At 69.3% G+C, this 45,858-nt stretch carries 33 protein-coding genes (1 of these 33 running past the window's edge); 15 read left to right on the top strand and 18 right to left on the bottom strand.

The window, feature by feature from the left end:
• Positions 1-7,621: amino acid adenylation domain-containing protein (locus AC07OH_RS28225; RefSeq protein WP_495302913.1), on the top strand; the 7,621-nt coding region annotated here is incomplete at its 5' end.
• A 98-nt stretch (positions 7,622-7,719) separates the two neighbouring features.
• On the opposite strand, the gene AC07OH_RS28220 is transcribed toward AC07OH_RS28225, so the two are convergent.
• The 3 genes from AC07OH_RS28220 to fhuF form a co-directional block, all read right to left on the bottom strand.
• Complete coding sequence (locus AC07OH_RS28220) at positions 7,720-9,858, bottom strand: TonB-dependent siderophore receptor (RefSeq protein ID WP_495302912.1); 2,139 nt, start codon at positions 9,856-9,858, stop codon at positions 7,720-7,722.
• A 172-nt stretch (positions 9,859-10,030) separates the two neighbouring features.
• Positions 10,031-10,861 carry a formyltransferase family protein gene (locus tag AC07OH_RS28215; protein ID WP_495302911.1) on the bottom strand — a complete coding sequence of 277 codons (831 nt, stop codon included), beginning with the start codon at positions 10,859-10,861 and terminating at the stop codon, positions 10,031-10,033.
• 65 nt (positions 10,862-10,926) lie between these two features.
• Positions 10,927-11,691: a siderophore-iron reductase FhuF gene (gene fhuF, locus AC07OH_RS28210; protein ID WP_495302910.1), complete on the bottom strand. Its 765-nt coding sequence runs from the start codon at positions 11,689-11,691 to the stop codon at positions 10,927-10,929.
• A gap of 198 nt (positions 11,692-11,889) precedes the next feature.
• Between fhuF and AC07OH_RS28205 the strand changes: the two genes are divergently transcribed.
• The 4 genes from AC07OH_RS28205 to AC07OH_RS28190 are packed head-to-tail and all read left to right on the top strand — an operon-like array spanning position 11,890 to position 17,684.
• Positions 11,890-13,572 carry a cyclic peptide export ABC transporter gene (locus AC07OH_RS28205; RefSeq protein WP_495302909.1) on the top strand — a complete coding sequence of 561 codons (1,683 nt, stop codon included), beginning with the start codon at positions 11,890-11,892 and terminating at the stop codon, positions 13,570-13,572.
• A gap of 46 nt (positions 13,573-13,618) precedes the next feature.
• On the top strand, positions 13,619-14,920 hold the full coding sequence (locus tag AC07OH_RS28200; protein ID WP_495302908.1) for a lysine N(6)-hydroxylase/L-ornithine N(5)-oxygenase family protein: 1,302 nt from the start codon (positions 13,619-13,621) through the stop codon (positions 14,918-14,920).
• Positions 14,921-14,923: 3 nt separating this feature from the next.
• Positions 14,924-15,181: a hypothetical protein gene (locus tag AC07OH_RS28195; RefSeq protein ID WP_495302907.1), complete on the top strand. Its 258-nt coding sequence runs from the start codon at positions 14,924-14,926 to the stop codon at positions 15,179-15,181.
• Between the two features lie 52 nt (positions 15,182-15,233).
• The gene (locus AC07OH_RS28190; RefSeq protein ID WP_495302906.1) at positions 15,234-17,684 is read left to right on the top strand and encodes a penicillin acylase family protein; all 2,451 of its coding nucleotides are present in this window, start codon (positions 15,234-15,236) and stop codon (positions 17,682-17,684) included.
• 95 nt (positions 17,685-17,779) lie between these two features.
• Here the strand turns inward: AC07OH_RS28190 and AC07OH_RS28185 are convergent, their stop codons facing one another.
• From AC07OH_RS28185 to AC07OH_RS28175, 3 genes are all read right to left on the bottom strand, one after another.
• Positions 17,780-20,227 carry a TonB-dependent siderophore receptor gene (locus tag AC07OH_RS28185; RefSeq protein ID WP_495302905.1) on the bottom strand — a complete coding sequence of 816 codons (2,448 nt, stop codon included), beginning with the start codon at positions 20,225-20,227 and terminating at the stop codon, positions 17,780-17,782.
• 205 nt (positions 20,228-20,432) lie between these two features.
• Positions 20,433-21,461 carry a FecR family protein gene (locus tag AC07OH_RS28180; RefSeq protein ID WP_495302904.1) on the bottom strand — a complete coding sequence of 343 codons (1,029 nt, stop codon included), beginning with the start codon at positions 21,459-21,461 and terminating at the stop codon, positions 20,433-20,435.
• Positions 21,458-22,036 (bottom strand): RNA polymerase sigma factor, encoded by a 579-nt coding sequence (locus AC07OH_RS28175; protein WP_495302903.1) that lies wholly within the window; start codon positions 22,034-22,036, stop codon positions 21,458-21,460. Before AC07OH_RS28175 ends, AC07OH_RS28180 begins: the two co-directional genes overlap by 4 nt.
• A gap of 290 nt (positions 22,037-22,326) precedes the next feature.
• On the opposite strand from AC07OH_RS28175, the gene AC07OH_RS28170 reads away from it, so the two are divergent.
• Positions 22,327-23,577, top strand: a complete 1,251-nt coding sequence (locus AC07OH_RS28170; protein WP_062469846.1) for a glutamate carboxypeptidase — start codon at positions 22,327-22,329, stop codon at positions 23,575-23,577.
• 17 nt (positions 23,578-23,594) lie between these two features.
• On the opposite strand, the gene AC07OH_RS28165 is transcribed toward AC07OH_RS28170, so the two are convergent.
• Genes AC07OH_RS28165 through AC07OH_RS28155 form a run of 3 tightly spaced genes read right to left on the bottom strand, consistent with a single transcriptional unit; the run spans position 23,595 to position 25,995 of the window.
• Positions 23,595-24,299, bottom strand: coding sequence for a glutathione S-transferase N-terminal domain-containing protein (locus AC07OH_RS28165; RefSeq protein ID WP_495302902.1), 705 nt, complete (start codon positions 24,297-24,299; stop codon positions 23,595-23,597).
• 54 nt (positions 24,300-24,353) lie between these two features.
• Positions 24,354-25,316, bottom strand: coding sequence for a TIGR03571 family LLM class oxidoreductase (locus AC07OH_RS28160; protein ID WP_495302901.1), 963 nt, complete (start codon positions 25,314-25,316; stop codon positions 24,354-24,356).
• A gap of 7 nt (positions 25,317-25,323) precedes the next feature.
• Positions 25,324-25,995, bottom strand: coding sequence for a TetR/AcrR family transcriptional regulator (locus AC07OH_RS28155; protein ID WP_495302900.1), 672 nt, complete (start codon positions 25,993-25,995; stop codon positions 25,324-25,326).
• Between the two features lie 202 nt (positions 25,996-26,197).
• Here AC07OH_RS28155 and AC07OH_RS28150 point away from each other — a divergent pair, with 202 nt between their 5' ends.
• Genes AC07OH_RS28150 through AC07OH_RS28140 form a run of 3 tightly spaced genes read left to right on the top strand, consistent with a single transcriptional unit; the run spans position 26,198 to position 29,710 of the window.
• Entirely contained in the window at positions 26,198-27,001 is an 804-nt protein-coding gene (locus AC07OH_RS28150; protein ID WP_095746287.1) for an SDR family NAD(P)-dependent oxidoreductase, read from the top strand.
• Between the two features lie 22 nt (positions 27,002-27,023).
• Positions 27,024-28,160: a DUF5938 domain-containing protein gene (locus AC07OH_RS28145; protein ID WP_495302899.1), complete on the top strand. Its 1,137-nt coding sequence runs from the start codon at positions 27,024-27,026 to the stop codon at positions 28,158-28,160.
• A gap of 5 nt (positions 28,161-28,165) precedes the next feature.
• On the top strand, positions 28,166-29,710 hold the full coding sequence (locus AC07OH_RS28140) for an acyl-CoA synthetase (RefSeq protein ID WP_495302898.1): 1,545 nt from the start codon (positions 28,166-28,168) through the stop codon (positions 29,708-29,710).
• A gap of 1 nt (position 29,711) precedes the next feature.
• Here AC07OH_RS28140 and AC07OH_RS28135 read toward each other — a convergent pair whose 3' ends face one another.
• Complete coding sequence (locus AC07OH_RS28135; RefSeq protein ID WP_495302897.1) at positions 29,712-31,319, bottom strand: class I adenylate-forming enzyme family protein; 1,608 nt, start codon at positions 31,317-31,319, stop codon at positions 29,712-29,714.
• 114 nt (positions 31,320-31,433) lie between these two features.
• Positions 31,434-32,273: a hypothetical protein gene (locus tag AC07OH_RS28130; RefSeq protein WP_495302896.1), complete on the bottom strand. Its 840-nt coding sequence runs from the start codon at positions 32,271-32,273 to the stop codon at positions 31,434-31,436.
• Between the two features lie 186 nt (positions 32,274-32,459).
• On the opposite strand from AC07OH_RS28130, the gene AC07OH_RS28125 reads away from it, so the two are divergent.
• Complete coding sequence (locus AC07OH_RS28125) at positions 32,460-33,113, top strand: DUF1345 domain-containing protein (RefSeq protein ID WP_495302895.1); 654 nt, start codon at positions 32,460-32,462, stop codon at positions 33,111-33,113.
• Between the two features lie 6 nt (positions 33,114-33,119).
• Here the strand turns inward: AC07OH_RS28125 and AC07OH_RS28120 are convergent, their stop codons facing one another.
• The 3 genes from AC07OH_RS28120 to AC07OH_RS28110 all read right to left on the bottom strand — a co-directional run bounded on the left by AC07OH_RS28120 (position 33,120) and on the right by AC07OH_RS28110 (position 36,245).
• The gene (locus tag AC07OH_RS28120) at positions 33,120-34,082 is read right to left on the bottom strand and encodes a DMT family transporter (RefSeq protein WP_095746282.1); all 963 of its coding nucleotides are present in this window, start codon (positions 34,080-34,082) and stop codon (positions 33,120-33,122) included.
• Positions 34,083-34,158: 76 nt separating this feature from the next.
• Positions 34,159-34,656, bottom strand: a complete 498-nt coding sequence (locus AC07OH_RS28115) for a methylated-DNA--[protein]-cysteine S-methyltransferase (protein WP_492680665.1) — start codon at positions 34,654-34,656, stop codon at positions 34,159-34,161.
• The gene (locus tag AC07OH_RS28110) at positions 34,653-36,245 is read right to left on the bottom strand and encodes a DNA-3-methyladenine glycosylase 2 family protein (RefSeq protein WP_495302894.1); all 1,593 of its coding nucleotides are present in this window, start codon (positions 36,243-36,245) and stop codon (positions 34,653-34,655) included. Before AC07OH_RS28110 ends, AC07OH_RS28115 begins: the two co-directional genes overlap by 4 nt.
• A 110-nt stretch (positions 36,246-36,355) precedes the next feature.
• Between AC07OH_RS28110 and AC07OH_RS28105 the strand changes: the two genes are divergently transcribed.
• Both AC07OH_RS28105 and AC07OH_RS28100 read left to right on the top strand, forming a co-directional pair.
• Positions 36,356-37,738: a phosphomannomutase/phosphoglucomutase gene (locus tag AC07OH_RS28105; protein WP_495302917.1), complete on the top strand. Its 1,383-nt coding sequence runs from the start codon at positions 36,356-36,358 to the stop codon at positions 37,736-37,738.
• Positions 37,739-37,745: 7 nt separating this feature from the next.
• Positions 37,746-39,140, top strand: coding sequence for a 3-deoxy-D-manno-octulosonic acid transferase (locus AC07OH_RS28100; RefSeq protein WP_495302893.1), 1,395 nt, complete (start codon positions 37,746-37,748; stop codon positions 39,138-39,140).
• A 132-nt stretch (positions 39,141-39,272) separates the two neighbouring features.
• Here the strand turns inward: AC07OH_RS28100 and AC07OH_RS28095 are convergent, their stop codons facing one another.
• The 4 genes from AC07OH_RS28095 to AC07OH_RS28080 all read right to left on the bottom strand — a co-directional run bounded on the left by AC07OH_RS28095 (position 39,273) and on the right by AC07OH_RS28080 (position 42,646).
• Positions 39,273-40,802 (bottom strand): TolC family outer membrane protein, encoded by a 1,530-nt coding sequence (locus tag AC07OH_RS28095; protein WP_495302892.1) that lies wholly within the window; start codon positions 40,800-40,802, stop codon positions 39,273-39,275.
• A 24-nt stretch (positions 40,803-40,826) separates the two neighbouring features.
• The gene (locus AC07OH_RS28090) at positions 40,827-41,180 is read right to left on the bottom strand and encodes a rhodanese-like domain-containing protein (RefSeq protein WP_495302891.1); all 354 of its coding nucleotides are present in this window, start codon (positions 41,178-41,180) and stop codon (positions 40,827-40,829) included.
• 16 nt (positions 41,181-41,196) lie between these two features.
• Complete coding sequence (locus tag AC07OH_RS28085; RefSeq protein WP_495263143.1) at positions 41,197-41,874, bottom strand: protein-L-isoaspartate O-methyltransferase family protein; 678 nt, start codon at positions 41,872-41,874, stop codon at positions 41,197-41,199.
• Positions 41,875-41,968: 94 nt separating this feature from the next.
• Complete coding sequence (locus AC07OH_RS28080; RefSeq protein ID WP_095950801.1) at positions 41,969-42,646, bottom strand: TetR/AcrR family transcriptional regulator; 678 nt, start codon at positions 42,644-42,646, stop codon at positions 41,969-41,971.
• Between the two features lie 103 nt (positions 42,647-42,749).
• Here AC07OH_RS28080 and msrA point away from each other — a divergent pair, with 103 nt between their 5' ends.
• The 3 genes from msrA to AC07OH_RS28065 form a co-directional block, all read left to right on the top strand.
• The gene (gene msrA, locus AC07OH_RS28075) at positions 42,750-43,301 is read left to right on the top strand and encodes a peptide-methionine (S)-S-oxide reductase MsrA (protein WP_495302890.1); all 552 of its coding nucleotides are present in this window, start codon (positions 42,750-42,752) and stop codon (positions 43,299-43,301) included.
• Between the two features lie 18 nt (positions 43,302-43,319).
• The gene (locus tag AC07OH_RS28070) at positions 43,320-43,715 is read left to right on the top strand and encodes a hypothetical protein (protein WP_495302889.1); all 396 of its coding nucleotides are present in this window, start codon (positions 43,320-43,322) and stop codon (positions 43,713-43,715) included.
• Between the two features lie 83 nt (positions 43,716-43,798).
• Positions 43,799-45,858, top strand: partial view of a TonB-dependent receptor gene (locus AC07OH_RS28065; protein ID WP_495302888.1) — the 5' portion only. 37 nt of this gene lie beyond the right edge of the window; 2,060 of the gene's 2,097 nt are visible here — the first part of the coding sequence; its start codon is at positions 43,799-43,801; its stop codon lies off the right edge, out of view.

Here is a 45,858-nt window from a genome sequence, read left to right as displayed (position 1 = left end):
CAAGGGCGCGCAGCTGTGCCACCGCAACGTGACGCGGCTGCTGGCCGCCACCGACGCGTGGTTCGGCTTCGGGCCGGCCGACATCTGGACGCTCTTCCACTCCTACGCCTTCGACTTCTCGGTGTGGGAAATCTTCGGCGCGCTGTGCACCGGCGGCAAGCTGGTGGTGGTGCCCTACTGGGTCAGCCGCTCGCCGGAAGACTTCCTTGCGCTGCTCGGGCGCGAGCGCGTGACGGTGCTTAACCAGACGCCCTCGGCCTTCGGGCAGCTCACGCGGCTGCCGGGACTCGCCGAGGCAGGCCTGGCGCTGCGCTGCGTGATCTTCGGCGGCGAGGCGCTCGAGCCCGAGACGCTGCGCTCGTGGATGGACCGCTTCGGCGACGCGCAGCCGCGGCTCATCAACATGTACGGCATCACCGAGACGACGGTGCACGTGACCTACCGGCCGATCACGCGGCGCGACCTGGACGGCGGGCGCAGCCCGATCGGCATGCCGATTCCCGACCTGGGCCTGCGCGTGCTCGACGGCGAACTCAACGCGGCGCCCATCGGCGTGCCGGGCGAGCTCTACGTGGCGGGCGAAGGCCTGGCGCGCGGCTACCTCGGGCGGCCGGGCCTGAGCGCCGAGCGCTTCATCGCCGACCCCTTCGACACGCAGGGCGGCGGGCGGCTCTACCGCACCGGCGACCTGGCGCGCTGGAACGAGAAGGGGCAGCTCGAGTACCTGGGCCGCATCGACCACCAGGTGAAGGTGCGGGGCTTTCGCATCGAGTTGGGCGAGATCGAGGCGCAACTGCTCGCACAGCCCGAAGTGCGCGAGGCGGTGGTGATCGCCAAGGACAGCGCAAGCGGCACCTGGCTGGCCGCCTATGTGTCGGCCAAGGACGGCCAGGCGCTGGAGCCCGTGCGGCTGCGCGAGCAACTGGGCCGGCAGTTGCCCGACTACATGGTGCCCAGTGTCATCTTGGCGCTGGAGGCGCTGCCGCTCAACGCCAACGGCAAGGTCGACCGCAAGGCGCTGCCCGAACCCGCGCTCGCCGCGAGCGCGGCCTACGAGGCGCCGCAGGGCGAGACCGAGCAGGTGCTCGCCGCCATCTGGGCCGAAGTGCTCGGCGTGGCGCGCGTGGGGCGCAACGACAACTTCTTCGAACTCGGCGGCCATTCGCTGATGGCGCTGGGCCTGCTCGAGCGCATCCGTGCGCGCGGCTGGGCGGTGCAGGTGCGCACGCTGTTCCAGTGGCCGCAGCTCGCGCGCTTCGCGCAGGCGGTCGAACAGGAGCAGCGGCAGGCACGGCGCGAGGTGGTGGTGCCGCCCAACGGCATTCCGGACGGCTGCGAGGCGATCGAGCCCGCGATGGTGACGCTGATGGCGCTCGATGCGGCGCAGATCCGGCGCATCGAGGCCGCGGTGCCCGGCGGCGCGGCCAACATCCAGGACATCTATCCGCTGGTGCCTTTGCAGGAAGGGATGCTCTTTCACCATCTGCTGCAGACCGAAGGCGATGCGTATGTCACATCGAGCCTGCTGGGTTTTGACAGCCGCGAGCGGCTGGAACGCTTCGTGGAGAGTTTCAACGAGGTGATCGGCAGGCACGACATCCTGCGAACCGCGGTGATGTGGGAGGACCTGGCCGAACCGGTGCAGGTGGTGTTCCGGCGTGCCCCGATGCATCTGCGGTGGCTCGATGACGCAGCACCACCGGAAGGCGCCTTGGCATCCTGGAGCGCCGCCGAGCGCCTGGCGCACCACGCGGACCCCGCGCGCTATCGCATCGACGTGCGACGGGCGCCGATGATTCACGCCGTCGCGGTGCATGACCCCGCGCAGCAGCGCTGGTTGCTGCAGCTGCTCAATCATCATCTGGTGGACGACAACACGACCTTGAAGCTGGTCGTCAAGGAGATCGCGCTGATCCAGAACGGCCGGCGCGACGCGTTGCCGGTGCCGGTGCCGTTCCGTCAGTTCGTGGCGCAGGCGAGAGGCGGCATGGGGCGGGCGGCGCACGAGGCGTTCTTCGGGAAGCTGCTCGGCGATGTGGCGGAAACCACGGCGCCGTTCGGCCTGCTCGATGTGCAGGGCGACGGTTCGACGGCGGAAAGCGTACGGATGCCGTTGGATCCGGCGCTCGCGGCCAGGGTGAGGGAGCAGGTGCAGCGACATGGTGTGAGTGCCGCCACGCTGTTCCACCTGGCGTGGGGACTGGTGGTGGCCCGCGCCAGCGCAAGGGACGACGTCGTTTTCGGCACCGTGCTGTTCGGCCGCATGCAAGGGGGCGAGTCGGCGCTGGGCCTGTTCATCAATACGTTGCCGGTGCGTCTGACATTGGGGACGCAGACCGTCGAAGAAGGCCTGCAGCAGGCCCATGCCATGCTCAGCGGCTTGCTGCATCACGAGCACGCCAGCCTCTCGCTGGCGCAGCGCTGCAGCGCAATGCCCGGTGGCGCGCCGCTGTTCACGTCGCTCCTGAACTGCCGCCACGCCGCGCCGCGCACCCACGACACGTCCGACGAGTGGGCCGGCGTCGAAGTGATCGGAAGCCGCGAACGCAGCAACTATCCGCTCGCCATGTCGGTGGACGACATGGGCACGGGATTCGAGATCGGCGCGCAAGTGACGGCAGCGGTCGGTGCGCGCCGTGTCTGCGGTTTCATGCAGGAGGCCGTGCGCGCGCTGGTGATGGCGCTGGCCGTGCATCCGTCGCAGCGCATCGCCGAGCTCGACGTGATGACCGGCGACGAGAAAGCGCTGTTGCGACAGTGGGGTGTGAACCCGACCGGGGCGGTGGAGGCGTCCTTCGCGAACGGCGAGGCGCAGACCGTCATTGGTGCCTTCGAGCATCAGGCGCGAACCCGTCCCGATGCGGTGGCATTGCTCTTCGCAGAGCAGGCGCTGGGCTACGGCGAACTGAATGAGCGGGCCAACAGGTTGTCGCACCGGCTGATCGCGCTGGGCGTGCGGCCCGAGACCCGGGTCGGCATCGCGGTGGAGCGCTCGGTCGAGATGATGGTCGGGCTGCTCGCGATCCTGAAAGCGGGCGCCGCCTATGTGCCGCTGGACCCGGAGTACCCCGAGCAGAGGCTGGCCTACATGCTCGAGGACAGCGGCGTGGCCCTGCTGCTGACGCAAGGCCGCATCCGTGCGCGCGTGCCTGGCAGCGAGGCGTTGACGGTGCTGGAGATCGATACGCTCGATGTCGGCGGCGAGCCCGGCCACGACCCGCGCGTGCCGTTGCATGGCGAGAACCTGGCCTACGTGATCTACACCTCGGGCTCGACCGGCAAGCCCAAGGGCGCAGCGGTGCGCCACGGTGCGCTCTTCAGCTGCATGCGCTGGATGCAGGACACGTACCACCTCACGCAGGCCGACGCGGTGTTGCACAAGGCGCCGTTCGGCTTCGATGTGTCGGTGTGGGAGATGTTCTGGCCGCTGACGGCGGGCGTGCGGCTGGTGGTGGCCCGGCCGGACGATCATCGCGACCCGGCGCGGCTGGTGGAGCTGATCCAGCGCCATCAGATCACGACGCTGAATTTCGTGCCGTCGATGCTGCAGGCCTTTCTGGCGTACGACGGCATCGAGGCCAGCACGCGCCTGCGCCACATCATCTGCGGTGGTGAGGCCATGCCCGCGGCCACGCAGAAAGAGGCGATGGAGCGTTTGCACGGGGCGGGCCTGCAGAACCTGTACGGTCCGACCGAGACGACGATCCACGTCACGCACTGGGCCTGCCGCAACGACGGACAGAACCAGGTGCCGATCGGCCGGCCGATCTGGCAGACGCAGACCTACGTGCTGGACGCCGGGCTGAACCTGGTGCCGCAAGGCGTGGCCGGCGAGCTCTACCTGGGCGGTATCAGCCTGGCGCGGGGCTACCTGAACCGCGCGGGCCTGACGGCCGAGCGCTTCGTCGCCGATCCGTTCGACCCGCAGGGCGGGCGCCTCTATCGCACCGGCGACCTGGTGCGCTGGAGCGCGCAAGGGCAGATCGAGTACCTCGGCCGCATCGATCACCAGGTGAAGATCCGGGGCCTGCGGATCGAGCTGGGCGAGGTCGAGGCGCAACTGCTGGCCCAGCCCGGCGTGCGCGAGACCGTGGTCGTGGCGCGCGAGGGGCAGGGCGCCACGCGTCTCGTGGCCTACGTCGGCAGCGGCGAAGCCATCGACGTTGCGCAGCTGCGGGCGGCGCTGGGCCGCGTGCTGCCCGACTACATGGTGCCCGCCGCCCTCGTGGTGATGGAGAAACTGCCGCTGAACGCCAACGGCAAGATCGACCGCAAGGCGCTCCCCGAGCCTGAACTCGCGGGCGCGGACGGCGTCTTCGAGGCCCCGCAAGGAGAGGTCGAAGCGGCGTTGGCGCGCTGCTGGGTCGACGTGCTGGGCGTGGCGCGCGTGGGGCGCCACGACAACTTCTTCGAGCTCGGCGGCGATTCCATCCTCAGCCTGCAGATCGTGGCGCGCATGCGCAAGGCGGGCTGGCGCATCACGCCCCGGCAACTGTTCGAGCGGCAGACCGTGGCGCAACTTGCGGCGGTGGCGCAAACGCTGCAGGAGGCACCGCGACGCCTGGGCCGTCAGCTCGAGGGCGATGTGCCGCTGCTGCCGATCCAGGCCGACTTCCTGGGCAAGGGCCTGCCGGTGCCCAGCCACTGGAACCAGGCGATCCTGCTGCAGCCTCGCCGCAGGATCGACCTGGCGGTGCTGCGCCGCGCGCTGGAAGCCGTGGTCGCGCACCACGATGCCTTCCGGCTGCGCTTCGCGCCGGGTGCCGGCGGTGAATGGACCCAGCGCTACGAAGAAGTTTCAGCCCATCAGTTGCAGGAGTTGCTATGGGTGCGCAAGGCCGGAAACGGCGCGCAGATCGAGGCGCTGTGCGATGAGGCCCAGCGCAGCCTGGACATCGAGCGCGGCGTGCTGTTGCGCGCGCTGGCGATCGAGGTCGAGGACGGCAGCCAGCGGCTGCTGCTGGCCATCAACCACCTGGCGATCGACGGCGTGTCGTGGCGCATCCTGCTCGAAGACCTCGGCACCGCATACGAAGCCGGCGCGCAGGGCGCGGGCATCGCGCTGCCCGAGAAGACCAGCAGCTACAAGGACTGGGCACTGGCGTTGCAAGGCCATGCCGCGCAACTGCTGTCCAGCGAAACCGAACTGGCGCATTGGCAATCGATGGCCGGCGTGCCGGCCGAACTGCCGTGCGACCGGCCGCACGGCGCAGCCACCGTGGCCGAGCAGGCCGTGGTCGAACTGCGGCTGGACCGCGCCGCGACCGACGCCTTGCTGAGGGACGCGCCGGCGGCCTACCGCACCCAGGTCAACGACATTCTGCTGACGGCGCTGGGCCGTGCGCTGTGCGCGTGGAGCGGCCAGCCGCGCATCCTCATCGATCTCGAAGGCCACGGACGCGAAGACCTGTTCGACGGCATCGACCTGACCCGCACGGTGGGCTGGTTCACGAGCGCGTATCCGGTGGCGCTGGCGCCGCTGGGTGAACGGGGCGAGGCGCTCAAGCGGGTGAAGGAAAGCCTGCGTGGCATTCCCGGCAAGGGACTGGGCTTCGGCCTGCTGCGCCAGCGCGATGCGTCGCGCATGGCGGCGCTGCCCAAGGCGCAGGTGGTCTTCAACTACCTGGGGCAGTTCGACGGCGAGTTCGACGAACAGGCCCCGTGGGCGCCCGCCGCCGAGGGCATGGGGGTGACGGTGAACGAGGGCGCGCCGCTCGGGCACGAGTTCCTGGTCAACGGCCAGGTGTATGCGGGCGAACTGGCCTTGCGCGTGATGTACAGCAAGGCGCGCCACGACGCCGCCAGCGTCCGGCAGTGGGTCGAGGGCTTCAGGCAGGAGCTGTTGGCGCTCGTCGCGCACTGCACCAGCGGCCTTGCGCAGGCCCAGGGCGTGACGCCCAGCGACTTTCCGCTGGTGGCGGCGATGCCGATGCCGGCGCTGGACGCACTGCTGTCGCGCCTGCCCGTGGCCGCATCGGAGATCGAGAACATCTACCCGCTCACGCCGGGCCAGCAAGGCATGCTGGTCGAATGCACGATCGCACCGGCCACCGAGGTCGATGTCGTCCAGACGCTGGTGCAGATGCAGGACCTCGATCTGGCGAAGCTGCACGCGGCCTGGCAGGCCACGGTGGCCCGGCATGCGGTGCTGCGCACCGGCTTCCATTGGCTGCCCGATGACGAGCCGGTCCAGGTGGTGCTTCGTCAGGCGGAAGCGGCCATCGCGTCGCTCGACTGGCGTGGCCTCCACGCCGACGAGGCCAGCCTGGAGCTTGCGTGGGAGGCCCTGTGCGAGCAGGAGCGCGTGCGCGGCTTCGACATGGCGCGCCCGCCGCTGGCGCGCTGGACTGTGGTGCGGGTGGACGAACGGGCCTACCGTCTGGCGTGGACTTGGCATCACGTCCTGTTCGACGGCTGGAGCGGCTCCCGCGTGACGGGCGAACTGTTTGCGTTCTACGCGGGCGAGCGCGTGGCGTCGGCCTTGCAGTCCTATGCGGACTTCGTCGGCGCCGTGCGCGCCGCCCGCCATGCAGGCCCCGCCGAGGCCGCTTACTGGCGTGGCCGCTACGAGGACATCGGCCGTGCGCCGACGCTGCTGTCCGATGTGCCGATGCAGCGCTGGTCGCGCCACGGATGCCACAGCACCAAGGCCAGGATCGGCGCGGGGACGGCGCGCGCGTTGCGTGCGATGGCGCAGGCCGAGCAGGTGACGATGAACACGCTGATGCAGGCCGCGTGGAGCGTGCTGCTGATGCAATGCACGGGCCGCACGGAAGCCTGTTTCGGTGTGACCATGTCCGGCCGTTCGCTGGAGATGCGCGGCATCGACGACGTGGTGGGCCTGTGCATGAACAGCTTGCCCCTGATGCTGCGCCCCGAGCCCACGCTGGGCGTGGGCGCGTGGCTGAGGCAGATCGTGTCGGCCAACCTCGAGCTGCGCCAGCGCGAGCATGCGTCGCTGCCGGCCATCCAGGGGTGGCTCGACCGGCCCGGGCAGCCGCTGTACGACACGCTGGTGATCTTCGAGAACTACCCGGTCGACGAAACGGTGGCGAGCGGAGCGGGCGCCAGGCTGGGCATTCGCGCCTCGTCGGACCGCGGGATTCTTGGCGTGCCGCTGCTGCTGATCGTCGAGACCAAGGGCGACGAACTGTTGCTGACGCTGGAGTACGCACGCGATGTATTCGACGCCGACGGCATGGCGGCATTGGCGCAACGGATGTGCGTTGTGCTGGATGCGTTGCGCGAAAGGACGCAAGGCACGGTGGCATCGCTGCTCGATGCAATACCCACGGCCGGCATCGGACTCTTGAAGTCCCCTGCGCCGGTCGTCGCGAGGGCGGCGGTGCGCGGGGATGCACGAGCGGGTGCGCCCCTGGCGCTGATGGGCGAACTCTGGCAAGGCGTTCTCGCGGATTCCGGCGAGCCCGGCCTTCTCGCATCGATACCGCACGACGGGAATTTCTTCGAACTGGGCGGCGACTCCCTGCTGGCGGCCCGTCTTGTCCTGCAGTGGAACGCGCAGGCGGGTCGCGAGGGGAGGCCGGTGCGCGAGATGCGGCTTGCCGATGTGTTCGAGCACCCCGTGATGCAGGAACTGGTCGCGGCGCTCCACGCCTGACCCCCGCCCGCGCAGGGCGCCGCCAAGGAAAAAGCGCCCGTTGCCGAGAGGGCAACGGGCGCTTTGCCTGGGTCTTGCTTTCTACGTCGGCGCTGGAATCAGAACTGGTATTTGGCGGAGGCGACCACCGTGCGTTCGTTGCCCGGATAGAAGTTGTTGTAGGCGCGCGAGGCGGTGTACTTGCGATTGGCCAGGTTGGTCGCCGACAGCGAAAGGCGCCATGGGCCGGTCGTGTAATGCACCGTGGCGTCCAGCAGCGCGACGCCGCCTTCGGCCGAGGTGTTGGCCACCTCGTTCCAGCGCCGGCCGATGTAACGCACGCCGCCGCCGAAGCCGATGCCGTTGTTCATGGTGTAGTCGAGCCACAGGGACGCCGTCTGCTTGGGCACCTGGATCGGCATCTTTCCGAGCTCGCTCTTGTTGGCGCTTTCCAGCACCTTCATGTTGAGCACGGTGTAGGAGGCGGTGAGGTTCAGGTTGCGGGCCAGTTCGGCCTTGGCTTCCAGTTCGAGGCCGCGCGAGCGGACACGGCCGATCTGGCGCGCCTCGAACGTGTCCTGGTCGTAGGTGACCACGTTCGACTTGCGCAAGTCGAAAACGGCGGCGGTGAACGACGTGCGCGATCCTTCGGGCTGGTACTTGATGCCGGCCTCGACTTGCTTGCCGCGGGTCGGCACCAGGGGATTGCCGCGCGGGTCGACGCCGCTGGTCGGCATGAACGACGTGGCGTAGCTGACATACGGCGCCCAGCCATTGCCGATCAGGTAGCTCAGGCCTGCACGGCCGCTGAATTGCTTGTCGGTCTGCTCCTTGCGAGATGCGCTGATGCGGTCGTTGGTCTCGGATTTCACGCGATCCTGGCGGCCGCTGAGCGTGAGCACCCAGCGATCGTCGAACTTGATCTGGTCTTGTGCGTAGAAGCCGAGCTGTTGCGTGACCTGGGTGTAGTTGCGCAGGGGCGTGAAGGGTTCCTGTATCGGAACGAGGTTGACGGGATTGCGCAAGTCGAGGCTGGGCGCCGGCCCCGAGAACTCCTTGAACGTGTAGCGGGTGCGGGTCGTGTCGACGCCGAACAGCAGGGTGTGCGCGACGTTGCCCGTACGCACGCGGCCCTGCAACTGCGCATCCGAGGTCCACTGGCTGAACCACTCCGGGAAGGAGCGCGCGCTGCGAGTGAGCGTGTGGTTGTCGGGCAGCAGGTTGTCGCGCAGGATGTGCTTTTCGATGCGGGTGTTGGCGTAGCGCAGGTTGTGCCGCACCGTCCAGTTGTCGTTCACATGGTGTTCGAACTGGTAGCCCAGGGTTTCCTGGCGGTTGCGGATGCGGCTGAAATCGGGGTCGCCACGCACGATGCCGGTGTTGCGGCCTGCGTTGTCCATGACATAGAAGATGTCGTCGCTGGCCTTGCTGTCGAGAAATTCGCCGAGCAGCGTGAACGACGTGGAGGCCGAAGGCTGCCAGCGCAGCGACGGGGCCAGGTAGGTGCGCTTGGTGGAGAACGGCGTGCCGTCTCCGTAGCGCATCTGCGTGTTGGAATCCATGCCCAGGCCGACCACGCGGTAGCTCACGGTGTCGCTGGCGACGCCCCCCAGGTCGAAGGCCAGTTGCTTGCGCTGGAAGGTGCCGTACTTCACCTCGAGTTCGCGCACCGGCGTTTGGCTGGGCATCTTGCTCACGCGGTTGATGATGCCGCCGGCATCGCCCTGGCCGAACGTCACGGAGGCCGGTCCGCGCAGCACTTCGACGCGCTCGATGCCGTAGGGCTCGGTCACCGAATAGGCGGGCATGACGAGACCGTCGCGGTAGCTGGAGATGCCCGCCGTCGCGTCGAAACCGCGCATCAGGATCCAGTCGATGCCGCGGCCGTCAAAGCCCCAGTTGCTGACCGTGACACCGGGCGTGTAGCGCACGGCCTCCATGATGTCCTGGACACCGCGTGCCTCCATTTCTTCGCGTCCGATGACCGAGATCGACTGCGGGATCTCGAGCAGCGGCGTATCGGTCTTCGTGCCAGTCGCGCTGCGGCGCGCCACATACCCCTGCACCGGGCCGGTGGCGGTTTCGGGCTGATCGCCGCTCACAGTGATCTGGGGCAGTGTCTGGGTCGGCGCAGCCGGTGCGGGCGCAGGGACGGTCTGCGCCGGTGCCGCGAGGCTCCAGAAGGCGGCGGCGGTGCCGAAGGCGGTCGCGAGCGATGTGTTGAGCAGGCGTGGCCGCGGCAAGGAAAGAGGACGCATGAAGGAATGTCTCCCGAAGGGTGATCTTTGAACCGCGCTCATGTTAATGAGAATGGTTCCCATTAGCTTTAAAAATGAAGCATTTTGTTGCGAGCCGGCAACGGAAGCCGTGAACTCGGAAGGGGCGTGTACGGGCGGGACGCGCGGACATGGCGGGTTCGTTCACACCTTCTCAGAGGTGGGGCGCCAGCAGGCTCAGGCCTTGGTGCATGGCGGGAAAGAGGCTGCGGTTGAAGTTGTTCCAGCGCAGCTCGAGGATCGAGTCGTCCGGCGCGATGTCGGTGTCCAGCACGTCGAAGATGACTTCGCCCGAATCGATGCCGTTGTCCACGTAGTGCAGCGACGCCCCGGTCTTGACGACCGGCTTCGTCGCCACGGTGGTCATCGCATGCCAGTCGACCACCTTCTCGCCGCGTGCGCCGTGCAGGGCGTCGAGCGTTGCGTAGGCGCCGCGCCGCTGGAAAGGCGATTCGAGGCGTGTGATGCCGGGGTGGATGTTGACGATCTTCCGGTGGAAGCGGCTGCCGGGGCGCACCAGTTCATCGAGGATGACCAGCAGGCCGTCGAGCACGACCACGTCGGCCTGGAGCGTCAACAGCTTGTCGAGCAACTGGTGCTCGAAGGCGCTCTTTCCCGCAACGCGCCCGGGATCGTTCAGCGGCAAGCGGCGGTACGACGAGGGCACGGCGTGCAGCATGTCCCGCAGCAGCCGGCCCTGAGCGCGCTGGTCTTTCGGGAAGATCCATGGCTTGTCGGGACTGCAGGAGAAGCCGTAGTCGGCCAGTGCGGCCTGGTCCCTGGGCGAGTGTTCGTCGTCGTCGCAGACGATGCCCTCGAGCGAATAGGCATCGCCGAGCGGGGTGGTGTCCAGCGCCTGCGCCAGGTATTCGAGCGGCGACTTCATGTAGCGGGGCTGCCCCTTGTAGTCGACGGGCTGGCCCGCCTTGTCGGCGGCGGCGTTTCGCAGAGAGAGGACGTAGACGAGTTTGGCCTTGTTGGACATGGATCGGGATAGATGGATTGACGTGGGAGGTTCTCCCGAGGAAGACGAAATACCTCGCGATCTGTTCACCGGATCGGCTGCGGGCGATGCCGGGGCGCCAGCGGACAAGCACCGCAATAGCCTTCACCGGGCAGCAGGTGGTAGAGGCAGCATTGCCGGTGCAGCTTGATCGGGACCGCGCGGTTGTCCTGAAGCTGGACGACCTCGCGCTGGCGCCCGTAGAGCGGGTTGGCGCCCCGTGGTGCCGGCCATGTGGCGCTGTGGAGCAGCCAGGCGCGGTCCTGTGCGACACAGGGCGCGCCGCCGCTCAATTCCACGCCCTTGCCGAGCAGGTGGTCGAAGTGGCGCGCCACGTTGCCCCAGAGAATCTTCGGGGCCAGGCCTGCCGATTCCGAGAGCGCATCCAGGAGCGGGGCCAGGTGCTGCCACAGCAAGCGTTCGTAGCGCTGTGCCGTGCTGGCACCTTGCCGCGATGTGCCCAGGGTCCGCACATGGAAGCCGACAGGCGCGCCGTGGTCGTCCAGGCACACCCAGGTCTGCGCCGCCGCGACCGGAAAGACGTGCTGCAGCAGCGTGGCGGCGGCGACCACGGGTGGCAGGAGCATCGCGAGGTATTCAAGGCTCCAGGCCGACGCGATGGGCCGCAGATCAACGCCGGTGCTGCCCTTGGACCGCGCGTATTTTCGAAGGGCTTCGGCAAGGAGTGGGCTGCCGGGCGGCAGCAGGTCCCACACCCGCAAGGCATCGGCGGGAACGCGCTGCGAAAGGTGCAGGCCCTCGCCGAGCGGTGCCAGTTCACCCTGGAAGATCGGAGCCAGCAGCGCAATCATGCGGCGGCTGCACAAGGGGTGGCGAGGCGCGGCCGAGGGTGCATGCCCAGAAGACGCGGCAGCGCCCCTAATGTTCATGCGGCGTCGCGCGGCGCGGCCCGCGCAAGCGTCCGATGAACATCGGGCGCGCCGGACCGTCTATGCAAAGGGCGGCGTTGCGCTGCCGCAATCGCCCCGGCGGGCGGAAAGACTTCTTGCATGACATCGAATGGCCATGGCAATCGCGCGGAGGTCGCGCGCCTGCTCCAACCTTTTCTTCCATGGATCCTGCTGTCGCTGGTGACGGGCATCAGCGCGGGTGCGGCCACGGTGTTCCTGCTGCGCACCATCAACATGGTGCTGAACCAGCCCGGCGGCATGGCCGGCGGCCTGCTGCTGACGTTCATCGCGCTGTGCCTGGTCGCACTGTTCGGCCGCATGGCTTCCGACGTGTCGACCAATTTCGTCGGCCAGCGCCTGGTGGCCCAGGTGCGCAAGAGCCTGGCCCAGAAGATTCTTTCGGCGCCCATCGACGCGCTGGAGCGCTACCGCACGCACCGCCTCATGCCCGTGCTGTCGCAGGACGTGGACATGATCAGTGATGTTGCTTTCGTGCTGTCGTCCACGCTGATCGCACTGGCCGTCGCGCTGGGCTGCCTTGCGTACCTGGCCTGGTTGTCGCTGCCGCTCTTCGGGTTGCTGGCCATTGCACTGGTCGTGGGAGCGGGTGTCCAGACCTTGGCGCAGACCCGCGCCGAAGCGGGCTTCTGGAAAGCCCGCGAGCACGAAGACCAGCTGCACAAGACCTACCGCGCGATCAGCGAAGGCGCCAAGGAACTGCGCATGCATCGCGAGCGCCGGACCCGCATGTTCAGCGGGCAGATCGGCCACATCGTCGACAAGATCCGGGTGGTCAACAGCCGTGCGATCAATACCTATGTGATTGCCACCGCCTTCGGCTCGGCCCTGTTCTTCCTGTTGATCGCGCTGATCCTGGGATGGGCCGCGTTTCGCAGCACCGAGCCCGTGGTGCTCAGCGGCTTTGTGCTGGTGATGCTGTTCCTGAAGGGGCCGATCGACCAGATCGCCGGCGCGCTGCCCAGCGTCGGGCGCGCCAAGGTCGCGTTCCAGCGCATTGCCGACCTGTCGGCGCGCTTTGCCACGCCCGAGCCCCATCTGCACCTGGAGCGGCCCGGCGGCGGTCCCACGATGACCCGCGACATCGGCATGCGGGGCGTGCGCTATGCCTTCGATGCGCCCGATGGCGGCGAGCCCTTCGTGCTCGGACCGATCGACCTGCAGCTTCGCCGCGGCGAGATGGTGTTCGTGGTGGGCGACAACGGGTCCGGCAAGACGACGCTGATCAAGCTGCTGCTGGGTCTTTATGCGCCGCAGCAGGGCGAGGTGCTGATGGATGGCGCGGTTGTCACGCCCGAGGCCCGCGACGACTATCGGCAGCTGTTCACCACCGTGTTCTCCGATTTCTATCTGTTCGAAAACCTGGTCGCCAACGAGAAAGGCGATGAGGGCGCGCATGCACTGCCGCAGGCCGCGCTGCCCTACCTGCAACGCCTGGAGATCGCCCACAAGGTGAGCATCAAGGACGGCTCCTTCAGCACCGTCGACCTCTCGACCGGCCAGCGCAAGCGCCTGGCGCTGGTGCATGCCTACCTCGAGGGTCGGCCGGTGCTGGTGTTCGACGAATGGGCGGCCGACCAGGACCCGACCTTCCGCCACCTTTTCTACACCGAGCTGCTGCCCGAGCTGCGCGCGCGCGGCCACCTGCTGGTGGTGATCTCGCACGACGACCGCTACTTCCACCTGGCCGACCGCGTCATCACGATGAAGGCCGGGCGCGTGGCGGAAGACCGCGCCCGCGCACCGCAAAGTCTCGCCGCGTGACGACAGGCCGTATCCCCCACACAGAGCCCACAGGAGTTGACATCCCATGCAGCACATCCATGACCTGATCGGCGTCGGGTTCGGCCCGTCGAACGTCGCGCTGGCCATCGCGCTGGACGAGAAGCGCCATGGCGGGAAGCCGTTGGACGCCCTGTTCATCGAACGCCAGCCCCGCTTCGCCTGGCACCCGCACATGCTGCTGGACCAGGCCCACATGCAGATCTCGTTCCTGAAAGACCTGGCGACGCTGCGCAATCCGACCAGCCGCTTCACCTTCGTGAACTACCTGCACGAGCAGGGACGGCTGACGGACTTCATCAACCTCAAGAGCTTCTTTCCGAGCCGCCACGAGTTCAACGACTACCTGGGCTGGGCCGCGGGCCAGTTCGAGGATGCCTGCCGCTACGGCGAGGAGGTGTTCGACGTGCAGCCCGAGACGCAGGGCGGCGAGGTGCATCTTTTGCGCGTGCGCTCGCGCACCGCCGACGGCCGCGTGCAGGAGCGGCTCGCGCGCAACCTGGTGGTGAGCATCGGCGGCGTGCCCCACATTCCCGAAGGCTTTCGCGGGTTGCGCGACGATCCGCGCGTGTTCCATTCGAGCAGCTACCTGAAGGACATGGCGCAGCACCCGCAGGCGCGCCGCGTGGCCATTGTCGGTGCGGGCCAGAGCGCGGCGGAGATCTTCATGGACCTGCAGGGGCGCCCCGGTGCGCCGCAGGTCGACTTCATCATGCGTGCACGGTCGATCCGGCCTTCGGACGACAGCCCCTTCGTCAATGAAGTCTTCAACGCCGACTTCACCGACTACATGTACAGCCAGGGAACCGAGGTGCGCGCCGCGCTGCTCGACGAGTTCGCACAGACCAACTACGCGGTGGCCGACCTCGACCTGATCCAGCAGATCTACAAGGTCTTCTACGACCAGAAGGTGGCGCGCGGCAGCCGCCTGCGCATGCTGCGCCAGCACGACGTGCGCGCGGTGCGTGCCGCGAGCGACGGCATCCACCTCACGCTGGTCGACCGCGACGTGCAGCGCGAGAGCACCGTGCGCTACGACGCCGTGGTGCTCGCCACCGGCTATGCGCGCGACCAGCACAAGGACCTGCTGGCGCCGCTCGCGCCGTACATCGGCCCCTACGACGTCGACCGCTACTACCGCCTGAAGGCCACGCCCGACTTCCATCCGGGCATCTACCTGCAGGGCGCCTGCGAAGACAGCCACGGCCTGAGCGACACGCTGCTGTCGGTGACCTCGGTGCGCACCGGCGAGATCGGCAACGCATTGCTGGCGGCGCAGTCGCGGGCGCGCAGCGCAGCGCGCGACGCGTCGCAGGCCGTCCAGATCTAGCCGATGCCCGGGCGCACCGCGATGGCCCGCAGCACGCCGGTGTCCGCGCAGACGGCCGTCGACACCGCGTGGGCCCTTTTCTGCCGGCTGCACGACGCGCCCTCGCGCGACCACGCCGACCAGCTCGTGCACTGGCTCGGCGAAGACCCGCGGCACGTGCGCGCATTCGACGAGGCGCTCACGCTGTGGGCGCTGGCGGGCGCCGTGCTGGTGAAGCCCGTGCTCGACGAGGCGCAGCGCCGCAGCCCCGATCTGCAATAGGCCGCAGCCGACCGCGCGGCCACAGTTCCCGACCCGAGAAACACAGACACCCGTGAACATCCCGACCACCTCCCGCATTCCCCGGTGGGGCCGCCGCATGGCCGCCATCGCCCTGGCAGGCGCCGTGCTGGGCGCCGCGCCCGCCTGGGCCCGGCGCGATGCGCCATCGCCTGCCGCCGCCATCGAGATCCGCCGCACCACAGACGGCATTCCCCACATCCGCGCCACCAGCTGGCGCGGGCTGGGCGTCGGCTACGGCCAGGCGCAGGCCGAAGACGCGCTGTGCACGCTGGCCGATGCCTTCGTCACCTTCAGCGGTCAGCGCTCGCTGTACTTCGGCGCCGAGGCGAAACCGCAGACACGCTCCACCTTCGGCACACCGGCCAACCTCGACCTGGACTTCTTCTTCCAGGCCTTCGCGGGCGCGGATGCGGTCGAGGCGCTGAAGCGCGAGCAGCCGGCCGAACTCAACGAACTCATCGCCGGTTTCGCCGAGGGCTACAACCGCCACGTGCGCGCACTGCAGGCGGCGCCGCAACGCGACGGCGACGCGGCGCTCGCCTGCGCGGAGGCGCCCTGGGTGCGCACCATCGGCCCCGAAGACATCTACCGCCGCATGCTCGCCGCAGGGTTGGCCGGCGGCTACACGCATTTTGTCGCCGAGATCGCGAACGCGAAACCTGCCGCGGCCCTGCCGCCCGCGCCGGCCGACAAGTTCTCGCTGTCCACGCGGCTCGAGATGCCCGTGGGCGATGCGCACGGCATCGGCAGCAACGTACTGGCCTTCGGCCAGGCGGCCACCGGCGAGCGCGGCGGCAGCGTGCTGTTCGGCAATCCGCACTGGTACTGGGGTGGGCCCGACCGCTTCTACCAGGCGCATCTCACGCTGCCCGGGAAGATGGACGTGGCGGGCGTGTCCTTTCTTGGCATTCCGGTCATCATGATCGGCTTCAACAACGACGTGGCCTGGAGCCACACGGTGTCGGCCGCACGGCGCTTCGGCATGTTCGACCTGACGCTGGACCCCGCCGACCCCACGCGCTACCTCGTCGACGGCCGCTCCGAGCCCATGCGCGCCCAGCCGCTCGCGGTGGCGGTGCGCCGCGCCGACGGCACGGTGGACCTGGTGCATCGCACGCTCTACCGCACGCGCTTCGGCCCGGTGGTCGATCTCGGCGCGCGCCATGCGGCGCTGGGCTGGAGCGCCCGCAAGGCCGTTGCGATCCGCGACATCAATGCCGACAACCCGCGCATCTTCCGCAACTTCTTCCGCTGGGACCAGGCGCGCTCGCTCGACGAGTTCATCCGCATCCAGCGCGAGGAGCTCGCGATGCCCTGGGTCAACACCGCGGCCATCGGGCGCGGCGACGGCCGTGCCTGGTATGCCGACATCGGTGCGGTGCCGGGCGTGCCCGACGATCTGCGCGCCACGTGCACCACGCCGCTGTCGAAGGCCTTTGCCGCGCTCGACCCGGCCACGCCCATGCTCGACGGCAGCCGCTCCGCCTGCGAGTGGCAGAGCGCAAAGGGCGCGGTGCAGTCCGGCACGCTGGCGGCCGACCGCATGCCCAGCCTGCTGCGAGAGGACTACGTCGCGAACATGAACGACAGCTTCTGGCTCACGAACCCGGCGCAGCCGCTGACCGGCTTCGCCGCGGTGCTCGGTGCCGAGGGGCGGGCGCTTTCGATGCGCGGGCGGGAAGGGCACCGCATCGCGAGCGAGCTTGCCGCGGCGGGCGAGACCTCCAGCCGGGGCCTCGCGCAGCGCGTGATGCACAAGACGCTGGAAGCGCGTTCGTACACCGCCGATCGCTTCAAGCCCGCGCTGCTCGATGCCGCTTGCGCGCCGGGCCAGGTGGAGCTGCCGGCCGAGGAGGCGGTGTCCAAGACCCGCACGCGCGTCGACGTGCGGCCGGCCTGCCAGGTGCTGCGCCACTGGTCGAACCGGGCCGATGCTTCCGATCGCGGCGCGTTGCTGTGGGATGCCTTCTGGAGCCGGGTGCTGGAGATTCCCGCGAAGGAGCTCTACACGCAGCCGTTCTCGGCGAGCACACCGCTCACGACGCCGTCGGGCATCCACGTGGCGGACCCGCGCGTGGCGCGCGCGCTGGCCGCGGCGGTCGAGGACATGGCGCGCAAGGGAAGGGCGCTCGACACGCCCTTGGGCGAGCGCCGTTTCGTGCGCAGCGAGGGGCGGGAGGTGCCGTTGTCCGGCGGCTGCGACGGCGAGGGCTATTTCGCCATCGCCTGTGCCAACGAGGGCGACTACACCATGGGCGACCGCTCCCATGGCAACACCTATCTGCAGGTGGTGTACTTCGACCGCCGCGGCGTGCAGGCGCACACCCTGCTCGCGCACGGCGAGCGCGAGACCGCGGTTCGCAACGGCAAGGGCATCGCACCGGTGGCGCGCTACGCGCGGAAGGACTGGCTGCGCTTTGCGTTCCGCGAGGAGGACATCGCGCGCGACCCCTTGTTGGCGCGCAAGACGCTCCGGCCCTGAAGCCCAGGCATAAAAAAACGCACGACCCGAAAGCCGGGTCGTGCGTCAAGGGCACCTTCTGCCGGTGCCGCCCTAAGTCAATTCGTTGGTGCGTGTCAGAGCTTGTAGCTGAGCTTCAGCCAGGCGTTGCGCGGGTTGCCCTGCGTGTAGCCGTTGTAGGCGCCCAGGCCGTTGTAGTAGCGCTTGTCGCCCAGGTTCTCGATATGCAGCGAGGCGCTCAGGCGGTTGTTGATGTCGTAGCGCGCCATCAGGCCGAACAGCGTCAGGCCGCCTTGCGAGGCGCGGCCGAGTTCGTTGAACTCGTCGTAGTAGATGCCGCTCTGGTAGCTCACGCTGCCACCGACGGTGAGCTTGCTCCACTCACCCGGCAGGCGGTAGCTGGTGGCCACGCGGAACAGGCGGCGCGGGTACTGCGGGTTCAGCAGCACGCCGTCGGCATCGCGCTTGGCGTGGTAGGTGTAGCCCGCGAGCATCTGCAGACCCGGCAGCACCTCGCCGGCGGCGGTGAGCTCGAAGCCCTTGCTCTTGGCGCCCTGCACCGCGCGGTACGGAATGCCGCCGTCGGGCAGCAGCGAGCCGGCGCCGGTGTCGATCACGGCGAGGTTGGTCTCGCGCGTCTTGAAGATCGCGGCGCTGGTGTTGAGCTTGCCGCCGAAGTGCTCGCCCTTCAGGCCCAGCTCGATGTTCTTGCCGCGCTGCGGCGCGATGAGCGAGTTGTTGCGGTCGCGCACCGTGTTGGGCTGGAAGATGTCGGTGTAGCTGCCGTACAGAGAGAGCTCCTTGCTCACGTCGAACACCACGCCCAGGTAGGGCGTGACCACGCCGTTCTCGCGCATCGAACTCACGCCGGTGCGCCGCCAGGTGGTCCAGTCGAGCGTGGACGCATCGGACTTGTACCAGGTGCCGCGCGCGCCGACGATGAGCGACAGCGGCTCGGCCAGCTTCAGGCGGGTCGAGGCGTAGATGGCTTTCTCGGTGGTGTTCAGCGGCGCCGTGTACAGCGGGTACGAGAAGGAGGTCGGCTCGGGGAAGCTCTGCAGCTGGTAGAAGTTCAGCGGCCGGCGGTCGATCATGCGCGGCACGGCGCCACGCGTGTAGACCGTGGCGTCGTAGGTGTTGTAGCTCATGCCCACCACGGCCTCGTGCGTCTGGCCGAAGGCCTCGAACGGGCCCTTCAGGTGCACGTCGAGGGCCTTGTTGGCGCCTTCGGCGGGGTTCTCGCGGATGTCGATGGTGGAGGCGCCGGTGCGCGCGTTGATCGCGCGGTAGATGCTCAGGTCACCCGAGGCGCGCTCGCGTTTGCTCTTGAGGTAGCTGGCGTCCACCTTGAGCTGCCAGCCCGCGCCCAGGCGCTGGTCGAGGTTGGCGAACAGCTTGTCGCTGTACATGTCCCAGTAGCTCCACGGCGCGCTGGAGTTGAACGAGCGCGGCAGGTTGGTGCGCTGGCCGTTGCTGAAGAACAGCGGGCTCTGGCCGTAGTTGGCGCCATCGATGGCGGTCTTCTGGTGCTCGAAGCCCACCGACAGGCGAGAGCCCGCCGCGAGGTCGACTTCGAGAATGCCGTACAGCGCGTCTTCGCTGCGCTTCTTGTTCTCGATGAAGCTTTTGCCGTCGGTGCGCGAGGCCATGAAGCGCCCGCGCACGCTGCCGTCGGCGTTGAGCGGGCCGCCCACGTCGATCTCGGCGTTGTAGCGGCTCCAGCTGCCGATGCCGCCCGAGATGTGGCCGGCGAATTCGGAGGTGGGGCGCTTGCGCACGAGGTTGATGGCGCCGCCGGGCGAGCCCACGCCGTTGAGCAGGCCGGCCGCGCCGCGGATCACTTCGACGCGGTCGTAGAAGGCGGTGCTGATCATGCTCGACTCGCCGGCCACGCTGTTGAAGCCCAGCGTGGGCACGCCGTCGATCATGGTGCTCAGGGCGAAGCCGCGCGAGGAGAAGGTCACGCGCTCGTCGTTGCGGTCGGCCACGATGCCGGGCGTCTGGCGCAGCACGTCTTCGAGGGTGACGAGGTTCTGGTCGTCGATCTGCTGGCGGCCGATGACGCTGACCGACTGCGGCGTTTCGCGCGGCGACAGGTCCATCCGCGTGGCACCGGCGGCGGCGCGTGTGGTGTACGAGCCCGTGCCTTCGGTGGTGCCGTCGGTGGCGGCCTGCGCGGCCACGGTCACGGCCGGCAGTGTGGACGCGCCGGCCGTGCTCTGGCGCTGGATGGTGACGCGCGTGGGGCCGTTGCGCACCGCCACGAGGCCGCTGCCGGCCAGCAGGCGGTCGAGCGCCTGCTGGAAGCTCAGGCGGCCCGACACGGCCGGTGCGGCCAGGCCCGAGACCACGTCACCGGCGGCGAGCACCTGCACGCCGGTCTGGCGCGACAGCTCGTTGAGCGCGGCGCCCAGCGGCTGGGCGGCCACGTTGATGTCGCGTGCTTGTGCAGCGGCCTGGTCGGCGCCCTGGGCGGCGGCGAGGCCGCTCCAGCTGGCAAAAGCGGTTCCGAAGGCGGCGGCAAGCGCGGCGCTCAGGAGTCGGTGGCGAGACGAGAAACGCATGGGTGAAGGCTCCAGACAAATAAATCGGTGCGGCATGAAACGGGCGCGCGCCGCAGCCGTCGATCGGATGCGGGGTGCTTCTGGATGTAAGACGTTTGAACTCGAAAAAGAGAGACAGGCCCGTGACAAGGCATCGGCCGCCGCGTCGATGCGGGTCGAAAAACGAGCGGAAAGAGGGAGCGGCGCGCCGGCGGGCGCACCGGGGTCAGCGCGCCTGCAGGCGCACGCTGCCGTCGGGCCGGGCCACCGCCACCAGCGGCAGGATGGCCGGCAGCGCGTCGAGCAGGCCGGCCGAGTCGTTGGTGCGAAAGCGCCCCGAGAGCCGCATCGCGTCGATGCGGGCGTCGGCGCCGACGATGGGCGCGCTGCGGTAGCTGTTGACCGCGGCCAGCGCGTCGCCCAGCGGCGTGTTGTCGAACACCAGCCAGCCGTCGCGCCAGGCCGAGAGGGCGGCGGTGTCGGCCTGGCGCACCGGGTCGGCGTGGCCGTCGCGCACCTCGAGCATGTCGCCGGCGCGCAGGTCGACCACTTCGCCGCTGCGTTCGGTGCCGGCGTGGCGCAGCACCTGCACGCGCACATGGCCGTGCTCGACGCCCACGGTGATCGGGCCGCCGCGGTCGCGCACGGTGAAGGCGGTGCCGACGACTTCGATGATCGCCTCGCGCGTGCGCACCACGAAGGGCCGCTCGGCGTCGGGGGCGACGTCGAAGCGGACCTCGCCGCGCGCCATGTCGATCATGCGGCGGCGGCGGTAGAGCGTGACGTCGACGGCGCTCTGGGGCGCGAGGTCGAGGCGGCTGCCGGCCGAGGCATCGGCGGCATCGGCCAGCGTGACCTTGAGCATCCGCGCGTTCGGTGTGCGGTACGTCGCCTGGAACACGGGCTGCTGCCAGTACCACTGCACGCCGCGCCCCGCGACCACGCCGGCGCCGAGCAGCCCGGCGACCGACAGCAGCATCTTGCGGCGCGAGGGGCTGCGCGGGGCCGGTGCGGGCACGGGCTCGTCGAAGTGCGCGCGCAGGTCGTCGGCCATGCCGCCCAGCGCGTTCCAGCGCTCGCGCGCCTCGCGCACGGCGGCGGCGTGTTCGGGCGAGCGCGTGCGCCACTGGTCGAGCGCGAGCCGGGCGCTGTTGGCGGCCGGGCTCGGCGGCGCGATCTCGTCCTCGACGATGAGCGCGAGCGCGCGTTCGATCAGCCGTTCACGCGGAACGACCGCTGTGGCCGCACGGCTCATGAAAAGTCTTCGGCCAGTGCGGTGTCGAAACCGGCGTGGCTGTTCACCGCCTGCGGCTCGATCAGTTCATGGCGCAGCTCGGCGAACACGCGCGAGCAGTCGATGGTGGCGCGCAGCAGGTGCTTGGCGACCGCCATCTCGGTGATGCCCAGGCGCTGCGCGATCTCGGCGCGCGAGTGGCCGTAGGCGCGGAACAGCAGGAACACTTCGCGCCGGCGCGGCGGCAGCTGTTCCATGGTTTCCACCACGCGGCGCAGCACGCGGTGCTGGGCCACGACGTATTCGGACGAGGGGGCGGTGAGGTGCGTGCCCACGACGGCATGCGAGACGGCCCACTCCTGCGCCACCTTGCGGTGGCGGGCTTCGTCGATGCACAGGTTGCGCGCCACGCGGAACAGCAGGGCGCGCGGCGACTCGATGGCGGCGCCGTCACGCAGGCCGAGCGTGTGCGTGTACACGCGCTCGAAGCTGGACTGCGCGATGTCGGCCGCATGGTGCGGGTCGCGCAGGTCGCGCGTGAGCTGCCGGCGCAATTCCGCGTAGTGAGACACAAGTTCCTGGACGAGGTCGCGCATCCGGTCGCCTTCTCGCAAGCATCGACAAAAGACCCCTGGGCCGATGGCTGGTGCGCGCCGGTGAACAAGGAGGCGAGGGCGCTGGCTTCGGTGACCCCGGGGATGGGGTTAATAAGAACTATTCTTATTTAATGTAACACCGAAGCGTTGGGTTTCCGTGGTCCGGTGGGGCTGCCCGCAGCCGGTGGTGCGCGTGTGCCCGTCTCGCATTGACCCGTTCATGCAGCGGGTGATAGCCTGCCGCCCGCTTCGAACGAACCCCCTCCCCCACAGAAAGAACAGGCTTCCTCATGCACCTTCGCTCCACCCCGCGCTCATGGACGCGCGCCGCCTGCCAGGGCGCCGTGCTGGCCAGTGCCTTGCTCGCCGTCAACGCCATGGCCCAGAAGCCGCACCAGGGTGTGCTCGACGCCGCCACGCAGCAGAAGGACGAGACGCTGCAACTGCTGGAGCGCATGGTCAACATCGATTCGGGCTCGACCAACACCGAAGGGCTGGCCAAGGTGCGCGAGATGGTGGCGGATGAACTGCGCAAGCTCGACGCGCGCATCGAGAGCTTTCCTGCCGAGCCGCACCCGGGCACCAACCTGGTCGCGACGTTGACCGGGCAGGGCAAGAAGAAGATCCTCATCCTGGCCCACATCGACACCGTGTTCAAGGACGGCACGGCCGCGGCCAAGCCCTTCTACATCAAGGACGGCCGCGCCTACGGCCCTGGCGTGATGGACAACAAGGGCGGCGTCGTGGCCGGCCTGCAGGCGCTGAAGATCCTGCAGAAGATCGGCTTCAAGGACTACGGCCAGATCACCTTCCTGATCGACACCAACGAAGAGACGGGCTCGGTCGGCACCAGCGCGCTCATCGAACGCGTGGCCAAGCAGCACGACGTGGCGCTGAACCTCGAGCCGGGCCGCCCGGCCGACGGCCTCGTGGTCGAGCGCAAGGGCTCGGCCACGGCGCTCATCGAGGTGAAGGGGCTCGCCTCGCACGCGGGCGTCGCGCCCGAGGCGGGCCGCAACGCGGCCATGGAAGTCGCGCACCAGGTGCTGCAACTGTCGAAGGTGGCCGACGCGGCGAAGAAGACCACGGTCAACTTCACGGTGCTCACAGCCAACGGACCGACCAACGTGATTCCCGCGTCGGCCAGCGCCAAGGGCGACGTGCGCGCCGCCACGCCCGAGGAGCTCGACCGCGTCGAGAAGGACCTGACGCGCATCGCGCAGAACAAGCTCATCCCCGAGACCGAGGTGCGCGTGCGTCTCGTGCGCGGCCTGCCGCCGATGCCGCGCTCGCCCGCATCGGACAAGCTCGTGCGCATGGCCGAGGGCATCTACGGCGAGATCGGCAAGAAGCTCACCATCGAGAGCAGCGGCGGCGCCGCCGACGCGAGCCTCGTGGCCGGCGTCGGCGTGCCCGTGCTCGACGGCTTCGGCATCGTGGGCGGTGGCATCCACACGCCGGAGGAATACGCCGAGGTCGAGAGCGTGGTGCCGCGGCTTTACTTGCTGTCGCGGATGCTCATGGACTTGAGCGCGAACTAGGGCCTGTTGCCAGGGCCTCAGCCCCGCTTCGGAATGCCCAGGCCCTTCACCACCGCCGGCCGTGCCACGAAGGCCTCGAGCACGCGCGCGACGTTCTTGAACTCGCTGAAGCCCACGAGGTCGCCGGCCTCGTAGAAGCCGATCAGGTTGCGCACCCACGGGAAGGTGGCGATGTCGGCGATGGTGTACGTGTCGCCCATGATCCAGGCGCGATGGGCAAGGTGCTTGTCGAGCACGCCGAGCAGGCGCTTCGATTCGGCCACGTAGCGGTCGCGCGGGCGCTTGTCTTCGTAGTCCTTGCCGGCGAACTTGTTGAAGAAGCCGAGCTGGCCGAACATCGGGCCGATGCCGCCCATCTGGAACATCACCCACTGGATGGTCTCGTAGCGGGCCGCCGCATCCTTCGGGATGAACTGGCCGGTCTTCTCGGCGAGGTACAGCAGGATCGCACCCGATTCGAACAGCGCCAGCGGCTGGCCGCCCGGGCCGTTGGGGTCGAGGATGGCGGGGATCTTGTTGTTCGGGTTGAGCGACAGGAACTCCGGCGACATCTGGTCCTGGGTCTCGAAGCTCACGAGGTGCGGCTCGTAGGGCAGGCCGGTTTCCTCCAGCAGGATCGACACCTTCACGCCGTTGGGCGTGGGCAGCGAGTACAGCTGCAGGCGCTCGGGGTGCTGCGCGGGCCATTTCTTCGTGATGGGGAAGTGCGAGAGATCGGTCATGGGGAAAGTCCTTGGAATAGGGGCGACAACGGCGAGCGCCGGATTCTGCACGGCTCAGGCCGGCGGTGTGCGCGCATGGCCTTGCAGGCGCGGCAGCACCTCGCGGCCGAGCTCGTCGACCACGTCCTGCGCGGGTCGCCGGCTGCTGCGCGCGAGGTTCAGCAGCACATGGGCGACGCCGGCGTCTTCCATGCGGTCGAGGTAGTCGATGAGCGCATGGCGTCCGGCGCGCAGGCCGAGTTCGATGGGTTCAGCGGGCGCGTCGGCATCGTCCATCAGGTCGAGCTGCAACGATTGAACGAAGGGCTTGGCTTCGCCGCCCGCGCGTTCGCGCAGCGCGGTTTGCCACAGGCCGATGCGGCCCTGTTGGCGTGCTTCGTCGCGGTGGTAGGTGGCCCAGCCGTCGGCGTGGGCGGCGGTCCATTGCAGCGACTGGCGCGCCGAGCCCACCACCAGCATGCCGATGCGCGCGGCGGGCGCCGCCATGAGGTCGTGGCCGCCGGTGGCTTCGTGCAGCGCGGCGCGCTCCTGTGCATCGGGCGAGAGCGCCGAGCGCACGAGGTTCCAGCGTTCGCGGAAGACGTCGCCGCGCAGCGCGATGTCCTGCTGGAAGATGGCGAACTCGGCCTCGCGGTCACCCGAGCCCAGGCCGAGGATGAAGCGGTCGTTCGACAGGCGGTTGAGCGAGAGCGCGGCCTTGGCCACGTGCAGCGGATGGCGCAGCGGCAGCACGGCGGCGGCGGTGCCGAGCGCGATGCGCTGCGTGGCGGCGGCCAGCGCGGTGAGCCAGATGAAGGGCTCGTCGAGCACCGCGGTTTCTTCGCCCTGCGGCAGCATCACGGGCACGTCGCGCGTCCACAGCGTGGCAAAGCCGAGCGTGTCGGCCAGGCGGGCCAGCTGCAGTTCGATCGCGGGGTCGGCCATCGCGCCGTGCGGGCGCGCCAGCGGCGTCATCAATCCCAGGGTGAGCCGCCCGGCGAGCAGCGTCTGCCGGTAGGCGGTGTTGAACGGCGCCATGGCCGCGTCAGGCGCGTCGCTTGCGGGAGGCCGGTGCGGCGGGCGCTGCGAACAGCCGCTCGATCGATTGCCGCACGTCGGCCTGCATGTCGGCGATGGCCTTGGTGTCGCCCGAGAGGTGCTTGAGCAGCGCCTGCAGGAACAGCCCGTCGAAGAGGGCGTAGCAGGCCGAGGGCGGCAGGCCCGGTGCCTGGCCGGAGAGTTCGGCGAAGCGGCTCATGATGCGCCAGATCATGTCTTCAAGGCTCTTGTCGATCTGCACCACGTCGTCGTGGAAGGCCGCTTCGAACAGGGCCTGCGAACGCAGGTCGTACCAGAGCCGGTGCACGTGGCCTTCGCCCTGCAGCGTGTCGCCCAGGCTCTGCAGGAAGCCTTCCATGAGCTCGTCATACGTCGTGGCGGTGTCGACCGCGTGGTCGTAGCGCGTGACGCAGCGCGCCTTGTACTGCTTGACGCTGCAGACGATGAGGTCGACCTTGTCGCTGAAGTAGTAGTGCAGCACGCCATGCGAGAACTCGGAGTTCTGCGCGATCTCGCGCAGGCTGGTGCGCGCGTAGCCGAGCGTGGCCAGCGTGGTGAGGGCGGCTTCGCCGAGCTCGGCGCGGCGCTGCTCGAACTTGTCGGCCGGTGCCTTCTGCACCCGTCCGGCGTGCTTCTTTACCCGTGAATGAGTGGTCATTTCTAGCCAGGCCGCAGAGTGCCGGCCGCTGTGTTTCCTGGTGATTGCAAACCATAGCACGCGGCGTGGGAAATCCCTCCTACGTGCATTCCAGAGGCATTTTACGAAATTTGGGCAGTCGTCAAAAAAATTCTTGACACTCGTCAAGTCGATTCCTAGCATGGCCGCTCCATCTCATACACATATCCACAGGAGACAAGTGATGGCCAAGTTCGACTTGACGGGGCGCAAGGCCCTGGTAACGGGTGGTGCGCGCGGCATCGGCGCGGGCATCGCCCAGGCGTTGGCGCAGGCGGGTGCGTCGGTGATGATCGGCGACGTGCTCGCCGACCTGGGCAAGGAGACCGCGCAGCGGCTCTCCGCCGAAGGGGCGAAGGTGGGCTTCGTCCCGCTCGACGTCACGAAGGACGGCGACTGGGCGGCTGCCACCGAAGCCACGGTGAAGGCCCTCGGCGGCTTCGACATCCTGGTCAACAACGCCGGCATCGAGATCACCTCGCTGGTGGTCGACGTCGACGGCGACGACCTGCGCCGCATGCTCGACGTGAACGTGGCCGGCACGCTGCTGGGCATGAAGCACGCCTTTCGCGCGATGCGCCCCGGCGGCAGCGCGGGCGGCGGCGGGGCGGTGGTCAACATCGCCTCGGTGGCAGCCACCATCGCCTTTCCCGCCATTGCCGGTTATTCGGCGACCAAGTCGGCGGTCGACCGCGCCACGCGCGTGGCGGCCATGGAGTCCGGCAAGCTGGGCTACGGCGTGCGCGTCAACTGCATCTACCCCGGCCTCGTGCCCACCGACATGGGCATGAAGCTCGCCAACGACATCGTGGCTGCGGGGCTTGCGCCCAGCGTCGAGGCCGCCGTGGGCGACGTCATCGGCCAGACGCCGCTGGGCCGCCTCGGCGAGATCGGCGACATGGCCGACGTGGTGGTCTTCCTCTGCTCCGACGCTGCCCGGTTCATCACCGGCGCGGGCCTCGCGGTGGACGGCGGCATGGGCATGTGAGCGATCAACCAGGAGAGAAAAAATGAGCAGCAGCAAGAAGAAACCCGTCATCGTCTACGGCGCCTCCGGCTACACCGGGCGCCTGGTCTGCGAGTACCTGCGCGAGTACCACATCCCCTTCATCGCCGCGGGCCGCAGCGCAGAAAAGCTCGAAGCGGCGATGAAGTCGAACGTGCCCGGCATCGAGACCGCGGACTACGAAGTGGTCGAGGTCGCGCACACGGTCCAGGCGCTCACCGAGCTCTTTACCGGCGCCTCGGTCGTGCTCAACACGGTGGGGCCGTTCGCCAAGTTCGGTCCCGAGGTGGTCGATGCCTGCCTGGCCGCCGGCTGCCACTACACCGACACCACCGGTGAACAAGACTGGCTCATCACGCTCGACCAGAAATACGGCGCCAAGTTCGCGGCGGCCGGCCTGCTGCTGTCGCCCGGCTTGGCGCAGATGTACACCACCGGCGAAATCGCGGCGCAGCTGTGCCTGGAAACGCCCGGCCTGGACACGCTCGACATCGCCGTGTTCTGGGGCGGCAGCCCGACCATCGCGTCGACGCAGACCATCCTGGTGAACGCGGCCACGTCCAAGGCCTTCTACCTGGAGCAGAACCAGTACGTCGAATGGCAGCCCGACGCGGGCCTGTACCACCTGTCGATTCCCGGCCAGCATGAAGCCGCGCTGGCATTGCCCTGGGGCGGCACCTCGCACCCGGTGTGGTTCAAGCGCGACCCGCGCGTGGCCAACGTGAAGGTGCTCGGCGGCGTCTTCAACAAGCCGCTGATGCTGGGCGTGCCGCAGATCGTGGCCGCCGCGCTCAAGGCCACCGAAGGCATGAACGACGAAGACCGCTATGCGGCGCTGGCCCAGACGGCCGCGGGCGTGATGAACACCATGCCGCCGCGCGAGAACCCGCGCATCAACAAGTCCGTCGATTCGGTGCATGCCTCCGGTCCGCTGGGCCGCGCGCACTGCGTGATCTTCGGCAACTGCAACTACAAGCAGACCGGCCTGCTGCAGGCCTATGCCGCGGCTTCGCTGCTGCAGCAGGCGCCGCGCCGCGCCGGCTTTGCCTCGGGCTGCCAGGCCTTCGGGCACCGCGAGCTGCTGGGGGCGCTGCGCAGCTTCGGGCTGGTGCAGGAACCCGTGCTCACGCGGATGGGCTGACGCGCATGCGCCTCGTCGACTACCTCGACAAAGGCGCCCAGCAGGGCGCCGATTCGCCGTGCCTCACCATGGGCGACGCCGACCTGAGCTACGGCCAGGTGCAACGCATCAGCTGGCGCGTGGCACGCGGCCTGCAGCGCGCGGGCATCCAGCCCGGGGACAAGGTGGCGGTGCTCTCGAGTAACGACGCCCTGGCCTTCGCCACGGTGTTCGGCATCTCGCGCGCCGGTGGCGTGTGGTGCCCGATCAACCCGCGCAACGAAGCCGGCGAGAACGCCTTCGTGCTCGATGCCTTCGATTGCGCCTGCCTCGTGTTCCACAGCAACTACGGGCCCATGGTCGAGCAGATGCGCGCGCAGCTGCCTAAACTGAAGGCGCTGGTGTGCCTCGACCAGCGGCAGGCCTTCGCGCCCGCCATGGACGAATGGCTCGACGGGCTGGACGATGCGCCGATCGACATCGCGCCGCCCGACGACGTGGCCATGATCGCCGGCACCGGCGGCACCACCGGCCAGCCCAAGGGCGTGATGCTGTCGGGCGGCAACCTGGAGGCCATGTCGGCGCTGACCCTCATGGGCTACCCGTTCGAGGGCCGGCCCGTGTACCTGGCGCTCGCGCCGCTCACGCATGCGGCCGGCGTGCTGTGCCTGCCGGTGATGGCGCTGGGCGGGCGCGTGGTCATCATGCCCAAGCCCGACCTGAGCGAGTTCCTCGCGCTCATCGAGCGCCGGCGCGTCACCCACACCTTCCTGCCGCCGACGCTGATCTACATGCTGCTGCAGCACCCGGAGCTGGCGCAGACGAAGCGCGACTCGCTGCAGTGCTTCTGGTACGGCGCCGCGCCCATGTCGGCTGCGCGGCTCGAAGAAGCGCTCGACAAGATCGGCCCCGTCATGGCCCAGCTCTTCGGCCAGACCGAGGCGCCGATGATGGTCTCGATGATGCCGCCGCGCGACCACTTCAACGCCGATGGCTCTGTGGCCCGCCAGCGCCTGGCCTCGGCAGGGCGGCCCGGGCCGCTGGTGCAGGTCGGCATCATGAACGGCGACGGCGCCTTGCTGCCCACGGGCGAGAGCGGCGAGATCGTGGTGCGCGGCTCGCTCGTGATGCGCGGCTACTACAAGGACCCGAAGGCCACGCAGGAGGCCTCGCGCCACGGCTGGCACCACACGGGCGACATCGGCTACCTCGACGCCGACGGCTTCCTGTACATCGTCGACCGCGCCAAGGACATGATCATCTCGGGCGGCTTCAACGTCTACTCCGCCGAGGTGGAGCAGGTGCTGATGCAGCACCCCGACGTGCAGGACAGCGCCGTCGTCGGCCTGCCCGACGAGAAGTGGGGCGAGCGCGTGGTGGCCGTGCTGCAGCTGCACGCGGGCCGCAGCGTGGACGCCGAGGCGATCAAGACTTTCGTCAAGTCGCGCATCGGAAGCGTGAAGGCGCCCAAGCAGGTCGAGGTGTGGGCCGACCTGCCGCGTTCCAAGGTCGGCAAGGTGCTCAAGAAGGAAGTGCGGGCGTCGCTGCTGCAGAAGCCGTCGTCATCCTGATTCAGTCGCGCTGGTAGTGCCCCTGGTGGGCCTGGCGCAGCTCGAACTTCTGGATCTTGCCCGTCGAGGTCATCGGCAGCGCGGGCACGAAGACGATGTCCTTGGGCACCTCGAAGCCACCGAGGTGCTCCTTGCAGTGCGCCGTGAGCGTGGCCTCCGAGAACTCCGCCGGCGCATCGGGCCGGCGCGTGACGAAGGCCGTGATGGCCTCGCCCCAGCGCTCGTGCGGCAGGCCGACCACTGCCGCGTTCAGCACGGCCGGGTGGCGCAGCAGCACCTCCTCGACCTTGAGCGAGGGCACGTTCTCGCCGCCCGACTTGACCATGTCCTTGAGCCGATCGAGAAAGATCAGCTGCCCGTCGTCGTCCAGCTTGCCCAGGTCGCCCGAGTGGTGCCAGCCGAAGCGCTGCGCGTGCGCCGTGGCCTGCGGGTCCTTGTAGTAGCCGAGCATCACGTTCGGTCCGCGAAAGACGATCTCGCCGACCTGGTTCGGCGCGAGCAGCTCGCCCTCGTCGCCCATCACCGCGACCTCGTTCACCAGCGTGCCCACGCCCCAGTACGAGCCGAAGCGCTCGCGCTGCTGGTGCGTTTCGAAGATCGTGGCACCGGGGTACATCTCGGTCTGCCCCGAGGCCAGCGCGAAGTTCGGGCACAGCGCATCGAGCAGGCGCAGCAGCAGCGTGCGCGACATCGGCGCCATCGCATACACGCACAGCCGCAGGCTCGACAGGTCGCGCGATTCGCGCTGCGGGTGGGCCAGCAGCGCGCCGTACATCATCGGCAGACCGACCGTCACGGTGATCCTGTGGCGCTCGATGGCGGCGAGCATCGCTCCGGGGTCGAAGCCGCGCAGGATGACGTTCGTGCCGCCCACCGCGAGCGCCGACATCAGCACCGTGTGCTGTCCGCAGTGAAACAGCGGCAGCACGTTGCTCCACACGTCGTGGTGCGCGGGGCCGCCGCCCCATTCGAGCATGTTGCTCTGGAGCACCGAGTGCACCGAGGCGTGCGAATGCATCACGCCCTTCTGCCGGCCGGTGGTGCCGCTGGTGTACATGATGAGCGCGAGCTGGTCGCTGCCGATGGCCACGTCGGGCAGCGTGGCCGGCCCTTGCGCAATGGCCTGCGCCACGGTGGCCACGCCGGGCGGCGGCGTGTCGCCGTCGAGCACGCACAGCAGCGGCGAGACGCCCGCCGTGTCCAGCAGCTGGCGCAGCTCGGGGCGCGCGTGCAGCGCGGTGTCGATCACCAGGTGCCGCGCTTCGGCGTGTTCGAGGATGTAGCCGATGGCATCGACCGCGAGCGCCGTGTTGATCGGCACCCACACCAGCCCGGCCTTCTGGATGCCGAGCAGCGCGACCACCATCTCGATCGAGTTGTTGCACAGCATGCCCACGCGCTCGCCGCTTGTGAGGCCCAGGCCCAGCAGGTGGTGCGCGAAGCGGTTCGATGCGGCGTCGAGCTCGCGGTAGCTCATGCGGTGCTCGCCCTCGATGAGCGCGGTGCGCGCACCGAAGCGCCGCGCGCTGCGGTGGATCACGTCGCCCAGCGCGATGCGGGCGATGCGCTGGAAGGAGGAAGGGGAGGGCTCGGGGCGGGCGGCGGGCATGGGGGCGTGTCTCCGGTCGTTGGGGGTGTCGATCGGAGCGCAGACTAAGACCGGCACCGCCTGCCGGTCTTGCGAAGAGTGGCTATGCGACGCCGGCCGCCCGCCGGGGCCGCGTCAGAAGCGGGCCTTGAGGAAGGCCGAGGGCCCCTGCAGCCGCACCTTCAGGCGCGAATCGGCGAAGCCGCCCTCGCGCGTCAGGTCGATGTTGGTCACGCCATACGACAGCACCAGACCCACGTTCTTCACCGGAAACCACTCCACGCCGGCTGCGGCGTTGTAGATGTTGCCGTGGAAGCGGCCGCTGCTTTTCCACACGCCCGAGGCGTCTGCGAACAGCCGGAGGTCGGGCGTGATCGCGTGGCGCACGCCGACCTGGAGCAGGGGCGCGATGGCGTTGTCGCTCGAGCGCTCGCTGACCGAACGCACCTGTCCGTTCACGCCGACCAGCGCGCTGGCACCGAGCGTCGCGCGGTAGTAGGCCGCGCCGGCGCCCAGCCCGAAGACGGTGTTGCCCGAGCCGAGCCACCACTTGTAGGCGAGCTTGGCGAAGTCGAGCTGGGCCGAGAGGTTCGCGTTGCCGATGGCGCTTAGCGAGCCGAAGCTGCCGAACGAGGTGTTGCCCGCCACCTGTCCTTCGTAGTCGCGCTTGTAGCGGTAGTAGTCGAAAGACAGGCCCTGGCTGTCGCCGATCAGCACGTCGGCCGAGATGCGCGGCATGGTCACACGGCCCGGCTTGAGCTCGTTCGAGCGCAGCACGCCGTAGGGGGTTTCGACCGAGGCGCTGAACTTGGGGTCGGCACTGAAGGCCCCCACCGAGAAGCTGAAACGGTCCAGCGCCGGCGAGGGCTCGGCCGCAGCAAAGGGCGCGAAGCACAGAAGGGAGAGGGCGCCGGTTCCGGCCAGGGCGCCGAATCTCGCGGTCCGGTCGAACGGACGCGAACGAAGCAACAGCATGAAAGAAATCCTTCGGGTGAAAGATGCCTCGGGCATGTGCATGGCGCGATGCCTCCGGGCTGAGGCTCCCTGAAACCGCATCACCTTAGTGACGCGGCACCGCGCCGCGCATGCGCCGTTGGCCGATGTGCCTGTAGGAAATTGCCGATCGCACGCCGATGCATGCCGCGGCGCTACAGTCCGCCCATGCGCCAACACCTTTCCACCACCACCGGTCCCCAACGTCTTCTCTACGGGGCCGCGGCGGCCGTCGCGGTGGCGCTCGTGCCCTGGCCGATGGGCCTCACGGCGCGCGCGCTGGCCGGCTGGTGCGCGGGCGTGGCGGTGTACCAGCTGCTCAGCTGGTGGCTGGCCGAGACCTTCGACGCCCAGCGCACGCGCGAGCGTGCGCAGCAGCTGGACCAGCCCAACGTCGTGATCCTGGTCTCGATGCTGGTGGCGGTGGGCGTGAGCGTGGTCGCCATCGCGATGCTGCTGCAGCAGGTGCGCCAGCTCAGCGGCTGGGCGCGCGGCGCGCACGTGGCGCTGGGGCTGGTGGCGCTGGCGGGCTCGTGGCTGATGATGCACACGATCTACGCCTTTCACTACGCGCATCGCTACTACATCGACCGCAAGGACAGCGCCTCCGACGGCGGGCTCGACTTTCCGGGCAAGGAGGCGCCCGACTACTTCGACTTCATGTACTACGCCTACGTGATCGGCATGACCTCGCAGGTGTCGGACGTGCAGGCCACCTCGCACGAGATGCGGCGCATCACGCTGGTCCACAGCGTGCTCGCCTTCGCCTTCAACATGCTGGTGCTGGCCCTGTCGGTGAACGTGGTGGCCGGCGTGGTCTAAGAAGGCTCAGCCCGCGGCCTTGCGCAGCGACGGCAGCTTGACGATGCCGGTCGACAGCGCCACACCGCACACGATCACGAAGGCGCAGATCAGCATCCACTGCGTGATCTGCTCGCCCAGGAACACGGCGCCGTAGAACAGCGCGAACACCGGCACGAGGAAGGTCACGGTGAGCGCGCGGGCCGGGCCGGCGCGTTCGATGAGCCGGAAGAACAGGATGTAGGCCACGCCCGTGCAGGCGATGCCCAGCGCCAGCAGCGCCAGCCAAGCGCGCAGGCTGGGCATCTGCGCGGGCCAGAGCCAGATCGCGGGCAGCGCGAGGAACAGGCTGGCGCCGATCTGGCTGCCGGTGGCCGTGGTCAGCGCGGGCACGCCGGACAGGTGGCGCCGCGTGGCGCTGGCCGAGATGCCGTAGCAGAGGCACGCCGCCAGGCAGGCCAGCACGGCCCACAGCGCGGCGTGGTTGCTGGCGCCGGCGTGCAGGCCGGCGCTGCGGCTGGCGAGCATCGCGACGCCCGCGAAGCCGATCACCAGGCCGACGAGGCGCGAACCGTTCGGCCGCTCGCGGAACCAGGCCCAGGCCACCAGCGCGCCGAACATCGGCGTGGTGGCGTTGAGCACCGCCGCCAGGCCGGTGTTGATGGTCAGCAGCGCGAAGCAGAACAGCGCGAAGGGCATGCCCGAGTTGAAGATGCCGACCGTGAGGCTGGCCTTCCAGTGCTTCGCGATGGACGGCCCCTGGCCGCGCAGCAGCGCGATCGGCAGCAGGAACAGCGCCGCGATGACCACGCGCACGGCAGCCGTCGGCAGCGCGCCGAACTCCGCTGCGCCGATGCGCATGAACAGGAACGAGGCGCCCCACAGCGCGCCCAGCAGCACGAGATCGATGAGCCACGCCTTCGGTGCGAGCGCGGCGGGAGCGGGCGAAGGCGAAGGGGCGACGGTGGTGTTGTTGTTCGTTGTGGTCATGCGTCTCTTTGGGGAATGGCGCGGCGCCACATCGAGGGGATGTGGCGCTGTGCCATGGGCGGTGTTTTCTTCTGTCTTACTTGCCGGTCTCGAGTTCGAGCAAGGCGGTCTTGCGCTCGAGCCCGCCAGCGTAACCGGTCAGCGAGCCGTCCGCACCGAGTACGCGATGGCAGGGCACGATCACGCTGATCGGGTTGCGCCCGACCGCCGCGCCCACCGCGCGCACCGCGGCCGGGTTGCCCACGCGCTGGCTCAGCGCGCCGTAGGTCGTGGTCTCGCCGGCGGGGATGGCCAGCAGCGCCTGCCACACGCTCTGCTGGAAGGCGGTGCCGTGCGACAGGTCGAGCTGCATGTCGAAGTGACTGCGGCGGCCCGCGAAGTAGTCGCGCAGCTGCGCGGCGGCCTCGACCAGCGCGGGGTGGTCGTCTTTCGTCTGCCAGCCCGTGGTGTCGGGCCAGTGGCGCTGGTGGTCGAACCAGACGCCGGCCAGGCCCTGGTCGGTGGCGGCCATCGTGACGCCGCCCAGCGGCGTGTCGGTGTGCGAGGTGTAGATGACGGTGCGCTTGAATTTCATGGTCTTTCAGGCACGGGGCCTGCCGTTGCGAGGTCGGAAGAAGTGGCGGTCGGTGCCGGTTCGGAGGGCGCGGGCGGCGTGTGCCAGGCCCGCAGCACCGCATAGCTGCGCCAGGGGCGCCAGGCCTGCGAGGCTTCGCCCGCGGCGCGCGCGGTGGTCACGCCCAGCGCCTTCTGCAGGGCCACGTCGCCGGCGGGAAAGGCGTCGGGCCAGCGCAGTGCGCGCATCGCGATGTACTGTGCGGTCCAGGCGCCGATGCCGGGCAGTTCCTGCAGCGTCGCGAGGGTGGAAGGCACGTCGGCGCCCGCATGCAGCGCCAGCCGGCCCGAAGCCACTTCGCGCGCGATGGCCTGCAGCGCGGCCTGCCGCTGGCGCACGATGCCCAGCTGCCCGAGTGCATCGCCGCTGGCCGCCGCCAGCGCGGCGGGCGTGGGAAAGAGGCGGCTCAGGCCGTCGATGGGCGTGTCGATCGCGTCGCCGAAGGCCTCCACCAGCCGCGAGCCCAGCGTGCGCGCCGCGGCCACGGTGATCTGCTGGCCCAGCACCGCGCGCACTGCGAGCTCGAAGCCGTCGACCGTGCCCGGCACGCGCAGCCCGTCGCCGTGCGGAAAGGCGGCGTGCAGCGCGGCGTTGATCGCCATCGGCTCCGCGTCGAGGTCGAACAGGGCGCGTGCGCGGCTGATGACGATCGGCAGCACTGCGGCCAGCGAATCGCTCACGGCCAGCAGCACCTGCTCGCGTTCGAGGTCGAAGCGCAGCTGCAGCCAGCCGGCGTGCGTCTGCCCGCCCTGCTGCACGCGCAGGGTGCGCGCCAGGCGCACATAGGTCGGTGTGCTGCCCTTGGCGGGTTCCTTGCCGTCGGCGGTGTGCACGGTCTCGACGCCGCGCAGCGCGCGCCGTGCGAAGAAGCCGAGCATGGCGTTGGCGTCGTAGGGCGGGCGAAAGCCCAGCCGCACCTCGATGGCCTTGCCTTCGCCACCCTCGGTGCCGCCCGCGCGGCGCAGCGCGCTCGGGTTGAGCCCGTAGTGCTCCACGAAGGCCGCATTGAAGCGCCGCACGCTCGCGAAGCCGCTGGCCAGCGCCACCTGCGTCATCGGCAGGCGCGTGTCGGCGATGAGCTGCTTGGCGGCCAGCAGGCGGCGCGTCTGCAGGTACTGCAGCGGCGACACGCCGAACTGCGCCTCGAAGATGCGCCGCAGGTGGCGGTCGCTCACGCCCAGGCGGGCCGCGATCTGTGCCGCGCCGGGGCCTTCCTCGGACCAGGCGTCGGGCTCGTCGATCAAGCGCGCCGCCTGCAAGGCGAGGATGCGCGAGGCATCTTCGGTCGACCAGCTGGCCGCGCGCGGCGCCAGCTCGGGCCGGCAGCGCAGGCAGGGCCGAAAGCCCGCCGCCTCGGCCTGGGCCGCGTGGCGGAAGAAGCGGCAGTTCTCGCGCCGCGGCAGCTTCACGCGGCACACCGGCCGGCAGTAGATGCCGGTGGAGGTCACGGCCGTGAAGAACGAGCCGTCGAAGCGCGCGTCGTGCGTCTTCATCGCCAGGTAGCAGGCGTCACTCTCGAGCACTTCGGAGGGGGCGTGGGCGGTAGACATGGGGAAATGATACGGTTTCGACTCGTTTCAACTGGCCGTTTTCGGACATCGATGTCTACAACGCGTTGCCTACAATGCCCGACTCCGAACCAACAGTGACCCCGCCCTTCATGCAGCTCAGCGCATCGATCTTCAAGGCCTATGACATCCGCGGCGTCGTGCCCCTCAGTCTCGATGTCGAAGTGGCCGAGGCGCTGGGCCGTGCCTTCGGCAGCGCAGCACGCGCGGCCGGCGAGACCGCGGTGGCCGTGGGCCGCGACGGCCGCCTGTCGGGTCCGGCGCTGGTGGACGCGCTGATCGACGGCCTGGTCGCCACCGGCGTCGAGGTGATCGACATCGGCGCGGTCACGACCCCGATGCTGTACTTCGCGGCCCACACGCTGTGCACCAGCGGCATCCAGGTCACGGGCAGCCACAACCCGAAGGACTACAACGGCTTCAAGATGGTGCTGGCCGGCCGCGCGATCTATGGCGACGAGATCCAGGGCCTGCGCAAGACCATGGAAGACGGCAGCGCGAAGCTCGCGCCCGGCGGTAGCGTACGCAAGGTCGACGTGACCGACGCCTACGTGCAGCGCATCGTGGGCGACATCAAGCTCGCACGCCCCATGAAGATCGTGGTCGATTCGGGCAATGGCATCGCGGGCGCGACCGCGCCGGCCATCTTCCGCGCCATCGGCTGCGACGTGGTCGAGCTGTTCAGCGAGGTCGACGGCAACTTCCCCAACCACCACCCTGATCCGAGCAAGCCCGACAACCTCCGGGACCTGATGGCCGAACTGGCCAAGGGCCAGGCCGAGCTGGGCCTGGCCTTCGATGGCGACGGCGACCGCCTGGGCATCGTCACGAAGGACGGCCAGAACATCTTCCCCGACCGCCAGATGCAGCTCTTCGCGCAGGACGTGCTCTCGCGCGTGCCCGGCGGCACCATCGTCTACGACGTGAAGTGTTCGCAGCGCCTGGCGCCGGCCATCGAGGCCGCGGGCGGCACGCCGATGATCTACAAGACCGGCCATTCGCTCATCAAGGCGAAGATGAAGGAAATCGATTCGCCGCTGGGCGGCGAGATGAGCGGCCACATCTTCTTCAAGGAGCGCTGGTACGGTTTCGACGACGGCACCTACGCCGGCTGCCGCCTGCTCGAGATCCTGAGCCAGCACCCGGACGCGAACGCCGTGCTCAATGCGCTGCCCACCAGCTTCTCGACCCCCGAACTGAACGTCGCCTGCGCCGAAGGCGAGCCGCACGCGCTGGTCGCCCAGCTCGTGCAGAACGCGCGCTTCGACGCGCCCGCCCAGGTCTCGACCATCGACGGCCTGCGCGTGGACTGGCCCGATGGATTCGGGCTGATCCGCGCTTCCAATACCACCCCCGTGCTGGTGCTGCGCTTCGAAGGCCAGACCGAGGCGGCGCTCCAACGCATCGAGACCGAGATGCTTGCGGTGCTGCGAACGGTCAAGCCCGACGCCACGCTGGCAGCTGCTGCCCACTGAAGAACCTGTGCGTTCCCTGCTGCTTCGCCTCTACGGCGTCTTCACCACCGCCGTCCAACCGCTGGTCCGCCGCAAGCTGCGGCGCCGCGCCGTCGCCGAGCCCGGCTATGCCGTGGCCGTCGAGGAGCGCTTCGGCCACTACGACGACGCCACCACCGGCTTTGCCCAGTGCTGGGTGCACGCCGTCTCGCTGGGCGAGACGCGCGCCGCCGCCATCCTGATCGCCGAGCTGCGGCGCCAGTACCCGGGCATTCCGATCCTGCTCACGCACGGCACCGCCACGGGCCGCGAAGAGGGCGCCAAGCTGCTCGAGCCGGGCGACACGCAGGTCTGGCAGCCGTGGGACACGCCGGGCGCCGTCGCCCGCTTTCTGGACCGCTTCCAGCCGCGCATCGGCGTGCTGATGGAAACCGAGGTCTGGCCCGAGATGGCCGCCGCCTGCGCCGAGCGCCGCATTCCGCTGGTGCTGGCCAACGCGCGGCTCAACGAGAAATCGCGCGCCGCGGCCGAACGGCTCAGCGGGCTGGCACGGCCGGCGTACTCGGCGCTCACCGCCGTCTGGGCGCAGACCGAAGCCGACGCGCACCGGCTGGTGTCGCTGGGCGCCAAGGTGGCCGGGATCTACGGCAACCTCAAGTTCGACGCCACGCCCGACGCGCGGCAACTGGCCACGGCCGTGTCGCTGCGCGAGCACCTGCCGCGTCCGATGGTCGTGCTGGCCAGCTCGCGCGACGGCGAAGAACGGCTGCTGCTCGAGGTGCTCAAGCGCTTCGGCGCCACCTCGCCGGTGCCGCCTGAACAGGGCGCGATCCGCTCGATCGCCAAGCGCGTGCACGACGTGCAATGGATGATCGTGCCGCGCCATCCGCAGCGTTTCGACGAAGTGGCGGCGCTCATCGAGGCCGAAGGCTTCGCGGTGGCGCGCCGCAGCGCGGCCGGCCAGCCGGCCGAGGCCGAGATCTGGCTCGGCGATTCGCTGGGCGAGATGGCGCTGTACTACGGCCTGGCCGACGTCGCCTTGCTCGGCGGCAGCTTCGAGCCGCTGGGCGGGCAGAACCTCATCGAGCCGGCGGCCTGCGGCTGCCCGGTGGTCATGGGCCCTTCGACCTTCAACTTCGCCGAGGCGGCGCAGCTGTCGCTCGCGGCGGGCGCGTCGCTGCGCGTCGAGGGCATGGAGCAGGCCGTGACGGCGGCGCTCAAGCTGGTCGAGAACCCGGAGCGTCGCGCCGTGATGGCGCAGGCCGCGCTGGCCTTTTCGTCGTCGAACCGTGGCGCGGCCGAACGTACGGCGGCGGCGGTGCTGGCGATTGCGCAGGCGGCGGAGCCAGTGACGACCCCGGTGGCCGGCGACGACAGTGCGCCGCCGCCCGAAGCGACGCGGGCCGAGCCCACGCTGGACTGAATCCGCATTTGCTCCTTCCCCTTCCGGGGGAAGGCGGGGATGGGGGCAAGCCCCCAATGAGCGTGGTTGTGGGTTCGAGGCCGTCGTGCCCCCACCCCGACCCTCCCCCAGCGGGGGAGGGAGAAAAACCAATCAGCGCACCGGCGGATTCAAGATCACCGGCGGCGGCGGTGCCGACGGCATCGTCGGCGCGGGCGGGTTGAACGGTTGCACCGGCACCGGTGGCACCACCGGAATGGCCGGCGGCGTCACGGGCACCGCGGGCGCGCCCGTGGTCGCGGCAGGCACTGCAGGCGTGCTGCCATTGCGTGCCAGCGTCGCGTTGATCGCGTTCATGTCGTCGGTGGTCAGCGTGCCGTTGGCCTGGCGCAGCTTCAGGTTGCCCAGCAGCACGTTGTAGCGCGCCTGCGCCAGGTCGCGCTTGGTCTGGAACAGCTGGCTCTGCGAGTTGAGCACGTCGATGTTGATGCGCACGCCCACCTGGTAGCCCAGCTTGTTGGCGTCGAGTGCGCTCTGGCTGGAGGATTCGGCCGCTTCGAGCGCCTTCACCTGCCCCGCACCCGACACCAGCCCGAGGTAGGCCGCGCGCGTGGCCTGCGCCACGCTGCGGCGCGTGCCGTCGAGCACGCTGCGCGACTGGTCTTCGAGGGCCAGCGTTTCCTTGATGCGGTTCTCGGTGGCGAAGCCCGCGAACAGCGGCAGGTTGAAGGTGACGCCGACCGTGGCGGCGTTGACGCGCGTGCCCACGGTGCTGGTGCTCGTGCCGGTCGGGTTGCGCGTGACGTTGTAGCCCAGGTTGGCGTCCAGCGTGGGCTTGTGGCCGGCCTGCGCCTTCTGCACCTCGAGCCCGGCCACGTCCAGGCCCAGGCGCGCCTGGCGGATCGCCGGATGCACCTCGTCGGCCTGCGCCACCCAGGCGTTGATGTCGGCGGGCTGCGCGGTCGGCAGCACGACCGGCGCGGCCAGCGGCACGGGCACGCTGCCCGGGCGGCCGACCAGCTGGTCGAGCACCACCTTCTTGACCTGCAGGTCGTTCTCGGCGGCGATTTCCTGGGCGATCACGAGGTCGTAGCGGGCCTGGGCCTCGCGCGAGTCGGTGATGGTGGAGGTGCCGACCTCGAAATTGCGCTTGGCCGAGGCCAGCTGCTCGGCCACGGCCACCTTCTGCGCGCGCACCAGGGCCAGGCTGTCCTGGCTGGCGAGCACGTCGAAGTAGGCCTGGCTCACGCGCACGATCAGGTCCTGCTCGGCGATGGTGAGCACCGCCTGCGCCACTTCGGCCTGGCGCTTGCCCTGCTCGTAGGTGGCCCAGTTGGCGGGGCGGTACAGCGGCTGCGTGGCGTTGATGCCGACGTTCTGCGTGGTGAAGTCGCGCGAGGCGCTGCTGCCGCGGCCGGTGCCGGTCAGGGTGTCGATGTCCAGGTCGCTGCGGTTCACGCCCGCGGTGAGCCCGACGGCCGGCAGGATGCCGGCCTTGGCCTGCGCGGCGCGCGCCAGGTTGGCCTCGTACTGGGCCCGCGCGCCCTGGTAGGTGGCATCGAAGCCGCGCGCGGAATCGTAGAGTTCGTTCAGTGTCTGGCCCTGGGCCGGCAGTGCGAGCAGGCTCGCAATGGCGCTTGCGAGGGCTGCGGAAAGTGGCAGAAGCCGGGGCCTGGGAGGCATTGAACGTCCTTGGGAGGGAAAGAATCAGTAGCGCGGCACGTTCGGGTCGTGCTGCGCGGACCAGGCGTCGATGCCCCCCGCCACGTTGGCGAGCGAGTCAAAGCCGTTCTGGTGCAGAAAAGCGGCCACGCGCTGGCTGCGGGCGCCGTGGTGGCACAGGCAGGCGATGCGCGGCGCGGGCTGTCCGTCGCCGCCGGCGAGCTCGGCCAGCCGGCCGGGGATCTCGTTCATCGGGATCGCGACCAGCGTGAAGCCCTGCGGCGCGACGCTCGCCGTCTGCAGCTCCCAGGGCTCGCGCACGTCGAGCAGCACGGGGGCGGCGTCGGCGTCCTGTGCGAACCAGGCGGCCAGGTCGGCGGGGCGGACTTGATCGATCATTCGGTGGCCCGCTCGATCAGAACGCGAAGCGCGAGGGCTCGGGGAAGTTCAGCAGGCGCGGCGCCACGGTGTCCCAGGGCTGGATCGTTTCCCACTTGCTTTCGCTGGTGCGGGTCACGAAATGGGCGCGCATCATGGGCTCGTCGCCGACGATGGCCGACAGGCGGCCGCCGACCTTGAGCGAACCGAGCAGGTTCTGCGGAATGCGCGCGACCGAGCCGCTGAGCACGATCACGTCGAAGCTCGGGCCGCTGGCCAGGGGCACGGCGCCGTCGGCGTGGCGCACTTCGACGTTCGTCACGCCGTTGCTGCGCAGCGTGTCGGCGGCACGGGCGGCCAGCACGGGGTTGATCTCGAGCGACAGCACCTGGGCCGCGCGGGCGCCGAGCAGGGCGGCCATGAAGCCGGAACCGGTGCCGATCTCGAGCACCGATTCGTGCTTCTGGATGTGCAGGTCCTGCAGCGTGCGGGCCTCGACCTTGGGCGACAGCATGAATTCACCGGGCACCGAGCCGTCGAGCAGGGGCAGTTCCATGTCGAAGAAGGACAGCGTGCGGTGCGCGTCGGGCACGTAGTCTTCGCGGTGAATCTCGGCCAGCAGCTCGAGGATGTCCGACTCCAGCACGTCCCAGGGACGGATCTGCTGTTCGATCATGTTGAAGCGCAAGCGCTCGAGGGTGGGCGTGGGGTTCATGGCGTGGCTTTCCTTGAAGGCTCTGGACGGGACAAACCTTCAATTTTAGGTCGCGCCGATGACGCCACCGCGCCAGTCGGCCATCCGATGGCCGTCATGCGGGGCTCCCGGGGCGCACGCACAGGCCGTGGAGCACGGTTTCGCACTGGGTGGCGATGAATTTTTCGGGGTCCAGCGTGCTCACGCCGTCGACGCAGACCATGGCCGAATGCTTCCAGAGCATCAGGAACACCATGGGCGCGACCACCGAATAGATGGCGTGGTCGATGTCCATGGGCACGAACTCGCCGCGGTCGATGCCGCGCTGCAGGATGCGGCGCAGCAGGTCGTGGCCGGGGCGCACCACCTGCTGGCGGTAGAACTCCGCCAACTCGGGAAAATTGCCGCCTTCGCTCATCATCAGCTTGGTCAGGCCCGAGGCCTTGGTCAGGCCGACGCGCTCCCACCAGACGTTCATGCAGTAGCGCAGCATCTCGGCCGTCGTGCCTTCGAAGGCCTCGAATTCGGCGTTCCACTCTGTGAAACGGCCGCCGAGGTTTTCGATCACCACGGCCTTGAACAGCTCTTCCTTGCTTGGAAAGTACAGAAAGAGGGTGCCCTTGGACACGCCGGCGCGGGCCGCCACTTCTTCCGAGCGGGTGGCGGCAAAGCCCTTTTCGACGAACAGGTCGAGCGCCGCCGCCAGCAGCTCGCCCGGACGCGCCTCCTTGCGCCGCTCGCGCTTGGACGGCAGCGGGCAGAACTTGTCGACGAGGGAACGGGGGGAGGCCATGATGTTAATGACTGACGGGTTAGTAATGTAGTGACCGGCATCCGGCCCGTCAAGCCGCGACAATACCCGTCCCCGCTTTTTCCAACCCACCCGGAGCCGCGCCATGTCTTCCTCACCGTCGCCCACCGAAACCATCGTGCTCGGCGGAGGCTGCTTCTGGTGCACCGAGGCGGTGTTCGACCGGGTGCAGGGCGTGCTGGACGTCGAATCGGGCTACAGCAACGGCCAAACGGTGAACCCGAGCTACGAGCAGATCTGCACCGGCCGCACCGGCCATGCCGAGGTCGTGAAGCTCGAATTCGATCCGGCGCAGATCAGCCTGCGCGAGCTGCTCGAGATCTTCTTCGTGGTGCACGACCCCACCACGCTCAACCGCCAGGGCAACGACGTCGGCACCCAGTACCGCAGCGGCATCTACACCACGAGCGACGCCCAGAAAGAGGTCGCCGACGCCGTCATCCGCGAGATCGAGGCCAGCAAGACCTACAGCTCGCCCGTGGTGACCGAAGTGGCGCCGCTGACCAACTACTCGACCGCCGAGGCCTACCACCAGGACTACTTCCTGAACCACCCGAACCAGGGCTACTGCGCGTTCGTGGTCGGCCCGAAGGTCGAGAAGTTCCAGAAGACCTTCGCCTCGCGCGTCAAGGCCTGAGTCTCTTTTTTACGCCCCGTGTCCGCCACCCTGCGCCAGACCCCGACCCGCATGACGCGCGCCACGCGCGCGCTCGTCGTCGCGCTGGCGTTCGCGCTCTGGTTCGCGGGCACGATGGGGCTGATGCACCGTTCGCTGCACGTGCCGGGCCTGCCCGCCGCTGCGGCGGCGGCGCAGGCACAGGCCGCGCATCGGCACGACACCGGCCACACGCTGGCCAGCCTCTTCGGCGTGCACGACGACGCCGACTGCCGCCTGTACGACCAGCTCGCGCACGGCACAGGCGTGCCCGGCGTGCCGCTGGTGGTGCTGCCGATGCTGTTGCCGGCGGCCACGTTTGCTTATCTGCAGGGCGAAGCCATCGCCCGCTGGGTCGCGCTTTTCGACGCGCGCGGCCCGCCGTCCACTCGCTGAATCCCCCGTGTTCCGGTGGCCGCACCCCTTCGGGCGGGTGAGGGCGGCCGGTCGTTCCCCGATTCAACGAGTGTTCCTTCTTCATGACCCCCCAATTCCGTCGCAACGCCATCGGCGCTGCCGTTCTTTCGCTCGCCTCGGTGGCGAGCCTGGCCCAGACCGCCGACACCGCCGCCGCCCCGACCGCTGACTCAGCCAGCCTGCGCGAGGTCACCGTCACTGGCAACCCGCTGGGCGCGAGCGACCTGATCGCGCCGACCACCTCGCTGTCGGGCGACCAGCTGCTGCTGCGCTCCGAATCGACTCTGGGCGAAACGCTGAACAACCTGCCCGGCGTGAGCAGCAGCTACTTTGGCCCCAACGCCAGCCGCCCCAGCATCCGCGGGCAGGACGGCGACCGCATCCGCATCCTGCAGAACGGCGGCGGCGCGCCCGACGCCTCGGCGCTGAGCTACGACCACGCGGTGCCCGTCGACGCGCTGGTGACCGAGCGCATCGAGGTGCTGCGCGGCCCCTCGGCGCTGCAGTACGGCGGCAGCGCCGTGGGCGGCGTGGTCAACGTGATCGACAACCGCATCCCGACCGAGCCCATCAACGGCTTCGGCGGCCGTGCCGATCTGGGCTACGCCAGCGGCAACAAGGAAAAGAGCGGCGGCGTGCTGCTCGAAGGCGGCAACGACCGCTTCGCCCTGCACGTCGACGCCTTCAACCGCGACTCGAAGGACGTGGCGGTGCCGGTCGCGCTTGAATGCAGCAAGCCGGGTCGCCCCTGGCTCGCGCGCCGCATCTGCAACTCCGCCAACGAGGCGCACGGCGGCGCCGTGGGCGGCACGCTGTTCTTCAGCCAGGGCTGGATCGGCGCCTCGGCCAGCACCTACCGCAGCAACTACGGCACCGTGGCCGAGGACGACGTGACTATCGGCATGAAGTCCGACCGCTACGCGCTGGAAGGCGAGTGGCGCCCGGGCGGCTTCATTCGCAGCATCCACGCCAAGGTGAGCCGCACCGACTACCGCCACACCGAGTTCGAGGGCCGCGAGGCTGGCACCACCTTCTCGAACCTGAGCAACGACCTGCGCATCGAGGCGCGGCACGAGAAGATCGGCAACCTCGAGGGCCTGGTCGGCTTCAGCCGCGAGACCAACCGTTTCGCCGCCGACGGCTCGGAGGCCTTCGCGCCGCACAGCCGCACGCGCTCCAACGCGCTGTTCCTGCACGAAGAGCTCGGCACCTCGTGGGGCCGCCTGAGCTTCGGCGCACGCACCGAGAAGGTCACGGTGCGCTCGCTGGGCTACCCCGACGACCTGTCGGTGACGCGTTTCGCCATCGGCGAGCGCACCTTCAACCCGCACAGCGCGGCGTTCGGCGCGCTGCTCAACCTCACGCCCCAGTGGCAGCTGACCTCGAACCTGGCCTACACCGAGCGCGCACCGAAGGACTACGAACTGCTCGCCAACGGACCGCACGTGGCCACGGCGGCGTGGGAGGTGGGCGACCCGAACCTGGGCAAGGAAAAGTCCACCGGCTTCGACCTGGGCGCGCAGTGGAAGTCGGGCCCGAACACGGCCCGCGTGAACGCGTACGTCACGCGCTTTCGCAACTACATCGGCCTGACCGCGTCGGGCCGCACGCTCGACGAGGAAGGGCAGGTCGTCACCGACCCTGAAGCGACCGACACGCTGGCCGAGTACCGCTACGGCGGCATGCGCGCGCGCTTCACCGGCATCGAGGCCAACGGCAACCTGCGGCTGCTGGGCACCGACGGTTTTGCGCGCATGGCCGACGCGGGCACGCTCGACCTCGAATGGCGCGGCGACATCGTGCGCGCGAAGAACCTCGACACCGGCGAGCCGCTGCCGCGCATCGCGCCGCTGCGCCTGGGCGCCACGCTGGCCTACGGCAACGGGCCGTGGACCGCGCGCGTCGGCTTCGACTACAACGCGGCGCAGCGCCGGGTGCCGAGCGTGGGCGCGCGCGAGACGGACGCGTACACGCTGTGGAACGCGTCCATCAGCTACCGCATGAAGGTGCAGCGCGCCAACCTCACCTGGTACGCGCGCATGGACAACATCGGGAACACGCTGGCCTACACGCCGACCTCGATCCTGACGACCACGGTGTTCCCGAAGGCGCCGCTGCCGGG

This window comes from Variovorax sp. GW821-FHT10C12 (assembly GCF_059415405.1).
This window is presented reverse-complemented; position numbering and strand designations above follow the sequence as displayed.

Coding starts and splice junctions, on each gene's coding strand:
- AC07OH_RS28150 (WP_095746287.1), top strand. CDS start 26,198: ATGGCCAAGTTCGACTTGACGGGGCGCAAGGCCCTGGTAACGGGTGGT.
- AC07OH_RS28105 (WP_495302917.1), top strand. CDS start 36,356: ATGCAGCTCAGCGCATCGATCTTCAAGGCCTATGACATCCGCGGCGTC.
- AC07OH_RS28120 (WP_095746282.1), bottom strand. CDS start 34,082: ATGACCACAACGAACAACAACACCACCGTCGCCCCTTCGCCTTCGCCC.
- AC07OH_RS28200 (WP_495302908.1), top strand. CDS start 13,619: ATGCAGCACATCCATGACCTGATCGGCGTCGGGTTCGGCCCGTCGAAC.
- AC07OH_RS28110 (WP_495302894.1), bottom strand. CDS start 36,245: ATGTCTACCGCCCACGCCCCCTCCGAAGTGCTCGAGAGTGACGCCTGC.
- msrA (WP_495302890.1), top strand. CDS start 42,750: ATGTCTTCCTCACCGTCGCCCACCGAAACCATCGTGCTCGGCGGAGGC.
- AC07OH_RS28085 (WP_495263143.1), bottom strand. CDS start 41,874: ATGAACCCCACGCCCACCCTCGAGCGCTTGCGCTTCAACATGATCGAA.
- AC07OH_RS28080 (WP_095950801.1), bottom strand. CDS start 42,646: ATGGCCTCCCCCCGTTCCCTCGTCGACAAGTTCTGCCCGCTGCCGTCC.
- AC07OH_RS28220 (WP_495302912.1), bottom strand. CDS start 9,858: ATGCGTCCTCTTTCCTTGCCGCGGCCACGCCTGCTCAACACATCGCTC.
- AC07OH_RS28195 (WP_495302907.1), top strand. CDS start 14,924: ATGCCCGGGCGCACCGCGATGGCCCGCAGCACGCCGGTGTCCGCGCAG.
- fhuF (WP_495302910.1), bottom strand. CDS start 11,691: ATGATTGCGCTGCTGGCTCCGATCTTCCAGGGTGAACTGGCACCGCTC.
- AC07OH_RS28095 (WP_495302892.1), bottom strand. CDS start 40,802: ATGCCTCCCAGGCCCCGGCTTCTGCCACTTTCCGCAGCCCTCGCAAGC.
- AC07OH_RS28115 (WP_492680665.1), bottom strand. CDS start 34,656: ATGAAATTCAAGCGCACCGTCATCTACACCTCGCACACCGACACGCCG.
- AC07OH_RS28205 (WP_495302909.1), top strand. CDS start 11,890: ATGACATCGAATGGCCATGGCAATCGCGCGGAGGTCGCGCGCCTGCTC.
- AC07OH_RS28135 (WP_495302897.1), bottom strand. CDS start 31,319: ATGCCCGCCGCCCGCCCCGAGCCCTCCCCTTCCTCCTTCCAGCGCATC.
- AC07OH_RS28145 (WP_495302899.1), top strand. CDS start 27,024: ATGAGCAGCAGCAAGAAGAAACCCGTCATCGTCTACGGCGCCTCCGGC.
- AC07OH_RS28175 (WP_495302903.1), bottom strand. CDS start 22,036: ATGCGCGACCTCGTCCAGGAACTTGTGTCTCACTACGCGGAATTGCGC.
- AC07OH_RS28165 (WP_495302902.1), bottom strand. CDS start 24,299: ATGACCGATCTCTCGCACTTCCCCATCACGAAGAAATGGCCCGCGCAG.
- AC07OH_RS28155 (WP_495302900.1), bottom strand. CDS start 25,995: ATGACCACTCATTCACGGGTAAAGAAGCACGCCGGACGGGTGCAGAAG.
- AC07OH_RS28185 (WP_495302905.1), bottom strand. CDS start 20,227: ATGCGTTTCTCGTCTCGCCACCGACTCCTGAGCGCCGCGCTTGCCGCC.
- AC07OH_RS28140 (WP_495302898.1), top strand. CDS start 28,166: ATGCGCCTCGTCGACTACCTCGACAAAGGCGCCCAGCAGGGCGCCGAT.
- AC07OH_RS28130 (WP_495302896.1), bottom strand. CDS start 32,273: ATGCTGTTGCTTCGTTCGCGTCCGTTCGACCGGACCGCGAGATTCGGC.
- AC07OH_RS28170 (WP_062469846.1), top strand. CDS start 22,327: ATGCACCTTCGCTCCACCCCGCGCTCATGGACGCGCGCCGCCTGCCAG.
- AC07OH_RS28180 (WP_495302904.1), bottom strand. CDS start 21,461: ATGAGCCGTGCGGCCACAGCGGTCGTTCCGCGTGAACGGCTGATCGAA.
- AC07OH_RS28160 (WP_495302901.1), bottom strand. CDS start 25,316: ATGGCGCCGTTCAACACCGCCTACCGGCAGACGCTGCTCGCCGGGCGG.
- AC07OH_RS28215 (WP_495302911.1), bottom strand. CDS start 10,861: ATGTCCAACAAGGCCAAACTCGTCTACGTCCTCTCTCTGCGAAACGCC.
- AC07OH_RS28125 (WP_495302895.1), top strand. CDS start 32,460: ATGCGCCAACACCTTTCCACCACCACCGGTCCCCAACGTCTTCTCTAC.
- AC07OH_RS28090 (WP_495302891.1), bottom strand. CDS start 41,180: ATGATCGATCAAGTCCGCCCCGCCGACCTGGCCGCCTGGTTCGCACAG.